51 protein-coding genes (2 of these 51 only partly in view) are annotated in these 55,597 nt (G+C 65.3%); 32 read left to right on the top strand and 19 right to left on the bottom strand.

What is annotated here, in order from left to right:
* A protein-coding gene (locus K7G19_RS00485) for a hypothetical protein (protein WP_006575737.1) crosses the window boundary here: on the bottom strand, positions 1-68 show its beginning. 118 nt of this gene lie to the left of the window's left edge; only the first 68 of its 186 coding nucleotides appear in the window; its start codon is at positions 66-68; its stop codon lies beyond the left edge, outside the window.
* 273 nt (positions 69-341) lie between these two features.
* On the opposite strand from K7G19_RS00485, the gene K7G19_RS00480 reads away from it, so the two are divergent.
* Positions 342-1,166, top strand: a complete 825-nt coding sequence (locus tag K7G19_RS00480; protein ID WP_226105158.1) for an HpcH/HpaI aldolase/citrate lyase family protein — start codon at positions 342-344, stop codon at positions 1,164-1,166.
* 76 nt (positions 1,167-1,242) lie between these two features.
* Here the strand turns inward: K7G19_RS00480 and K7G19_RS00475 are convergent, their stop codons facing one another.
* Complete coding sequence (locus K7G19_RS00475; protein ID WP_149319947.1) at positions 1,243-1,821, bottom strand: DUF2062 domain-containing protein; 579 nt, start codon at positions 1,819-1,821, stop codon at positions 1,243-1,245.
* 492 nt (positions 1,822-2,313) lie between these two features.
* On the opposite strand from K7G19_RS00475, the gene K7G19_RS00470 reads away from it, so the two are divergent.
* Complete coding sequence (locus K7G19_RS00470; RefSeq protein WP_226105156.1) at positions 2,314-4,407, top strand: TonB-dependent siderophore receptor; 2,094 nt, start codon at positions 2,314-2,316, stop codon at positions 4,405-4,407.
* On the opposite strand, the gene K7G19_RS00465 is transcribed toward K7G19_RS00470, so the two are convergent.
* Together K7G19_RS00465 and K7G19_RS00460 are read right to left on the bottom strand one after the other, a co-directional pair.
* Complete coding sequence (locus K7G19_RS00465; RefSeq protein ID WP_226105155.1) at positions 4,379-4,798, bottom strand: hypothetical protein; 420 nt, start codon at positions 4,796-4,798, stop codon at positions 4,379-4,381. The genes K7G19_RS00470 and K7G19_RS00465 overlap by 29 nt on opposite strands.
* 207 nt (positions 4,799-5,005) lie before the next feature.
* A complete protein-coding gene (locus K7G19_RS00460; RefSeq protein WP_226105152.1) occupies positions 5,006-5,896 on the bottom strand; it encodes a LysR family transcriptional regulator in 891 nt (296 codons plus the stop codon).
* A 107-nt stretch (positions 5,897-6,003) separates the two neighbouring features.
* Between K7G19_RS00460 and K7G19_RS00455 the strand changes: the two genes are divergently transcribed.
* The 4 genes from K7G19_RS00455 (at position 6,004) to K7G19_RS00440 (ending at position 11,095) form a co-directional block, all read left to right on the top strand.
* A complete protein-coding gene (locus K7G19_RS00455; RefSeq protein WP_226105150.1) occupies positions 6,004-7,557 on the top strand; it encodes an AMP-binding protein in 1,554 nt (517 codons plus the stop codon).
* A gap of 64 nt (positions 7,558-7,621) precedes the next feature.
* Positions 7,622-8,833: an acyl-CoA dehydrogenase family protein gene (locus K7G19_RS00450; protein ID WP_226105148.1), complete on the top strand. Its 1,212-nt coding sequence runs from the start codon at positions 7,622-7,624 to the stop codon at positions 8,831-8,833.
* 89 nt (positions 8,834-8,922) lie between these two features.
* A complete protein-coding gene (locus K7G19_RS00445) occupies positions 8,923-9,906 on the top strand; it encodes a tripartite tricarboxylate transporter substrate binding protein (RefSeq protein ID WP_226105146.1) in 984 nt (327 codons plus the stop codon).
* A gap of 13 nt (positions 9,907-9,919) precedes the next feature.
* Complete coding sequence (locus K7G19_RS00440) at positions 9,920-11,095, top strand: CaiB/BaiF CoA-transferase family protein (RefSeq protein WP_226105144.1); 1,176 nt, start codon at positions 9,920-9,922, stop codon at positions 11,093-11,095.
* A 100-nt stretch (positions 11,096-11,195) separates the two neighbouring features.
* Here K7G19_RS00440 and boxA read toward each other — a convergent pair whose 3' ends face one another.
* On the bottom strand, positions 11,196-12,485 hold the full coding sequence (gene boxA, locus K7G19_RS00435; RefSeq protein ID WP_226105142.1) for a benzoyl-CoA 2,3-epoxidase subunit BoxA: 1,290 nt from the start codon (positions 12,483-12,485) through the stop codon (positions 11,196-11,198).
* On the opposite strand from boxA, the gene K7G19_RS00430 reads away from it, so the two are divergent.
* Positions 12,450-12,611 (top strand): hypothetical protein, encoded by a 162-nt coding sequence (locus tag K7G19_RS00430; RefSeq protein WP_226106358.1) that lies wholly within the window; start codon positions 12,450-12,452, stop codon positions 12,609-12,611. The two genes, boxA and K7G19_RS00430, sit on opposite strands and share 36 nt — an antisense overlap.
* Here the strand turns inward: K7G19_RS00430 and boxB are convergent.
* Both boxB and boxC read right to left on the bottom strand, forming a co-directional pair.
* On the bottom strand, positions 12,604-14,031 hold the full coding sequence (gene boxB / locus K7G19_RS00425) for a benzoyl-CoA 2,3-epoxidase subunit BoxB (protein ID WP_226105140.1): 1,428 nt from the start codon (positions 14,029-14,031) through the stop codon (positions 12,604-12,606). The two genes, K7G19_RS00430 and boxB, sit on opposite strands and share 8 nt — an antisense overlap.
* A gap of 85 nt (positions 14,032-14,116) precedes the next feature.
* A complete protein-coding gene (gene boxC / locus K7G19_RS00420) occupies positions 14,117-15,775 on the bottom strand; it encodes a 2,3-epoxybenzoyl-CoA dihydrolase (protein WP_150082398.1) in 1,659 nt (552 codons plus the stop codon).
* A gap of 493 nt (positions 15,776-16,268) precedes the next feature.
* Here boxC and K7G19_RS00415 point away from each other — a divergent pair, with 493 nt between their 5' ends.
* From K7G19_RS00415 to K7G19_RS00370, 10 genes are all read left to right on the top strand, one after another.
* Complete coding sequence (locus tag K7G19_RS00415; RefSeq protein WP_149319935.1) at positions 16,269-16,763, top strand: DUF4863 family protein; 495 nt, start codon at positions 16,269-16,271, stop codon at positions 16,761-16,763.
* A complete protein-coding gene (locus K7G19_RS00410) occupies positions 16,760-18,328 on the top strand; it encodes a 3,4-dehydroadipyl-CoA semialdehyde dehydrogenase (protein ID WP_226105138.1) in 1,569 nt (522 codons plus the stop codon). Before K7G19_RS00415 ends, K7G19_RS00410 begins: the two co-directional genes overlap by 4 nt.
* Before the next feature lie 230 nt (positions 18,329-18,558).
* Positions 18,559-20,229: a benzoate-CoA ligase family protein gene (locus tag K7G19_RS00405; protein WP_226106259.1), complete on the top strand. Its 1,671-nt coding sequence runs from the start codon at positions 18,559-18,561 to the stop codon at positions 20,227-20,229.
* Positions 20,226-21,113 (top strand): alpha/beta fold hydrolase, encoded by an 888-nt coding sequence (locus K7G19_RS00400; protein WP_226105136.1) that lies wholly within the window; start codon positions 20,226-20,228, stop codon positions 21,111-21,113. Before K7G19_RS00405 ends, K7G19_RS00400 begins: the two co-directional genes overlap by 4 nt.
* A gap of 113 nt (positions 21,114-21,226) precedes the next feature.
* Positions 21,227-22,585: an MFS transporter gene (locus K7G19_RS00395; protein WP_226105134.1), complete on the top strand. Its 1,359-nt coding sequence runs from the start codon at positions 21,227-21,229 to the stop codon at positions 22,583-22,585.
* Between the two features lie 200 nt (positions 22,586-22,785).
* A complete protein-coding gene (locus K7G19_RS00390) occupies positions 22,786-23,739 on the top strand; it encodes a VOC family protein (RefSeq protein ID WP_226105132.1) in 954 nt (317 codons plus the stop codon).
* A 203-nt stretch (positions 23,740-23,942) separates the two neighbouring features.
* A complete protein-coding gene (locus tag K7G19_RS00385) occupies positions 23,943-25,409 on the top strand; it encodes an MFS transporter (protein ID WP_150082401.1) in 1,467 nt (488 codons plus the stop codon).
* 218 nt (positions 25,410-25,627) lie between these two features.
* Entirely contained in the window at positions 25,628-26,515 is an 888-nt protein-coding gene (locus K7G19_RS00380) for a LysR family transcriptional regulator (protein ID WP_226105130.1), read from the top strand.
* A 26-nt stretch (positions 26,516-26,541) separates the two neighbouring features.
* Positions 26,542-27,660 carry a nitronate monooxygenase family protein gene (locus tag K7G19_RS00375; RefSeq protein ID WP_226105128.1) on the top strand — a complete coding sequence of 373 codons (1,119 nt, stop codon included), beginning with the start codon at positions 26,542-26,544 and terminating at the stop codon, positions 27,658-27,660.
* A gap of 181 nt (positions 27,661-27,841) precedes the next feature.
* Positions 27,842-29,278 carry a 3-deoxy-D-arabino-heptulosonate 7-phosphate synthase gene (locus K7G19_RS00370; RefSeq protein WP_370639457.1) on the top strand — a complete coding sequence of 479 codons (1,437 nt, stop codon included), beginning with the start codon at positions 27,842-27,844 and terminating at the stop codon, positions 29,276-29,278.
* Positions 29,279-29,407: 129 nt separating this feature from the next.
* On the opposite strand, the gene K7G19_RS00365 is transcribed toward K7G19_RS00370, so the two are convergent.
* Entirely contained in the window at positions 29,408-30,376 is a 969-nt protein-coding gene (locus tag K7G19_RS00365; protein WP_226105126.1) for a tripartite tricarboxylate transporter substrate binding protein, read from the bottom strand.
* 25 nt (positions 30,377-30,401) lie between these two features.
* The gene (locus tag K7G19_RS00360) at positions 30,402-31,583 is read right to left on the bottom strand and encodes a pyridoxal-phosphate dependent enzyme (RefSeq protein WP_226105125.1); all 1,182 of its coding nucleotides are present in this window, start codon (positions 31,581-31,583) and stop codon (positions 30,402-30,404) included.
* Between the two features lie 101 nt (positions 31,584-31,684).
* On the opposite strand from K7G19_RS00360, the gene K7G19_RS00355 reads away from it, so the two are divergent.
* Positions 31,685-32,614: a LysR family transcriptional regulator gene (locus K7G19_RS00355; protein WP_226105124.1), complete on the top strand. Its 930-nt coding sequence runs from the start codon at positions 31,685-31,687 to the stop codon at positions 32,612-32,614.
* A 13-nt stretch (positions 32,615-32,627) separates the two neighbouring features.
* On the opposite strand, the gene K7G19_RS00350 is transcribed toward K7G19_RS00355, so the two are convergent.
* Entirely contained in the window at positions 32,628-33,008 is a 381-nt protein-coding gene (locus K7G19_RS00350) for a VOC family protein (RefSeq protein WP_226105123.1), read from the bottom strand.
* A gap of 214 nt (positions 33,009-33,222) precedes the next feature.
* Here K7G19_RS00350 and K7G19_RS00345 point away from each other — a divergent pair, with 214 nt between their 5' ends.
* Positions 33,223-33,477: a hypothetical protein gene (locus K7G19_RS00345; RefSeq protein ID WP_226105122.1), complete on the top strand. Its 255-nt coding sequence runs from the start codon at positions 33,223-33,225 to the stop codon at positions 33,475-33,477.
* A gap of 94 nt (positions 33,478-33,571) precedes the next feature.
* Positions 33,572-33,901 (top strand): hypothetical protein, encoded by a 330-nt coding sequence (locus K7G19_RS00340; protein WP_226105121.1) that lies wholly within the window; start codon positions 33,572-33,574, stop codon positions 33,899-33,901.
* Between the two features lie 249 nt (positions 33,902-34,150).
* Here the strand turns inward: K7G19_RS00340 and K7G19_RS00335 are convergent, their stop codons facing one another.
* On the bottom strand, positions 34,151-34,288 hold the full coding sequence (locus K7G19_RS00335) for a hypothetical protein (RefSeq protein ID WP_226105120.1): 138 nt from the start codon (positions 34,286-34,288) through the stop codon (positions 34,151-34,153).
* A gap of 484 nt (positions 34,289-34,772) precedes the next feature.
* On the opposite strand from K7G19_RS00335, the gene K7G19_RS00330 reads away from it, so the two are divergent.
* Positions 34,773-35,009, top strand: a complete 237-nt coding sequence (locus tag K7G19_RS00330) for a hypothetical protein (RefSeq protein ID WP_226105118.1) — start codon at positions 34,773-34,775, stop codon at positions 35,007-35,009.
* Here K7G19_RS00330 and K7G19_RS00325 read toward each other — a convergent pair.
* From K7G19_RS00325 to K7G19_RS00300, 6 genes are all read right to left on the bottom strand, one after another.
* Positions 35,006-35,536: a hypothetical protein gene (locus K7G19_RS00325; RefSeq protein ID WP_226105116.1), complete on the bottom strand. Its 531-nt coding sequence runs from the start codon at positions 35,534-35,536 to the stop codon at positions 35,006-35,008. The genes K7G19_RS00330 and K7G19_RS00325 overlap by 4 nt on opposite strands.
* A 2-nt stretch (positions 35,537-35,538) precedes the next feature.
* Positions 35,539-35,796 carry a hypothetical protein gene (locus K7G19_RS00320; RefSeq protein WP_226105114.1) on the bottom strand — a complete coding sequence of 86 codons (258 nt, stop codon included), beginning with the start codon at positions 35,794-35,796 and terminating at the stop codon, positions 35,539-35,541.
* Positions 35,797-36,253: 457 nt separating this feature from the next.
* Complete coding sequence (locus K7G19_RS00315; protein ID WP_226105112.1) at positions 36,254-36,607, bottom strand: YggL family protein; 354 nt, start codon at positions 36,605-36,607, stop codon at positions 36,254-36,256.
* 115 nt (positions 36,608-36,722) lie between these two features.
* Positions 36,723-37,298 (bottom strand): isochorismatase family cysteine hydrolase, encoded by a 576-nt coding sequence (locus K7G19_RS00310; RefSeq protein ID WP_370639456.1) that lies wholly within the window; start codon positions 37,296-37,298, stop codon positions 36,723-36,725.
* 91 nt (positions 37,299-37,389) lie between these two features.
* The gene (map, locus tag K7G19_RS00305) at positions 37,390-38,166 is read right to left on the bottom strand and encodes a type I methionyl aminopeptidase (RefSeq protein WP_226105110.1); all 777 of its coding nucleotides are present in this window, start codon (positions 38,164-38,166) and stop codon (positions 37,390-37,392) included.
* Positions 38,163-38,375 (bottom strand): ParD-like family protein, encoded by a 213-nt coding sequence (locus K7G19_RS00300; RefSeq protein ID WP_150082410.1) that lies wholly within the window; start codon positions 38,373-38,375, stop codon positions 38,163-38,165. Before K7G19_RS00300 ends, map begins: the two co-directional genes overlap by 4 nt.
* 125 nt (positions 38,376-38,500) lie before the next feature.
* Between K7G19_RS00300 and K7G19_RS00295 the strand changes: the two genes are divergently transcribed.
* The 3 genes from K7G19_RS00295 (at position 38,501) to K7G19_RS00285 (ending at position 43,888) form a co-directional block, all read left to right on the top strand.
* Positions 38,501-38,905 carry a VOC family protein gene (locus K7G19_RS00295; protein ID WP_226106253.1) on the top strand — a complete coding sequence of 135 codons (405 nt, stop codon included), beginning with the start codon at positions 38,501-38,503 and terminating at the stop codon, positions 38,903-38,905.
* A gap of 871 nt (positions 38,906-39,776) precedes the next feature.
* On the top strand, positions 39,777-42,341 hold the full coding sequence (locus tag K7G19_RS00290) for an McrB family protein (protein WP_226105109.1): 2,565 nt from the start codon (positions 39,777-39,779) through the stop codon (positions 42,339-42,341).
* 2 nt (positions 42,342-42,343) lie between these two features.
* The gene (locus tag K7G19_RS00285; protein ID WP_226105107.1) at positions 42,344-43,888 is read left to right on the top strand and encodes a DUF2357 domain-containing protein; all 1,545 of its coding nucleotides are present in this window, start codon (positions 42,344-42,346) and stop codon (positions 43,886-43,888) included.
* A gap of 580 nt (positions 43,889-44,468) precedes the next feature.
* On the opposite strand, the gene K7G19_RS00280 is transcribed toward K7G19_RS00285, so the two are convergent.
* Positions 44,469-45,533: a VWA domain-containing protein gene (locus K7G19_RS00280; protein WP_226105106.1), complete on the bottom strand. Its 1,065-nt coding sequence runs from the start codon at positions 45,531-45,533 to the stop codon at positions 44,469-44,471.
* 341 nt (positions 45,534-45,874) lie between these two features.
* On the opposite strand from K7G19_RS00280, the gene K7G19_RS00275 reads away from it, so the two are divergent.
* The 6 genes from K7G19_RS00275 (at position 45,875) to K7G19_RS00250 (ending at position 53,086) form a co-directional block, all read left to right on the top strand.
* Positions 45,875-47,554 carry an amidohydrolase gene (locus K7G19_RS00275; RefSeq protein WP_226105105.1) on the top strand — a complete coding sequence of 560 codons (1,680 nt, stop codon included), beginning with the start codon at positions 45,875-45,877 and terminating at the stop codon, positions 47,552-47,554.
* Positions 47,555-47,784: 230 nt separating this feature from the next.
* Positions 47,785-48,684 (top strand): LysR substrate-binding domain-containing protein, encoded by a 900-nt coding sequence (locus K7G19_RS00270; RefSeq protein ID WP_226105104.1) that lies wholly within the window; start codon positions 47,785-47,787, stop codon positions 48,682-48,684.
* Positions 48,685-48,931: 247 nt separating this feature from the next.
* Complete coding sequence (locus K7G19_RS00265) at positions 48,932-50,077, top strand: FAD-binding oxidoreductase (RefSeq protein WP_226105103.1); 1,146 nt, start codon at positions 48,932-48,934, stop codon at positions 50,075-50,077.
* A complete protein-coding gene (locus K7G19_RS00260) occupies positions 50,061-50,369 on the top strand; it encodes a (2Fe-2S)-binding protein (RefSeq protein WP_150082418.1) in 309 nt (102 codons plus the stop codon). The genes K7G19_RS00265 and K7G19_RS00260 overlap by 17 nt, the downstream gene beginning before the upstream one ends.
* A 29-nt stretch (positions 50,370-50,398) precedes the next feature.
* Complete coding sequence (locus K7G19_RS00255) at positions 50,399-51,880, top strand: NAD(P)/FAD-dependent oxidoreductase (RefSeq protein ID WP_226105102.1); 1,482 nt, start codon at positions 50,399-50,401, stop codon at positions 51,878-51,880.
* A 240-nt stretch (positions 51,881-52,120) separates the two neighbouring features.
* Positions 52,121-53,086 (top strand): tripartite tricarboxylate transporter substrate binding protein, encoded by a 966-nt coding sequence (locus tag K7G19_RS00250; RefSeq protein ID WP_226105101.1) that lies wholly within the window; start codon positions 52,121-52,123, stop codon positions 53,084-53,086.
* A gap of 139 nt (positions 53,087-53,225) precedes the next feature.
* Here K7G19_RS00250 and argC read toward each other — a convergent pair whose 3' ends face one another.
* The gene (gene argC, locus K7G19_RS00245; RefSeq protein ID WP_226105099.1) at positions 53,226-54,149 is read right to left on the bottom strand and encodes an N-acetyl-gamma-glutamyl-phosphate reductase; all 924 of its coding nucleotides are present in this window, start codon (positions 54,147-54,149) and stop codon (positions 53,226-53,228) included.
* A gap of 135 nt (positions 54,150-54,284) precedes the next feature.
* Here argC and K7G19_RS00240 point away from each other — a divergent pair, with 135 nt between their 5' ends.
* Complete coding sequence (locus tag K7G19_RS00240; protein ID WP_226105097.1) at positions 54,285-55,169, top strand: LysR family transcriptional regulator; 885 nt, start codon at positions 54,285-54,287, stop codon at positions 55,167-55,169.
* A 129-nt stretch (positions 55,170-55,298) separates the two neighbouring features.
* On the top strand, positions 55,299-55,597 hold the 5' portion of the coding sequence (locus tag K7G19_RS00235; protein ID WP_226105095.1) for a YaiI/YqxD family protein. The gene runs 166 nt beyond the window's last position; the window shows 299 of its 465 coding nt (coding positions 1-299); it begins with the start codon at positions 55,299-55,301; its stop codon lies off the right edge, out of view.

Below are 55,597 nucleotides of genomic sequence, written 5' to 3'. Positions count from 1 at the left end.
TCGAGTTCACGCTCGATCAGGTCGCGTTCGAGTTGGTCGGTCAGCTTGATATCGGATTGGGTGTTCATGGCGTCCTTCCTTTCAGGGATAACCCTTATGGGGTTTTCCCGAATTGTAGGCAAAGGATTGACGCATTGCAACATTAGGTAGAAATGCGTATGCCGGAAAGCAACACCTAAAGCGAGAGCGGGAAGGTCACATCGGGCCGACAGGGCCCAATTTGTGCTGGAAGCAACATATTTCGCGATATCCGACCCTCGATGCCGGCTCCGTAGAGGTACGAATGAGTATCCGCGCGCCAGCCATGGAATGATTGCGAAAACGTCATCACCGGAGACAGCATGCTGCCCATCAATCATTTCAAGAAGGCGCTGCGCGCCGGCCAGTCCCAGATCGGCGTCTGGTCCACCATTCCGTCGCCCTTCGTTTCCGAGCTGATCGGCGGCGCCGGTTACGACTGGGTGCTGTTGGACACCGAGCACACGCCCACCGACGTGCCGCTGATGCTGAGCCAGCTGCAGGCGGTCGCCGCCGCGCAGCCCGCGCCGGGATCGCCGCCGACCCATGCGGTCGTGCGGCCGGCATGGAACGACCCCGTGCTGATCAAGCGTTACCTCGACATCGGCGCGCAGACGCTGCTGCTGCCCTTCGTGCAGAACGCGCAGGAGGCCGAGGCGGCGGTACGGGCGATCCGCTATGCGCCCGAGGGCATTCGCGGCATGGGCGGCTCGACTCGCGCCTCGAACTTCGGCCGCACCACCGACTATGCGGCCCGCGCGGCGGAGGAGCTGTGCCTGCTGGTGCAGGTGGAAACCGCCGAGGCGCTGGCCCAGATCGAGGCCATCGCCGCAATCGAAGGCATTGACGGCATCTTCATCGGCCCGGCGGATCTGTCTGCCAGCCTGGGCTACCCGGGCCAAGCGCGCCACCCCGCTGTCAACCAGGCGATCGACGACGCCATCCGCCGCATTCGGGCCTGCGGCAAGGCTCCGGGCATTCTGATGGTCGACGAGGCCCGCGCGCGCCAATGCCTCGATCTGGGCGCGCAGTTCGTCGCGGTAGCGCTCGATACGGTGCTGCTGCGCGACGGCCTGGACGGCACCGCCGCGCGCTTCCGGGCGCCGGGCCAGGTGCCAGCGAGCCCGGCATCCACTAGCGGCTATTGAGGGGCAGCCGCTCCATCCTGGGACGGTATCCGCCAGCCGGTCAATCGACGAATCGGGGAATCGACGCGCGCCGGCTTCAGTGCCTGTCGGCTGGCCCCCGGCCGTCGAGCTTGTCCTGCGCGCGCGCCGCCCGGACCCGGCGGCGCCGGATCAGGCGCGTTCGCAGCGCCCACACCCACGACACGCCGAAATAGAACAACACGCTGGTCACGCTCGCCATCAGTGCGAGACCGAGCAGCAGCGGTTTGCCGACGCCCAGCAGGCGGCGACGCGTCTGCGTCCACCAGCTCTCCTCTTCCACCTGGGCGGGCTGCGCGGCCGGGTCGGCGCCACCCGGAACGAGATTGACGATCGCCCCCGGTTCCGCGACAGCCGCCAGCGTCTCCGGCGCCGGCGGCTCGCCGCTTTCTCCCAGCACCGCGCTGCCCAACCGCCAGGCGGCGTAATAGATCGGGCCGAAGGTCAACGGATTGCTGACGAAGGTGCTGGCCACCGCGGCCGGCACATTGGCGCGCAGGGCCACGGCCACGCCGGCACTCATCGGAATTTGCGCGATGGGCAGCAGCAGGCCGAAAAACAGCCCCAGCGCCACGCCCAATGCGATACCGCGGCGGCTGACATGCCATAGGCGGGGGTGCTGCAGGATCGGTCCCATCCAGCGCAGCCATCGATGCTGTTGCAGCCGTTCGGGATCGGGAAGGAATCGGCGGAAATGGCGGAACGGCGAGGGACTGCGCGGATGAGGGGAGGAGGCGGATCGGCGGCGGTTGCGAAGCGGAGGCATGGGTAAGGAGGGACGGCTGGGGACGGCTGACCACCGTGCAAGCATACCCCTGCGGCGCGTCTCCGATGCCGTCTGGCGCGAATTCTCCGGCGGAGCGCGGGGAATGTACCGGAAATTGTCCCCTTCTCGCCTTCTCGCCTTCTCGCCCTCTCGCCCTCTCGCCTTCTCGCCTTCTCGCCTTCTCGCCTTCTCGCCTTCTCCCTCGCCGCATCTTTCCGCCCGTCTTTGGGCACGTTACTCAAGCAGCACCCCACCTGAAACATTGTTGGCGGCACCCCACGAACGGGTGATTAGGCAGTTGACCACATATGCCGAAATGATAATAATTCGCATTCCCTTAAAAATATTACAGTTCATTACAAAATGCGAGCCAAGCGTCACCCTATTACCGCTGCCCTGCTGGCGGCGTCCGTTCTCTCACCCGCCGCCGCCCGCGCCCAGGGCGCCGAGACGTTGCCGGAGGTCACCGTCAAGGCCAGCGCGAACCGCGAGCTGGGCGAGGGCTACAACCCGCCCGATACGGTCAGCGCCACCAAGATGGATGTCCCGCTGCGGGACGTCCCGCAGACGGTGAACGTGGTGACGGCCGAGGTCATGCGCGACCAGCACGCGACCTCGATCCAGGACACGCTGAAGAACGTGCCGGGGGTGGGCTTCTCGCATGGGGACGGACAGCGCGACCAGGTCACGATCCGCGGCTTTACCGCGATCGCCGACCAGTTCGTCGACGGCATCCGGGATGACGCGCTGTATTTCCGCGACCTGTCGAACGTCGAGCGGATCGAGGTGATCAAGGGACCGGCCGCGGTGCTGTACGGCCGCGGTTCGTCGGGCGGGCTGATCAACCGGGTCACCAAGAAGCCCGGGCTGGATATCACCGACCTGAGCCTGAGCTACGGCTCGTGGGCCGACCGGCGCGGCGAGGTCGACGTCGGGCGGGTGTTCGGCGACGGCGCGGCGGCGTTTCGCATCACCGGCGCGGTGCAACGCGCCGACAGCTACCGCTCGCAGCAGTTTCTGGACCGCACCGCGATCGCGCCGTCGCTGGACCTGAAGCTCGCGCCGGACACCAAGCTGCTGCTGCAGGCCGACTACCTCGAAGACCGCCGCGTGACCGACTTCGGCATTCCGGCCTTCAATGGCCGGCCGGTCGAGGTGCCGGCGTCCACCTACTACGGCGCGGCCAATGCACGCGACGTGGACTACAGCCGATCGCGGGTGTACTCGGGCACCGCCACGCTGACGCATCGCTTCAACGACCAATGGTCGATCCGCAACGCGACGCGCTATTACAACTATTCGCTGGACCGCAACAACACGCTGCCGGGCACCGTCAACGCGGCGCGCCGCACCGTGTCGCTGAACCGCTCCAACGTCTATCGCGAGGAGCATGGCTGGTTCAACCAGACCGACCTGACGCAGAAGGCCACGCTGTTCGGCATGAAGCACGAGCTGCTGTACGGCGTCGAGGTGGGCCAGCAGAACAAGGATCTGGTCAACTATTCGCGCAACAACGTCGCCACCGTCGACCTGTTCAATCCGGTGCTGCCGACGCTGCCGCGGCTGATCGGCGGCACGCCGGGCACCACCAACCGCGGCACCTTCAAGACCTTGGGCCTCTACACCCAGGACATGATCACGCTCAGTGAACAGTGGAAGGCGCTGGTCGGCGTGCGCTACGACCGCTTCGAGCAGGAGACCGTCGACCGCCGCCCGAACCAGCGCGGCCTGTCGCGTACCGACAATGCCTGGAGCCCGCGCGCGGGCCTGGTGTGGCAGCCGTCGAAGACGCAGTCTTACTACCTGTCGTGGAGCCGTTCATTCCAGCCTTCCGGCGAGACCTTCTCGCTGGCGGCCAATAACGCCGAACTGGAACCGGAAAAGACCAGCAATACCGAAATCGGCGCCAAATACGATTTCTTCGATGGGCGCGCCAGCACCACGGTGTCGGTCTTCCGGCTGGAGCGCACCAATATCAAGGTCGCCAATGCCACCAATACCGCGCTGATGCCGATCGGCGAACAGCGCACCGACGGTGCCGAGCTGACGTTCGCCGGCGACCTGGGCCAGGGCTGGAAGGTATTGGCCGGCTACGCCTATCTCGATGCGCGGGTGACGCGCTCGAGCAGCGCACTGGAAGGCAAGCGCGCCACGCTGACGCCGCGGCATAGCGGCAATTTCTGGGTTACCAAGGAGCTGGGCCACGGCTTCGGCATCGGCGGCGGCCTGAACCTGATCGGCGCGCGCATGGCCGATCCGCAGAACACGGTCACGCTGCCCGGCTATGTCACCGCCGACATGATGGCGTGGTACCGGCGCGGCCCCGTCGAGCTGCAGCTGAACCTGTACAACCTGTTCGACAAGAGCTATATCGTGTCCGCGCACGGTTCCAACGCGAACCTGAACCTGCCGGGCGCGCCGCGCAGCGTCATGGCGACGCTGCGGTACCGGATGTAGCAATCGGCCGAACCAGCGTTGGCGTGGGGCCGATCGGTTGCGCAGCCTCGCCCGCGGGTTCGGCATCGGCTTGGCGCTGCGCCATCGCTCGCGCGCCGCGCCGCACGATCAGATCGTCGACGTACTGCATGCAGCCGGCCCGAAAGGCCGGCTGTACTGCTTCACACGACCTGGCGTGGCGCACGTCGTGCATCAGCGCCCATGCATAGCCCTGGAACAGATCGGCGCATGGCGCGGCGCAAGGCCTGCCGCCGAAATGATCGCCATCGGCGTGAAAGCCCGGCGCCAGCGCCGCGATCGGCGCATTCGTCAGCGTGTCCTTTACCTGGGCGGCGCCCATCAACATCGCGGCCAGGGTTCCTGCTCCCAGCAGGAAGAGAGAAAGTTTCATCGTATCGGCATTGGCGCTGGCTCGCGCCGACCCCTTTATATTTTTGGGAAACCCGTTTTGCCCAATACAAATACAACAGGTAAGGGGCCGCCGATATGAAAGTTTTTTAAATCACGTAATCTGTTGTATTGGTCATACCGGCATTCGTTTTCGCCATCGTTATTGCAGTCGGTATTGCAATCGGTGCCGCAATCGGTGCCGCAATCGTTATTTCACCTGCGCCTGCAGGATCGCCACCATCCGCTGCGCCAGCGGCGATAAATAAGCGCCGGCCCGCGCGATCACGCCGACCCGCCGGCGCAGATCGAGTTCTTCGCTGCTCAACCGCAACGCACGAAAACCCGCCAGGGGCCTGGCCATCTGCGCCCCGGCAATGCTGAGCATGCGCGTGCCCCGCATCAGATAGAACAGCGAGGCGCTGCCGAAATCCGATTCGACGCGCAGATTCGGCGGCGGCAGGCCGCGCTGCTGAAACGCGGCCTCCAGCTGCTGGCGCAGCACGATATGCGCACCGGGCAGCAGCCATTCCTGATCGACCAGATCGGCGAGCCGCAGGCCGCGCTTGCCGTGCAGCGGGTGCGCTTCGTCGGCGACCACCGCCAGCGTGTCGTCGAACAGGTCGTGGACCACGAACGCCTCGGTCCGCTGCCGCGGCACCGGCGCGATGGCCAAGTCCAGTTCGCCGGCCAGCAGTGGATCCATCAGGTCGCGCGCCATCCGCCGCGTCAGCCGCAGCCGCGCGACGGGCCGCTCCTGCATCAGCTGGCGGCAGGCGTCCAGCACCACCGGGTTTGGAATCGACGGCGAATAGCCGAGCCGCAGCACGCCCTGTTCGCCGGTGCGGATGCCGCGCATCTCGGCCAGCGCATCCTCGTATTCGAGCCGGATGCGCCGGGCCCGGTCGATAAATGCCGCGCCTGCCTGCGTCGGCCGCATGCCCAGCGCGGTGCGCTCGAACAGCGGCAGGCCGATCTGCGCTTCCACGCGCTGCACCGCCTTGGTCAGCGCCGGCTGGCTCATGCCGAGCGCCTCGGCGGCGCGCCCGATGCCGCCGTGAGCAGCCACCTCCAGCACGTACTCCAGATCGCGTGTCTCCATGCCGCTCCCCTCGCATTCCAGTCGGTTATGGCTTTATTTCCAATGCAGCATTGTAGTGATGTCCCGCGTCTTCCAAACTGCCGCCAAAGCAGATCAAGGAGACCTCGATGACCTTCGCCTATTTCCTGCGGCGTGCCGCGCGCTATTGGGGCGACCGCCCCGCGGTGCTGTATCGCGACCGCGCGCTCAGCTATCGCCAGCTGGACGAGCGCTCGACCCGGCTGGCCAATGCGCTGCTGGGGCTGGGCCTGGTCAAGGGCGACCGCGTCGCCGTGCAGTCGCGCAATTGCACCGAGCTGGTGGAGATCGAATGCGCGCTCTTCAAGGCCGGGCTGGTCAAGGCGGCGCTCAATCCGCGCTTTACCGCCGCGGAGGCGACCCAGGTGGTCGAGAACTGCGGACCGCGCGTGATGATCGCGGGCCGCGGCTACACCGGCTACAACCCGCAGACGGCCGGCTTCGGCTCGGTCGAGACCTATATCGCAATCGGCGAAGCGGCACCCGGCTATCTGGACTACGAGGACGTCGTCAGCCGTGGCGGCACCGAGGCACCCGACTACACGCCGCAAGCGTCCGATCTCGCGGTGCTGCATTTCTCGTCGGGCTCGACCGGCAAGATCAAGGCGGCGATGCAGAGCTACGGCAACCGCATCGCCTCGCTGCGCAAGATCGTGCTGGGCATGGACCGCCCTGCCCGCTCCGGCGACCGGCTGGCGCTGATCGGCCCGGTCACGCACGCCTCGGGCATGCTGATGCAGCCCTACCTGTACTGCGGCGCCACGCTGGTGCTGTTCGACAAGTTCGAGCCGGCGCATTTCCTCGCCGAGATCGCGCGCCTGCGCATCACGCACGTGTTCATGGTGCCGGCGATGATCAATATGGTGCTGGCCGAGCCGTCGCTCGCCAGCGCCGATCTTTCCAGCCTGAAGACGCTGGCCTATGGCGCCGCGCCGATGGCCCCGGCGCGCATCCGCGAGGCGTGGGAGCGCATCGGCCCGATCCTGTCGCAGGGCTATGGCGCCAGCGAATCGACCTCCGGCGTCACGCGGCTGTCCACCGCCGACCATGCCGATGCGCTCGCCAATCGCCCCGAGCGCCTGGCCTCGTGCGGCCGCGCGCTGGGCGAGACCGAGGTACGCGTGGTCAACGAGCGCGGCGAGGAAGTCAGCGGCGACGAGATCGGCGAGCTGGTGATCCGCGGCGAGGACGTGTTCCAGGGCTACTGGGGCGAGCCCGAGCTGACCCGCGAGGTGCTGATCGACGGCTGGCTGCATACCGGCGATCTGGCCCGCGTCGATGAGGAAGGCTTCATCTATCTGGTCGACCGCAAGAAGGACATGATCATCTCGGGCGGCTTCAACGTCTATCCGACCGAGGTCGAAGCCACGCTGTATCAGCATCCCGACGTGATGGAGGCCTGCGTGATCAGCGTGCCCGATGCGACCTGGGGCGAGAGCGTCAAGGCCGTGGTCACGCTGTGGCCGGGGCGCGAACTGAGCGCGGCCGACCTGATCGCGCATTGCCGCGCGCGCATCGCCGACTACAAGACCCCGCGCTCGATCGACTTCGTCAGCGAGCTGCCGAAGAACGCCAGCGGCAAGCTGGCCCGCAAGCTGGTGCGCGAGCGCTATTGGCAGGGTCAGGAACGCCGCGTGAACTGACACGCGGCTTGAAACGCGGACTGACAAACGCGACTCAAAGCCCACGACACCGAGGAACCACGCCATGTTCGAATACCTGACCAACCCCGTGCTGGTCCAGACGCGGGCCGCCATCCGCCGCTTCATCGACGAGGAACTGCGCCCGATGGAGCAAGAGCTTGGCCTGGGCTCGGAAGACCCGTGGCCGAAGGAGGTGCTGCGCCGGGTCTGGCGCCGCTCCAGCGAGCTGGGTCTTTACGCCGCCTGCCTGCCGATCGAACTGGGCGGCAAGGGCCTGAACATCGCCGAGCAGTGCGCGCTGAAAGCCGACATCGCCGCCAGCGGCTGCTCGCTGGCGCCGCATGTGCTGGGCGACCTCGGCGGTCCGCCGCGCGTGGGCAATATGCTGAAGTACGCCACGCCCGGGCAGATCGAGCGCTATTTCGGCCCGGTGATCCGCGGAGAGCGTTCGACCTGTTTCGCGATGACCGAGCCGCATTCGGGCTCCGATGCGATGAGCATCTCGACGACGGCGGTGGCCGACGGCGACGAGCTGGTCATCAACGGCCACAAGCACTACATCAGCGGCGCGCCGTTCGCCGACTTCGCCATCGTGCTGTGCGTGACCGATGCCAGCACCACGCCGCCGTCGATCAGCGCGGTGCTGGTCGATCTCGACCTGCCCGGCGTCACCGTCGATACCGAATACACGCCAATGTCGGGCCAGCATATCGACGCCGATATCCGCATGGTCGATGTGCGCGTGCCGCGCAGCAATATCCTCGGCGGCAAGGGCAATGGCTTCAAGCTCAGCATGTCCCGCATCAACGTCAACCGGCTGCTGCATTGCCCGAGCATGCTGGGTCTGGCCACCAGCGTGTATCGGGCGTCCGTCGAGTACGCGGGCAAGCGCCGCCAGTTCGGCGGCCCGATCGCGCGGTTCCAGGCCATCCAGCATATGCTCGCCGACATGGCGGCGGCGCTGTGGGCGTGCGAGGCGATGATCGCGCAGACCGCCGCGCTGGCCGACAGCGGCGCCGATCTGCGCATGAAGGCCGCGGCCTGCAAGCTTTTCGTATCGGAGCGCTGCTTCGAGATCGCCGACAAGGCGGTGCAGATCCACGGCAATGTGGGCGTCACGCGCGGCCACCCGGTCGAGCAGACCTTCCGCAAGCTGCGCATGTTCCGCATCTTCACGGGCACCAGCGAGATCCAGCGCAACACCATTGCGCGCGCGATCCTGGAGCCGCTGATGGAGCAGGCGGCGCAGGCGGGCAAGGGGCGCGGCGCGGCATAGTGCCGCCGGTTGCCCGCAGCACCAGCAACAGCAGCAGCAGCAGAACGTCGACGCAGCCCGGACTGCGCCATCAGTACAGGAGACAGCAAATGCATCGCAGAACATGGCTGGCCGCCGCGGGCGCCGCGGCACTGGGCGGCATCCTGCCGCGCGCCTACGCGGCCGACGGCTATCCGAACCGGCCGATCCGGCTGATCGTCCCCTTCCTGGCCGGCACCTCGCCCGACAACATGGCGCGCGCGCTGTCGGCCGAGCTGGCACCGAAGCTCGGCCAGCCACTGGTGGTCGAGAACATGCCCGGCGCGGGCGGCATCATCGGCGGCCGCGCGCTCAAGCGGGCCGCGGCGGACGGCTACACGCTCGGCGTGCTGGCCAACACGCACGTGATCAACATCCACATGTACAAGCAGATGCCGTACGACCCGGCGCGCGACTTCACCTGCATCGCGCCGCTGTCGGGCGGCCCGACCGCGCTGGTGGTCCCCGCCAACTCGCCGTACCGCACCGCAGGCGAGCTGATCGCCGCGATGAAGCGTGCACCGGGCAAGCTGAACTACGGCTCCGGCGGCAAGGGCAGCATCGCCCATCTGGCCGTCGAATCGATGCTGCACCAGACCGGCACCGAAGCGGTCCACGTACCGTACAAGGGCGCGCCGGAAATCCTGACGGCGATGCTGACCGGGCAGACACAGTTCGGCATGCCGGTGCTCAGCACGGCCACGTCGTACCTGCGCAATGGCCAGGTCCGCGCGCTCGCGGTGACCACCGCCGAGCGCTCGCGCTACTTCCCCGACGTGCCGACGCTGGCGGAGGCGCTGCCGCCGGGCTTCGTGCTGGACAACTGGAGCGGGCTTTTTGCACCGGCGGGCATGCCCGCCGCGCTGACGCAGCGCCTGTTCACCGCGATCAACGAGGTGCAGGCCAGCGGCAAGCTCGATGCGATGCTTGAAGCCAGCGCGGGCGAGCTGCGCCGCAGCGCCTCGCCGGCGCAGTTCCGCGAGATGGTCTCGGCCGAGACCAGGCGCTACGCGTCGCTGATGCGCGATATCGGCATGACGGCCGACATCGGCTGAGCGGGCGCCGGCCATGACATCGAGCAAGCCATCGAGCAAGCCATCGAGCGAGCCGCCAACCAAGCCGCCAACCAAACCGGACTGGTCCTGCCTGAACGACGTCAGGATTATCGACCTGAGCCAGCTGCTGCCCGGCCCGCACGCCACGTTGCAGCTGCAGCAGCTGGGCGCCGAGGTGATCAAGGTCGAGCGGCCCGGCGTCGGCGATACCTCGCGCACGCTGAGCGCCTCGGTGTTCGCCCAGTTCAATCGCGGCAAGCGTTCGGTCGCGCTCGATCTGCAGGATGCCGAGGGCCGCGCGGCCTTCCTTGAGCTGGTGCGCGATGCCGACGCGGTGGTCGAAGGCTTTCGTCCCGGCGTGATGCAGCGCCTCGGCCTCGATCACGCCGAACTGGCCAAGGTCAATCCGGCCATCGTGCTGTGCTCGATCTCGGGCTTCGGCCAGACCGGCCCCTATGCCGACCATGCCGGCCACGATTTGAACTATCTGGCCCTGGCCGGCTATTGGGCCGCGCCGGTACAGGTCCGAGACAAGGTCGCGCGGCCACGCGTGCGGGTGTCGGACTATGCGGCGTCGAGCTATGCGGCGCTGGCGCTGACCGTCGCCATCCTCAGCGCGCGTCAGCACGGGCGCGGCCAGCATCTGGACGTATCGATCCACGATGCGGTGCTGTCGTGGACGGCCCATGGCGCCTGGGCCGCGCAACAACATGCCGACGCGCCGCTGCGCTCGCCCACGGTGATGCCGGAGAACGACCTGTTCGAGACGCCCGACGGCCGCCATCTGGCGCTCGGCATTCTGGAGAACAAGTTCTGGCTGAACCTGCGCGATGCGTTGGGCGGGAAATTTCCTTCGCTGATGGATCCGCGCTTCGCCGAGCGCGCAGGACGCCAGCGCCACAAGGTCGAGGTCAATGCGCTGCTGGCGCAGATCTTTGTGAGCCGCACGCTGGCGCAGTGGCTGGACACGCTGGCCGGCGTGGACCTGCCGATCTCGCCGGTGCTGAACGCGGAAGAGCTGCTGCGGGACCCGCATGTGCAGGCGCGCGGTACGGTGCGTCAGGTATCGGACCCCGATCAGGATCGCGTCGCCGTCCGCTTTCCGGTCCGTTTTTCGCTGGGTCTTCCCGATGGCGACGACCATGTGGCGGCGTTGGGCGAGCACGCGCCAAGCTGGTCCGCCGACTGAACGAACAAGGCCGGTCCCGCGTTTCCGCGGCGGCCGGCCCTGGCCACATCAAGAACATCAAACCCGGTCCGCGCGACCGCTTGCTCGGTACGTCCCGAGCTCAGTACGTCTCCAGATGCAGCCGCCCTTCGCGCTTGAGCGAAGCGGCCACCGCCTCCCAATCGAGACCGGCCTGCTCGGCGATATCGCGCAGCGCCAGTACCACGCCCTCCTCCATGCTCTTCAGCCCGCAGACATAGAAGTAGCTGTCCGGATCGGCCAGCAGCGCGGCCAGGTCGGCGGCCCGCTCGCGCATCACGTCCTGCACATAGCGCTTGGGCTGGCCCGGCGTGCGCGAGAACGCCAGGTTGATATCGATGAAGTCCTTGGGCAGGCTTTGCAGCGGACCGAAGTACGGCAGCTCCTCGCGCGTGCGGGCGCCGAAGAACAGCATCAGCTTGCCGCTCTCGAACTTGCCCGACTTGCGCAGGCGCCGGCGCCATTCGGTCATCGCCCGCATCGGCGCGCTGCCGGTGCCGGTGCAGATCATCACGATGTTCGAACGCGGATGGTTCGGCATCAGGAAGCTGTTGCCGAACGGGCCGATGACCTCGACCGTGTCGCCGACCTGCAGGTCGCACAGATAGTTCGAGGCCACGCCGCGCACCGGATTGCCCTGATGGTCCTCCAGCACGCGCTTGATCGTCAGCGACAGGTTGTTGTAGCCCGGCCGCTCGCCATTGCGCGGGCTCGCCACCGAGTACTGGCGCGCATGATGCGGGCGGCCCTGCTCGTCGACGCCCGGCGGCACGATGCCGATCGACTGGCCCTCCAGCACCGGGAACGGCATCGCGCCGAAGTCCAGCACGAGGTGATGGGTGTCGTAGTCGCGGCCGACCTCGGTCACGCGCACATTGCCGACCACGGTGGCGGTAACCGACTTGATCGCCGCCTTCGGCCCGTACAGATTGGTGTAGCAATGCGCTGCCGACCATGGCGGCAGCGTGGCCCCGTATTGCGCGCTGTTGAACGGCGCGATCTGCGCCAGCGCGGGATCGACCGGCTCGTCGACCGCCTCCAGCGCCTGCGCTTCGGCGATCGCCTCGGCGCCGACGCCGCTGGCGGCCAGCTGCTCGCTGCTCAGCTCTTCGGGAAGCGTGTCCCAGCCCAGCTGCTCGTCCAGCGTATAGGGCCGCGTGCGCGGCACCATGCGCCAGTTGTCGATCGATCCGGTCGGGCACGGCGACACACAGGCCATGCACAGATTGCACTTGTCGGCGTCGACCACGTAGTTGCGCGAATCGTGCGTGATCGCGCCGACCGGGCAGGTCATCTCGCAGGTATTGCAGCGAATGCAGATCTCGGGGTCGATCAGATGCTGCTTGATGATTTGCATGTCTGCCATATCCATGGCCGTCTCCAGAGGCTGCCGCGGCTCGGCGCTACGTTCGGTCACGCGCGGTCGCTGTCGTTGTTGCTGGCGCTGTTGATGGCGCTGTTGCTGCCGTTATTGCCGTTGCTCTCGCCGCTCAATTGAAGCGCACGTATTCGAAGTCCACCGGCTGGCGGTTGACGCCCATCGCCGGCGGCGCGATCCAGTTGGCGAACTTGCCCGGCTCGACCACGCGGCCCATCAGGCTGGCGACGAAGGCGCGATCCTCCGCGCTCGGCAGCCACTGGTCGACATTGGCCTGCCATTCGGCGTCCGAGATCACGCGGCCGTCCGGCGACACCTTGACGCCGGCCAGCGCGCCGATATTGCGGTGGAAGGCCTTGTGCGGAACCTTCAGCCGGAACGGAATGCCGGCCTTGTCGATGACGCGGTTCCAGCGCTCGACGCCGGCCACGCTGTCCTTGATGTAGTCGTCGCGCAGCACCTCGTTCAGCGCGTTCAGCATCGGCACTTCCTTCTCGACCAACTGGCCGCCGGAGGCCTGCAGCACGCGATAGGTGCTCTCCTTGAGCAGATGGTCGTCGTTGCGCTTGCCTTCCTCGAACCGGCCCTTCAGGCCGGTGCTGTAGAAGGTCGCGGCATTGCTCGACTCGTCGGCGCCGAACAGGTCGATGGTCACGCTGTAGTGGAAGTTCAGATAGCGCTGGATGGTCGGCAGGTCGATCACGCCGGCGGCGCGCAGCTTGCCCGGATCGTCGGTCTTCAGTTCGTTCATCACCTGGCAGGTGCGCTGGATCACGCGCGACACGCCGGATTCACCGACGAACATGTGGTGCGCTTCCTCGGTCAGCATGAACTTGGTCGTGCGGGCCAGCGGATCGAAGGCGCTCTCGGCCAGCGCGCACAGCTGGAACTTGCCGTCGCGGTCGGTAAAGTAGGTGAACATGAAGAACGACAGCCAGTCCGGCGTGCGCTCGTTGAACGCCTGCAGGATGCGCGGGTTGTCCTGCTCGCCGCTGCGGCGCTCGAGCAGCGCCTCGCCTTCCTCGCGGCCGTCGCGGCCGAAGTATTTGTGCAGCAGATAGACCATCGCCCACAGGTGGCGGCCTTCCTCGACATTGACCTGGAACAGGTTGCGCAGGTCGTACATGCTCGGCGCGGTCAGGCCCAGATGGCGCTGCTGCTCGACCGAGGCCGGCTCGGTATCGCCCTGCGTCACGATGATGCGGCGCAGGTTGGCGCGGTATTCGCCCGGCACGTCCTGCCACGCGTCCTCGCCCTTGTGGTCGCCGAAATGGATCTTGCGGCCCTGCTCCGCCGGGTTCAGGAAGATGCCCCAGCGATAGTCCGGCATCTTGACGTAGCCGAACTGCGCCCAGCCCTGCGGATCGACGCTGATCGCGGTGCGCAGGTAGACGTCGAAGTTCTGCGAGCCGTCCGGGCCCATGTCGTTCCACCAGCTCAGGTAGTTCGGCTGCCACTGCTCCAGCGCGCGCTGCAGCGTACGGTCCTCGCTGAGGTTGACGTTGTTGGGGATCTTCTCGCTGTAGTTGATACCGGACATCGTTGGTCTCCCGGTGATATGTCGTCGTGTCGTTGTGCCGTGGTGTCGCTGTGTCTTTGTGTCGGTGCGCGCGCGGACCTGCGCGTCAGACGCGATTCCAGTCGAATGCCGCCTTGTCGCCCTTGCCGTAGACCTTCAGTGCGCCCTTGTCGCCGACGGCGTTGGGCCGCTGGAAGATCCAGTTCTGCCAGGCGGTCAGCCGGCCGAAGATGCGGGTGAACATGGTCTCCTGGCCGTTGAAGCGCAGGTTCGCTTCCATGCCGGTCAGCGCGTCGGGCGACATCGCCACGCGTTCCTCGATCGCGATGCGCAGCTCGTCCGCCCAGTCGATGTCGTCCGGGTTCGAGGTCGCCAGGCCCAGCGCGAAGGCGGCATCCGCATCGAGCGGCTGGCCGGCCCTGGCGCGCACCGCTTCCAGCGCCGGCGCCTCGTCATAGAAACGGCGGCCCAGGCGGCTCTGGCCGGTGGCCATCGGATAGAGGCCGAAGTTGGTCTCGCCGACGGTGATCTTCGGCGCGCGCGCCTCGTCGTCCGGCAGCGCCAGGTGGTAGATGCGATCGCAGGCCAGTGCCAGTTCCAGCAGCGAGCCGGCAAAGCAGGTGCCCTCGTCGACCAGGGCGAACAGGCTGCGCGAGGACACGTCGAGACGGCTGAAGGTCCGGCGCAGCAGCCCGATGGTCTCGCGCACCAGCCAGTGGTCGCGATGCGCCAGCAGCGTGGCGTCCATCTGCATCACCGCCTCGGCATCGCCGGCGGTCTTGATCAGCCAGGTGCCGATCTCCAGCTCGTTGGTGCGCATCGACAGGATCGCGTCCTCGAGCTCGCGCGCCAGCTGCAGCGGATACCAGGCCGCGCCGGCTTCGGCGATCGCGGCCGGAGTCTGCGGCTGCGGGCCGCGCGGCGCGTGGATCGTGAAGGTGGCGGTGCGCGCGGCGCGGTCGATCTGCACGTCGACATAGCCGTAGCGCAGCGCATCGGCTTCGACGGTCCGCTCCAGCGGGGTCAGCGCGATGCCGGCCGCGTCGGCGGGACGGTCGCTCTGCGCGGCCAGCGCCAGCGCGCGCTCCTGCACCTTCTGCGCGAACACGGCAGGCTTGGCGATGTCGTCGACCAGGCGCCAGTCCTTGGCACGCTGGCCGCGCACCCCTTCGGTGGTGGTGCAGAAGATGTCGGCGAGGTCGTGGCGCACATGGCGCTTGTCGGTGACGCGGGTCAGGCCGCCAGTGCCCGGCAGCACGCCCAGCAGCGGCACTTCCGGCAGGCTGACCGCCGAGGAGCGGTCGTCGACCAGCAGGATTTCGTCGCAGGCCAGCGCCAGTTCATAGCCGCCACCGGCGCAGGCGCCGTTGACCGCGGCGAGGAATTTCAGGCCGCTGTGCCGCGACGAATCCTCGATGCCGTTGCGCGTCTCGTTGGTGAACTTGCAGAAGTTGACCTTCCACGCATGGCTGCTGACGCCCAGCATGAAGATATTGGCGCCCGAGCAGAACACCTTCTCCTTGCCGCTGGTGACCACCACGCTGCGCACTTCCGGATGTTCGAAGCGGATGCGGTTCAGCGCGTCGTTCAGCTCGATGTCGACGCCGAGGTCGTAGCTGTTGAGCTTGAGCTTGTAGCCGGGACGCAGGCCAGCGTTCTCGTCGATATCGAGGACCAGCGTGGCGACGGGTCCGTCGAACTGCAGCTTCAGGTGCTTGTATTGGGAGGGGTCGGTCTGGTAGTCGACGCGGGGGACCTGGGTCACGGCATTGTCTCCTGTTCTCTGTGCTGACATCGCTGTCTGTTCAGCCTGGGCGCGTGGTGCAACGAAGCACCGCGAAGCACGATAGTGCATGGATCGGGATCCGATGTCACGCATCATAGTGCATCGCTTCGCGCGACGTCAAGAATTATTGTGCATGCTAGCGAATGACTGCGACGCTGCGCTTTACTTCATACAGCGCGTGGCGATCCCGCCATTACGCGGCCTTGGCGGTGTGTCCATCCGCCGTGGCCGTCCGTCCGTCGCTTCCTATGGCCCCGGCGGCTTGCCGAATGCACGCCGGCGTTTTAGCAGCGCTTCCGCCGACACTCCTGCAATATAGTTCTTGACAGAGCCGACGTCGACCTCTATGGTTCGCCCATGCACAATAATGCATTAACAGCAGACGTGCAAACCGCAGACTTGAACACCGCGGACGTGCAAACCGGTTACGCCAACCGGTGACGTTCTTCCCGATCTGACGGAGCGCTTGCCGATGTCCCCCACCCTCCCACCGGCCGCCCAGGCCTTCCGCCAGCAATTGGCGCAACTGACGGCCCGCCTTGCGGGCCGTCCGCTCGACGCCGAGCTGGACGCCTGGCTCAACGCCGAATACGGCCCCGATACCGAGTCCTATCGCGCGCTGAAGGCCGCCTGCGAAACAGGCGTCGCCGAAGGCTGGCTGTGCGATCGCGAAGGCGGCGGCATCCGCTACGGCCGCATCTTCAAACCCGCCGACGACCTGCACGGCTTCTCGGTCGACGTGGTCGACATGCAGGACATCGCCGGCCCGCATCACACCCATCCCAATGGCGAGATCGACCTGATCATGCCGATCGAGGGCGAGGCCCGCTTCGACGGAAGGCCCGCCGGCTGGCTGGTGTGCCCGCCCGGCAGCGCCCATCGCCCCACGGTGTCGAACGGGCGCGCGCTGGTTCTTTATCTGCTGCCCGAAGGGCGCATCGACTTCACCCGACAGGAGGCAGCATGAGCGAATCGCTACCGAGCTATCTGGCCGGCCGCTGGCAGCATGGCAACGGCAAGGGCACGGCACTGTTCGACCCCGTGCTGGGCGATGAACTGGCGCGAGTCGATGCCACCGGGCTCGATCTGGCCGAAGGCTTCGCCTTCGCGCGCGAGCAAGGCGGCGCGGCGCTGCGGGCGCTGACCTATCGCGAACGGGCGTCGCTGCTGGGCGCCATCGTGCAGGTGCTGCAGCAACACCGCGACGCCTACTACGAGATCGCGACCGCCAACAGCGGCACGGTCAAGCGCGATTCCGCGGTCGATATCGACGGCGCGATCTTCACGCTGGGCAGCTATGCGAAGCTGGGCGAGACGCTGGGCGACCGGCGCTATCTGCTCGATGGCGAGGCGGCGCGCCTGGGCAAGGATCCCTTGTTCCAGTCGCAACACGTGCTGGTCCCCACGCGCGGCGTCGCGCTGTGCATCAACGCGTTCAACTTCCCTTCGTGGGGCCTGTGGGAGAAGGCCGCGCCGGCGCTGCTGTCGGGCGTGCCGGTGATCGTCAAGCCGGCCACCTCCACCGCCTGGCTGACGCACCGCATGGTCCGCGATGTCGTCGAGGCGGGCATCCTGCCCCCTGGCGCGCTGTCGATCGTCTGCGGCAGCGCCGACGGCCTGCTGGACGCACTGGAGCCCTTCGACGTGGTGTCGTTCACCGGCTCGGCGCAGACGGCCGCGCAGATCCGCACGCATCCGGCCATCGCGCAGCGCTCGGTGCGCGTCAATATCGAGGCGGACAGCGTCAACTCGGCGCTGCTGCTGCCGCGCGAGGCCGGCGGCAACGATGCGCTGCCGCTGCTGGCGTCCGAGGTCGTGCGCGAGATGACGGTCAAGTCGGGACAGAAATGCACGGCGATCCGCCGCGTGCTGGTGCCCGAGTCGCTGTACGACGCCGCCGCCGAAGCCATCGTCGCGAAGCTGCGTGAAGTCACCGTCGGCAACCCGCGCAACCCGGACGTACGCATGGGGGCGCTGGTCAGCCGCGCGCAGCTCGCCACCGTGCGCGAGGGCCTCGCGCAATTGCAGGCGCAGACGCAAACCCTGCATGACGGCGCGAGCCAGGCGCTGATCGACGCCGATCCGGCCGTGGCTTGCTGCATCGGTCCGACGCTGCTCGGCACGCGCGATCCCGACGGCAATGCGCTGGTGCATCAGATCGAGGTGTTCGGCCCGGTCGCCACGCTGATGTCCTATCGGGAGCGGCAAGGCGAAGACAGCATCGACGCCGGCCATGCCTTCGAACTGGCGCGCCGCGGCGAAGGCTCGCTGGTGGCGTCGCTCTATGGCAGCGATCCGGCCGCGCTGGCCGCCGCGGCGCTTCAGCTGGCCGACAGCCACGGCCGCGTCCACGTGATCTCGCCCGATGTCGCGCAGCTGCATACCGGCCACGGCAACGTGATGCCGCAATCGCTGCACGGCGGCCCCGGCCGCGCCGGCGGCGGCGAGGAACTGGGCGGCCTGCGGGCGCTGAACTTCTACCATCGCCGCAGCGCGGTGCAGGCCAGCACGGCGGTGCTCGACCGGCTGTAACGACCGGCTGTAAGGACGAGTGCCAAAGACCAGCTCCGAGGAGACACGCAGCACATCGCAGTACTTGGGCACTTGCAGGAGTTGCAGGACCTGCAGGGCTCGCAGGACATACAGCGCCTGCAGTATTCGCAGCATCCATAGAACAGATGGGGAGACAACGCATGGCAGCCGCAACGACGACTACCGCGACCACGATCACCGCCACCGCGCCAGGCTCGGACCCGCCGCCGATGGTCGCGCCCACCACGCCCTTCAACTTCGCCCAGCACCTGCTGGAAGCCAACGCGCACCGCGGCGACAAGACCGCCTATATCGACGACCACGGCCGCCTGCGCTACGGCGAACTGGCCGAGCGCGTGCGCCGGTTCGCGACCGCGCTGCGAGCCCTCGGCGTACGCCGCGAGGAACGCGTGCTGCTGCTGATGCACGACTGCAGCGACTGGCCGGTCTGCTTCCTCGGCGCGATCTACGCCGGCATCGTGCCGGTCGCGGTCAACACGCTGCTGACGCCCGACGACTACGCCTACATGCTGCAGCACAGCCGCGCCCGCGCTGCGTTGGTGTCGGCGGCGCTGCTGCCGGTGCTGGAGCAGGCCATGGCGAAGGCGATGGGCGAAGGCGGCCATGAGGTCGACCACGTGATCGTGTCCCGCCCCGAGGGCGCCAAGCGCGATGGGAGCACCTTGCCTGCCGGCATGGTCTCGCTCGACGCGCTGATCGCCGACCATGCGCCCCAGCCGGCGGCCGCAGCCACCGGTCCCGATGACCCCGGCTTCTGGCTGTATTCGTCCGGCTCGACCGGCCGGCCCAAGGGCGTGCTGCACAGCCAGGCCAATCCCTACTGGACCGCGGAGCTCTACGCCAAGCCGATTCTCGGCCTGACCGAGGACGACGTCTGCTTCTCGGCGGCCAAGCTGTATTTCGCCTACGGCCTGGGCAACGGCCTGACCTTTCCGCTCAGCGTCGGCGCCACCGTGGTGCTGATGGCGGAGCGGCCCACGCCCGAGGCGATCTTCCGGCGCTGGCTGGACCATCGCACCACGGTGTTCTTCGGCGCGCCCACCGGCTATGCCGGCATGCTCGCCTCGCCCGCGCTGCCGGCGCGCGAACAGGTGGCGCTGCGGCTGTGCTCGTCGGCCGGCGAGGCGCTGCCGGCCGAACTGGGCCAGCGCTTCACCGCGCATTTCGGCTGCGAGATCATCGACGGCATCGGCTCGACCGAGATGCTGCATATCTACCTGTCGAATCGCCCGGGGCAGGTCCGCTACGGCACCACCGGCTGGCCGGTGCCCGGCTACAACATCGAACTGCGCGACGAGGAAGGCCGGCCGGTGCCCGACGGCGAGGTGGGCGACCTCTATATCCAGGGCCCGAGCGCGGCGCTGATGTATTGGGGCAATCGCGACAAGTCGCGCGAGACCTTCCAGGGCAGCTGGACCAAAAGCGGCGACAAGTACGTGCGCAACGCCGATGGCACCTACTGCTACGCGGGCCGCAGCGACGACATGCTGAAGGTCAGCGGCATCTACGTCTCGCCGTTCGAGGTCGAGGCCACGCTGATGCAGCATCCCGCCGTGCTGGAGGCCGCGGTGATCGGCGTCAACGACCCGCAGGGGCTGACGCGCACCAAGGCCTTTGTCGTGCTCAAACCCGGTACGCAGTGCGACGACGCCGAGCTCAAGGCCTTCGTCAAGGAACGGCTGGCGCCCTACAAGTACCCGCGCCTGATCCAGTTCGTCGACAGCCTGCCGAAGACCGCGACCGGCAAGATCCAGCGCTTCCGGCTGCGGGAGCAGGAGCAGCAGCAACAGCGACAGCAGCCCATGGACTGCGGCCGCGACGTCGCGTCGAACGTGCTGATCTCGCCGAGTGGGCAATTGGCACTGGCGGGGCTGCAATGAGCGCGCCGGTCGAATTCGTCGAGATCGATTGGGCCGGCCGCCCGGTGCGGATCGAATATCAGCGGCTGGGCACGGAGAACGCCGGCGCCCCGCTGCTGGTCTTCCTGCACGAGGGCCTGGGATCGGTGGCGATGTGGCGCGATTTTCCGCAGCGCGTCTGCGAGGCGCTCGGGTGGCGCGGCCTGGTCTATTCGCGGCCCGGCTATGGGCGTTCGACGCCGCGGGCCGCGGACGAGGTCTGGCATCCGGATTTCATGCACCGCCAGGCGCACGAGGTATTGCCCACGCTGCTGACGGCGCTCGGCATCGACGCCCAGGCCGAACCGCCCTGGCTGCTTGGGCACAGCGATGGCGGCTCCATCGCGCTGCTGTACGCGGCGCGGTTTCCGTCGCGCGTCGCCGGGACCATCGTGCTGGCCCCGCACATCCTGGTCGAGGACCTGTCGGTCTCGAGCATCGAGAAGGCGCGCGAAGCCTATCTCAATACCGACCTGCGGCAGCGGCTGGCGCGCTATCACGACGATCCGGACTCGGCCTTCTGGGGATGGAATGGCATCTGGCTGCATCCGCCGTTCCGCCACTGGTCGATCGAGGCCGAGATTGCCAGCATCACCTGCCCGCTGCTGGCGGTGCAGGGGCTCGACGACGAGTACGGCACGCTGGAGCAGATCCGCGGCATTGCGCGCCGCGTGCCGCAGACGCGCCTGCTGGAGCTGCCGGAGTGCGGCCATTCGCCCCATCGCGATCAGCCCGACGCGTTGATCGCGGCGATCGTCGATTTCGTGCGCGATCCGCAGTCGACAGCCATGGCGCCGATCACGCGGTCGCCGCACGACTTGCCGCAAGAGTTGCCGCAAGAGTTGCCGCAGAACTTGCCGCAATAGTCGCCGCACGCCGCCGGGAACGCCGGCGCGGCGTCCTGGCGGCCCCGTCGGCCCCGTACCCGATCGTTCACCCATCACAGAGCCGGTAGAAACCGGACTGCAAGGAGACAACCATGCGTCAAATCGACGTCCACCAGCTGGCCGACGAGGCCCGCTTCAACCGCTTCCATGGGCTCGTGCTGTTCTGGTGCGCGCTGATCATCATCTTCGACGGCTACGACCTGGCCGTGGCCGGCATCGCCCTGCCGTCGATCATGCAGTCGATGGGCGTCGACGCGACGCAGGCCGGCTTCATGGTCAGTTCCGCGCTGTTCGGCATGATGTTCGGTGCGATCTTCCTGGGCACCATCGCCGATCGCATCGGCCGGCGCTGGGCCATTGCCATCTGCATCGTGCTGTTCTCGGTCTTTACCGCGGCTGCCGGCTTCACCAGCGATCCGGTGACGTTCAGCGTCACGCGCTTCCTCGCCGGCCTGGGCATCGGCGGCGTGATGCCCAATGTCGTCGCGCAGATGACCGAGTACTCGCCGCGCAAGATCCGCGGCACCATGGTCACGCTGATGTTCAGCGGCTATTCGGTCGGCGGCATGCTGGCCGCGGTGGTCGGCAAGGGCCTGATCGAGAGCTACGGCTGGCAATCGGTGTTCCTGGCCGCTGGATTGCCGGTGCTGCTGATCCCGATGGTGATGAAGTCGCTGCCGGAGTCGATGCCCTTCCTGATCCGCTCGGGACGCCTGGACGAGGTCAAGAAGGTGCTGAGCCGGCTGGAGCCGTCCTACCGGCCGCAAGCGGACGACCGCTTTGCGCTGCCCGAGCTGAAGGCCGGCGAGGCGCCGATCGGCAAGCTGTTCCAGGACGGCCGCGGCTTCAGCACCGTGATGTTCTGGGTCGCGTTCTTCATGTGCCTGTTCATGGTTTACGCGCTGAGCTCGTGGCTGGCCAAGCTGATGGCCAGCGCCGGCTACAGCCTGGGCTCGGCGCTGACCTTCGTGCTGGTGCTGAACTTCGGCGCGATGATCGGCGCGGTCGGCGGCGGCTGGCTGGCGGACCGCTTCAATATCAAGCACGTGCTGGTCGGCATGTACGCGCTGGCGGCGGTCTCGATCACCTTGCTTGGCTACCCGGTGCCGACGCCGGTGCTGTTCGTGCTGGTGGGCCTGGCCGGTGCGTCGACCATCGGCACGCAGATCGTGACGTACGCCTATGCCGGCCAGTTCTATCCGATGGCCGCGCGCGGCACCGGCATCGGCTGGGCGTCGGGCGTCGGCCGCAGCGGCGCGATCCTGGCCCCGATCGTGATCGGCATGCTGGTCGGCATGGCGCTGCCGCTGCAGCAGAACTTCGTCGCCATCGCGATTCCGGCCGTGATCGCCGCGCTGGCGGTCTCGATGATCGACCATCGGCGTTCGGCCTCGGCCAGTCATGAGGCAGCGCTGCGCACGCCGGCGCCGGCGCCAGCCGTGCAGAAATAGCGGCGCCGGGCCGCCCAAACATGCGGCCCTGAAACACGCGATCCCGAAATACCCGATCCCCAGGGCACTCCACCCTGGGGATTTTTTGCGCCCAGGATTTGTGCCGGACGCGTGCGGCGACTACTCTGGAGTTTCATCGCAAAACGGCGGCCGGCATGGCGCCGTTTTCCTTTCGAGATGCCTGAAAAGGAGCCCGGCACATGACCACGCCTGTCACCCCGCCTGTCGCCTCACCGCCCACCCTTGTCCCGCACCTTTGGTACGACAAGGAGGCCGTCGAAGCGGCGCGCTTCTATGTATCGGTATTTCCGGATTCGGCCGTCGATTTCGTTGGTCAGATCCGCAATACGCCGTCCGGCGACTGCGATCTCGTGCGGTTCACGCTATGGGGCCAGCCCTTCATGGCGATCTCGGCGGGCCCGATGTTCCGCTTCAATCCGTCGATCTCCTTCTTCGTGCTGTTCGATCCGGGCCGCGATCCTCAGGCGCGCGAGCGGCTGGATGCCATGTGGGACAAGCTGGTCGATGGCGGCCAGGCGCTGATGCCGCTGGACGCCTACCCCTTCAGCGCGCGCTTCGGCTGGATACAGGACCGCTACGGGCTGTCCTGGCAATTGATGCTGACCGATACGTCGAGCGAATCCCGGCCGCCGATCGTGCCGGCGCTGATGTTCACCGGCGATGCCTGCGGCAAGGCGGAGGCGGCGGGCGAGTTCTGGCGCGAGATCTTCCCGGATTCGCAGGCGGGGCAACTGGTCCGCTATGGGCCCGGCATGGAGCCGAATCCGGCGGGCTCGGTGATGTTCTCCGACTTCCGGCTAGGCAATACGTGGATGGCGGCGATGGACAGCGGCTACCCGCACGGCTTCGCCTTCAACGAGGCCATCTCGTTTGTCGTGCCGTGCGAGGGCCAGGCGAGCATCGACCATTACTGGTCGAAGCTCTCCGCGGTACCCGAAGCCGAGGTATGCGGCTGGTGCAAGGATCCGTTCGGCATCTCGTGGCAGATCGTGCCGGCGGAGATGGACACGCTGATGCGCTCCGGCGACCAGGCGGGCATCGACCGGCTGGTTCAAGCCCTGCTGCAGATGAAGAAGCTGGACGCGGCAGCGCTGCGCTCGGCCTTCGAGGGAACGGGAAGCAGCCGGCCGTAAGACGGCATGCAGGCAAGACCGCAAGGCCCACGGAACATTTGAAACATATACCGAACATGGGAAACGGGACGCCCCAAGGCCCGGAATTCCAGCGTCCTTAAAGATATAACAATAAGTCATTTGGATCAGCGATCGTGCTGGCGTAGCATTCGCCGCGCCGCCGCCCCTCCCGGCGCGCGGCGCATGCTCCCATCACGATCGCCATGTCCGTCGACCTCACCCTCTCCCCTGCCGAAGCGCAACAGGCGGCCGCCACCGCCGCTCCACCCAACAAGGCCGTCATCCGCTCCGCCGCCGATGTCTCGCAACTGGTCAACCAGGGCGGCGCCCAGGCCAGCAATGCGCGCATGGTGGTCGCGATCGCGCTGGGCGGCGTGTTCCTGGACGCCTACGACCTCGGCGCGCTGGCCTTCGGCCTGAAGGACGTCACCCGCGAATTCAACCTGACGCCGGCCGGCACGGGCATGGTCGCGTCGGCGATCACCTTCGGCGCCATCGTCGGCGCGTTCCTCGGCGGCTATTTCACCGACCGCATCGGCCGCTATCGCGTCTTCATGGCCGACATGCTGTTCTTCGTGGTGGCGGCCATCGCCTGCGCGCTGGCACCGAACGAATACGTGCTGGCCGGTGCCCGCTTCGTGATGGGCCTGGGCGTCGGCATCGACCTGCCGGTGGCGATGGCGTTCCTTGCCGAGTTCTCCAAGCTGCAGGGCCGCGGCAACAAGGCCTCGCGCGTGGCGATGTGGTGCCCCACCTGGTATGCGGCGATCTGCGTGTCGTATCTGCTGGTGCTGCTGTGCTACGCGGTCCTGCCCGAGTCGCACAGCGGCCTGCTCTGGCGCATCATCCTCGGCTTCGGCGCGGTGCCGGCACTGGTCATCATCGCGGTGCGCAGCAAGTACATGAGCGAATCGCCGGTGTGGGCCGCCAACCAGGGCGACCTTGAAGGGGCCGCGCGGATCCTGAAGCGGTCCTATGGCATCGACGCGGTGGTTGCACCCGACGCGGTGGCCAAGCCCGCCAAGCGCGCCGCGTCCTGGGGCAACTACGCGGTGCTGCTGCAGGGCGTCTATCGCAGCCGCACGGTGCTGGCGACGATCATGTCGATCGCCTCGTCGTTCGCCTACAACGCGGTCGCATTCGGCCTGCCGGTCATCATCGCCAGCTTCCTGGCGCAGACCATGCTGAACACGATCCTGATCTCGCTGGCGCTGAACCTGCTGTTCGCCTTCGTCGGCGGACTGATCGGCGTGCGGCTGGTGCCGCGGGTCGGCGCGTGGAAGCTGACCGTGGTCGGCTACGCGTTCCAGCTGGCCGCGCTGGTCGGCCTGGCGCTGGTCGGCAAACCGGACGGGGTCAGCGAAGTGGTGGCGGCGATCGCGCTGCTGGCCGTGTTCCTGCTGGGCCAGGGCTTCGGTCCGGGCGCGCACACGATGACCTATGCCTCGCTGAGTTACCCAACCTCGCTGCGCGGCGTGGGCGTGGGCTTCAACCAGACGCTGATGCGCGCCAGCTCCACGCTGTCGCTGTTCCTGTTCCCGGTGCTGGCCGCCGCGCTGAGCACCAAGGTGTTCTGGGTCATCGCGCTGGCGCCGCTGGCCGGCCTGCTGGCGCTGCTGGCGATCCGCTGGGAGCCGGCGAACTACGACGTGGACGCCGAGGACTTCTGATCGAACTGGGGGGCCGGCCACGCCGGACCACCCTGTCGAACGCTCCAGAAGGGAGAACGCTTACTGCGTTCTCCCTTTTTGCTTTGTGGGTCCTTTGTGGGTCCTTCGTGGCCGCCTCGACCTTTGTGGTCGCCTTGACTTATCGTTCTCGATACAGGATATTTGATCCATCTTCATTCCTGAATTGAGAACGGCGAGAGACACCGCGCCGCATCCGGATGGAACTGGCCGAACTGGAAATCTTCCGCGCCGTGGCGCAGGAGCAGAGCGTCACGCGGGCCGCCCGCGCGCTCGATCGCGTGCAATCGAACGTCACCACGCGCATCAAGCAGCTCGAGGACAGCCTCGGCGTGACGCTGTTCCAGCGCGACAGCAAGCGCATGACGCTGACCGCCGAAGGGCAAAAGCTGCTTGGCTATGCGGATCGGCTGCTGGCGCTGGCCGAGGAAGCGCGGCAGGCGATGCGGCACGACGTCCCCACCGGCAAGCTGCGGCTGGGCACCATGGAAAGCGCCGCAGCGGCCAGACTGCCCAAGCCTCTCGCCCGCTATCACGCAAGCTATCCGCTGGTCGACGTCGAGATCCGCACCGGCACCGCGCAGGCGCTGGCCGATGCGGTCGCCTTGCACCAGCTCGACTGCGCGATCGTCGCGCACCCGGGCAATGGCTCGCCGCGCCAGCTGTCGATGGAGGACATGGCGCCGGGGCTCGAAGGCACGTTCCTGTTCACCGAGGAACTGGTGCTGGTGCTGCCGGCCAGCCATCAGCGCGTGTGCCGGCCGCAGGACGTCAGGCTGCGCACGCTCGCCGGCTTCACGCGCGGCTGCACCTATCGCCGCTGCGCGGAAGAATGGCTGGCACAGGCCGACGAGGGCCTGCGCCGCAACCTGACCGTGCGAGAAATGCCCTCCTATCACGCGATCCTGGCCTGCGTCAGCGCGGGGTCGGCCTTCGCCATCCTGCCCAAATCGCTGCTGGCGCTGCATCGCGACAGCGACGACTTCCACACCGTGCCGGTGCGCTCCGCGCATACCTTCCTGGTCAAGCGCGCCGGCTTCACCACCGCCGCCTACGAAGCATTGCTGCACGAGCTGCGCCAAGGCTGAGCGGCCCGATCCCGAAGGAGCATCCGATGACCCCCTCTTCCGTTGAATCTTCCGCTGAGAACGGGCTGCTGGCCCGGCTCGGCATGTCGACGCCGATCATCCAGGCCCCGATGGCGGGCGTCAGCACGCCGGCGCTGGCCGCGGCCGTTTCCAACGCCGGCGGCCTCGGCTCGCTCGGCGTCGGCGCGATGAACGCCGATGCCGCACGCCAGGCCATTCGCGACACGCGCGCGCTGACCGATCGGCCCTTCAACATCAACCTGTTCTGCCATGTGCCGGCGCAGGCCGATGCGCAGCGCGAACGCGGCTGGCTCGACTACCTGGCGCCGCGCTTCGCCGAATTCGGCGCGACCGCGCCGGCCTCGCTGCGCGAGATCTATCGAAGCTTCGTCGCCGACGAGGCGATGTTCGAGATGCTGCTGCAGGAGAAGCCGGCCGTGGTCAGCTTCCACTTCGGCCTGCCGGATCAGGCATGGATCGACGCGCTGCGCGAGGCCGGCATCGTGCTGCTGGCGTCGGCGACGACGATCGCCGAGGCGCGCCAGGTGGAGGCGGCCGGGATCGATGCCGTGGTGGCGCAGGGCGTCGAGGCCGGCGGCCATCGCGGCGTGTTCGATACGCAGGGTTTCGACGAAGGACTGGGCACGATGGCGCTGGTCCGGCTGCTGGTGCGCAAGACCTGCATGCCGGTGATCGCGGCGGGCGGCATCATGGACGGCGCCGGCATCGCGGCCGCTCTGGCCCTGGGCGCGACAGCGGCGCAGCTCGGTACCGCGTTCGTGGCATGCCCGGAGACGGTGGCCGATGCCGCGTATCGCGAAGCGCTGCTGGCGGACCAGACGCGTCCCACCACGCTGACGCGCGCCATCTCCGGCCGCGCCGCGCGGGGCTTCGTCAATCGCTTCACCGAACTGGGCGTCGCGGCCGATGCGCCGCCGATCCCCGATTACCCGATCACCTATGACGCCGGGAAGGCGCTTCACGCCGCGGCCAAGGCGGCCGGCAGCGCGGACTTCGCCGCGCAATGGGCGGGCCAGGCGGCACCGTTGGCGCGTTCGCTGCCGGCGGCGGAACTGGTGGCGACATTGAATGCCGAGCTGGACGACGTGCTCGGGCGCCTCGGTGCCATGGCGCGCGCGGGCTAACAGGACTGCGTGGCGGTTCCCCCGGGGGACATCGGGGCGCGTTGGGGTGCGGGAGTCATCAGTGCTGGAGTCATCGGTGCTGGAGTCATCGGCGCGGGCGTATCCGGTGCGGGCATCATTGGTGCGGGCTTCATTGGCGCTGGAGTCGTTGGGCGCGTGAGTCATTGCTACCATTGCACGCATGTCCCTGCCGCTGCCGCCACCGCCCGTCCTGCTCGACAACACGCTGTGCGCCGTCGCACGCCGGTATCGCTTGCCGGCGATCGGCGCCGTGTCGGAACGGATTCACGAGGCCAATCCGGCGACGGCGCTGGCGGTAACCATCGAGCAGGCGCGCCTCGCGCTCGCCAGCGGCGAAGTTCCGGGCGCCGCACTGAAGCATCTGTTCGTCGAATCGCTCGCGCGCATGGTGCGGGACGCGATCCGGCCGGATGCGGGCGACCCGGCTTTCCAGGCGATGGTCCTTCGGCATCGGGTGCCCCAGGTGCGCGAGTACGCATCGCTGGCGGCCCGCGCCGAGCAGGACCGCAGGCTGGTGCTGGCCGCCGTCAACGCGGTGGCCCACCCGAACAAACCGCAGCGGAATGCTTCGGGCCCGCAGCGCGAGGCAATGACGCAGCTCCACGCGGCGGCCTCGGCCTCCTCGTGGGCTGCGCTGCACGATACCGTTCGACGCCTGCTCGCCATGCCGGCGATCTCGAACGAGGCGCCGAACGCAACGCCGAACGCAGCCCCGCTGCAGCCCGCCTTGGCGCAATTGCTGGACAGCCCCGCATTGGAACGCTTGCGACGCCTCGAAGCGCTGAGCTCGGATGCGCAGGTCCGCCAATATCGCTCGCTATGGGACCGGCAAGGTCCTCGCTCGGGAACCGCCACCGCGACGGCGCAGGGCGTTTCCTCGCGGCAGCGCGGGGCCGCAGTCGAAGCCCTGGCGGCGCAAGCGCTTCGCGCGTTGGCACAGCGGCTCAACGACGCGGAGGGAACGTCGGCGCCTTACCGCGTGGTGACTTCGATGCGCGTGCCGGCGTCGCTGCCGGCCAGCCACGAGCGAGCCAAGACCGAATGGGATGCGGTATTGCTCAGGCAGGCCAGCACGGAGGATGAGGCCGACGACGAAACACCGGCGTGGGACGTCTGCCTGCTCGTCGAAGCCAAGGCTTCGGTGGATGCGGCCACGACGGATCTCCCTCGCTTGCTGCGCGGCTTGCGCCTGCTCGCCCACGCCGAGCAACACGTCACGTATGCATTCCAGACGGAACAAGGCACCGTGCGCCTGCGTGGCGCCTCGCTGAGCGCGCTGCCAACCGACGAGGCCGGGGTCGCCAGCAAGGTCCTGTATTGCAGCGATGCGCCCGCCGAATCCAATCCACGCGTGCTGAGCGCAGCGAGCCGGATGCAGCTGCTGTCCGCACCGGCCACGCTGGCATTCGCCAGCAAGCTGATCGAAACGCAGCAGGCGGATTCGCGAGAACTCGAGCCGGTCTGGCATCAACTGCTGGAATCGCCGCAGTGGAGCGCCGTGCTGAACCAATACCGGGCGCTGCGGCGCGTACGCGAATTGATGGTCCACGCGGACGACCTGCTGGCCGCGATCGGCGACGTGGGCCAACGCGCCTGATACCTGCTGACGGCGATCGGCGACACGGACCAACGCGCCTAATACCCTGCTGGCCGCGATCGGCGACACGGGCCACCGTGCCTGATGATCGATTGGATCCCGCCGCGATGACGGGATCCGCGCCGATCCTTATTCCGGCTGAATGCCGGCCTGCTTTACCAGCGCCGCCCAACGATCGACCTCGCCGCGCAGCCTGTCGCCGAGTTGCGCGGGCGACGAGGCCTTCAGCTCGATGCCCTGGCTATCCAGCCGCGCCTTGGTCTGCGGATTGGTCAGCGCCGCCCGCACCTCGTCCCCAAGCCGCGCGACCACCGTCGACGGCGTCCGTGCCGGTGCAACGATGGCCCACCACTGGCTGATCTGCAGCGCCGGCAGTTTCGCTTCGGCGGCGGTCGGCACATTCGGCAGCGCGGCAATGCGCGCCGGTCCGGTAACCATCAGCGCCGTGATCTTGCCCGCGCCAAGCAGGCTGCTGCCGCTTGCCAGCGTGGCGAAATGGCCCGCGACCAGTTGCGAGGAGACATCGGTGAGCGCGGGCGCGGAGCCGCGGTATGGCACCGCATCGATGGGAATCGTGGCCTGCGCCTCCAGCATCTTGGCCGCCAGATGGCTGATCGTGCCGTTGCCGCTCGTGGCCAGTTGCAGCGGTTTGGCCTGCTTGCGCGCATCGGCAAGGAAGCGCTGGGCCTCCCCGGGCCGATAGCGGGTGCTATCGGCGAACAGCACCAGCGGCGATTCGCCGAGCAGCGAGACCGGCGTGAAATCGCGCAGCAGGTCGTATGGCATCTGGCGGAACACCGACGGCGCGACCGTATGGGCCAGTTCGATGACGCCCAATGTATAGCCGTCGGGGGCCGCCTTTGCCACGGCCTCGGCGCCGATGCGGCCCGATGCCCCTGCCCGGTTCTCCACGACCACAGGCTGGCCCATCGATTCGCTCATCCGCTGCGCCACGGCGCGCGCCAGCGCGTCGGTGCTGCCGCCCGCGGCCCAGGGCACGACGAGGCGAATGGGTTTTTCCGGATAGGCCGACATGGCCGCGGGGGCATGGGCGGTGAGGCAGATTGCGAGGGAGGCGATCAGATAGCGCAGCGTCATGGGAACACTCCAGCCTGTATAAGGGTCAGCCTTGCGCGGGGTCGCGATCGCCCCGTGCCGTCAACATCAGAAGAACCGATTGCGATGCATCGATGCGCCCATCGGCGCGCAGCATTTGCGCCGCGGCGAGCCCTGCCCCGGCGCACAGCTCGACCCAGAATCCTGCCGAGGCCAGCGCTGCGGTGCCGGCGCGGGCGGCATCGTCACCCACGACCACCGCGCCGCCGCCAGAGCGCGTCACCGCGAGGACCTGCTGCGCGGTCACCGTCGATCCCGCCGTGGAGAACTGCTGCGTGGCGCCATAGAAATCGCCTTGCTGCGGCTCGCCGGCCAGCACGCGCCACAGCCGCGGAAACGGCTCGACGGCCCAGAGCTGCGGCACGCGGGCAAGCCGCCCCGCCGCCACCAGATCGCGCAGCGCGCTATAGATGCCCCACAGCAGGTCGCCGCGCGCGGTCGGCACGATGACATGGTCCGGCTCGCAACCTTGGTGCACCCATTCGAGTGCCGCAGCGCGATAGCCCTCCACGCCGAACACCAGGCTGCCCACCGCGGGAATGCTGTAGTTGGTCAGCGGGAACGCGCCATCGTCGCGGACGCGTTGGCGCACATGTTGCCACCGCGCATGACCGGTCTCGCAAACGATGCGTTTCGCCCCGTAGTAGCGCAGCGCCGCATCGAAGATCGGCGGCAGGTCCCGATAGGTCGCCACCTCGCACGCCAGGCCGGCCGCCGCGCAATAGGCCGCGGCGGATACCGCCGCGTTGCCGCTCGAGGCGAGCACCACTTCGCTCGCGCCGATCGCCAGCGCACGACTCACCGCCTGGGCCGACATGCGGTCCTTGTGCGAGCCGGTCGGGTTCCCGCCCTCGTTCTTGATCCATAACGAAGCGACGCCAGCCAGCTCGGCCAGCGCAGGCACCGGAAGACAGGGCGTGTCGCCCTCGCCCAGCGTCACGCCATTCAGATACGGCAGGCAGTGCCCCCAGCGATAACCTGTGCTTTTTGGTGCAAAATCGAAGGCTCGCGCGTCGTAGACCGCTTCGACACTGCTGGGTCGGCCCCGGCTGTGACAAGCCGGGCAGCCTTCCGGAAGATCGGAAACGGGATAGATCGCCTCGCAACTGATGCATTGCAGCGCGTGCAGTGCCGGGTTGAGAGTCGGGTTGATGGCCGAAAGCGGCTTCGATGAACGGTCGAGAGGCATGGCGAAAGACGACGATTGCATGAGGCGAAGTCTACGGCCCGGCACGCCGTTGCGATCAAAGCCATTGCAGCTTTGCAATAAGACGAACTTATAGGGTCCCTATGAAAGAGGCGGCGAAAGACGCAGGCGAACCGTCCATCAGTGCCCGGCAGATCGAGGTATTCCGCATGGTCATGCGCCTCGGTTCCGCGCGCCGCGCCGCCGAGGCGCTGCATATCAGCCAGCCGGCGGTGACGCAGATCGTCCTGCAACTCGAGAAGATCGCGCAGCTGCGACTGTTCGACCGCAGCAAGGGCCGCATGGTCCCGACCGCCGAGGCGGCGGCGTTGATGGACGAAGTCGAACGCGTCTATATCGGCCTCGACGCCGTCCAGCGCAAGATCGACCTGCTCCGCCAGCACGAGGACACGATGCTGCGCGTCGGCGCGCTGCACGCCATGGCCGCCAGCGTGATGCCGATGGCGGTCGCCAGCTTCGCGCACAGCTATCCGCGCAGCCATTGCCGATTGGAGGTAGACAGCTCGCGCGCGCTGCGCGAGCGCCTGCTGCAACGCGAGCTCGACCTGGCCTTCATGGGCGATGAGGTCGACACCAGCGGCCTGACCGCATCCGAGTTCTACGCCGTGCCGGCCGTCTGCATCGTGCCGGCCACCCACCCATTCGCCGCCAGGGCCAAAGTCAGCGTCGCAGACCTGGCCGACGCACCGCTGATCGGCCTCGACGCCGCCGACCCTGCCCAACGACAACTGGAAGCCGCCTTCGCCGAGCACCAGATCGCACCCCGCTTCGTCGCAACAACGCCGTACAGCCATACGCAGTGCGCACTGGTGCTGGCCGGCGCGGGTCTCGCAATCACCAATCCGCTTGTCGCACGGACCTATCTGGCGCTTGGGCTCCGCAGTATTCCGTTCGCCGGCGCGGTCCGATTCCGCGCAATCCTGGCGTTTCACCCCGGGCGCGGCCAGTCATCGGCGGCGCAGCATTTCGTCAGCCTTTGCCGGCAGGGGGTCAGGGATTTGGTGCAGCGGTAGGTTTGGCCTCAGCTTAGGCTGCTGCTTCACGCTCGTGGCAAACGACCTCGATGTTGTGGCCGTCGGGGCCGATGACGAAGGCGGCGTAGTAGTTGGGGTGGTAGTGAGGGCGGAGACCGGGGGCGCCGTTGTCTTTTGCACCCGCTTCGAGCGCTGCGCGATAGAAGGCATCCACCTGTTGGCGTGTTTCGGCTTTGAAGGCGAGGTGGAGATGGGCTGGTTTTTCGTCGGTTTGGAACAGACAGAGGGAAGGCTTGCCTGGGGGGCAAAGCTCGACGCCGTAGGACGGTGTTCCCTCCGAGGCCACCGCTACACCCAGCGACTCCAGTGCCTTCAGGAAGAACGCCTTGCTTGCGGTGTAGTCGGTGACGCCGAATTTTACGTGGTCGAACATGGGGGCTCCTGAGAGGTGTTGGGCCGCGTGGTGGGTACTTGCGACCGCTGTACCCACTTGGAGCGGCTGTGGCGACTAGCCTGCTGCATACCTTGGACTCTGGAGAGAAAAGTACCACCTGGCGGCAACCAAACACCCTTCTTGAGAGGGGTAAAGAAATTTGCGCCCAGTGCCGATACGAAGATTCCACCATCGGCACAACCATCCCATACGTATGCGAGCATTCAAGACCATCCTCTTTCACCTTCTGCGCACCTTCCGCGGTCTATTTCTCCTTGGCTGTAAGCTGCTTTCTGGCCTGTCCTTGTTTGGGTTCATATTCACACTTTTCGGTGGCGACCGCGTGGGGCTCGGACTGAAAGCCACCCTCCTCACCTTCGCGGTTGGTTTCGGAGCGCTGGCCTGGTACTACGATATGTTGATTTTGAAGCTCAAACCAGATAACGTCGACTTGACGTTATTCCAATAGTCGTACCGGCGTCCTATGGCTGCACGGCGCCGTAGGCACAACCCTATGCGAGCGTAGTCCGGTACTCCTTTAGATCCGCAGGAGAGATGCCCGGATGTCACAGAGTCAAACTCCTTTGACGTCTGCTCAAAGATACTATGATGAGCGCTGGAGCCAACTCAATGGCATCCTTATAGCGCAATCCGAAGGCGCACACAGTTATCTACTAACTGTAAATGGCGGAGCGCTCGCTGGCATGCTCGCTTTCGTAGGCGCCGTCGCAGAGGTAAGACATTCGAGCGCTGCTGTCGCTTCCATTGCGTTCTTCGCTATTGGCCTGGTAAATGCCGGTTTTACTCGCGCATATACGCTGCATTTAATCGGCTACTTGCTAGAACAATGGCGCGATGACTATGCAAGTTTCCTGCGCGGTTCAATTCCATAGAATGAGTTACTTCGGCGGGATGACGCGCGGGTTCATAAGTATGAACGGTGGGGATACATCATTGGCTACGGAAGCTTCGGGGCGTTTCTTATCGGCTTGATATTCGGCGCTTCCGCGCTGTTCAATCTACCGTCATAGGATTCCATGTCCCTTTCCCCTCGCACCGAGGTCTTCCGCCGCCACGTTGGCCAGCTACAACGCTAAGGACTGTCCAAAGGGAGGGGCGCTTGGCGGCGCCCCAATTGCGGATCAGTCTTGCGCCTTCGCCCGCTTGTTGATGGCGGTATGGCTGATGCAGTGCTTCGCGGCGATCGCGGTCACCGGCTCGGTGCCGGCGCGATAGGTCGCTTCGACAGCGACCCAGTCGATGTCCTTTGCTTTTGTCATGTCGAGACGAATTTGTCGGAATGGAATAATGGCTATTCTCCGCTATCGGCAAACACCATGAGTTCAGCGTCGCCATTCCCTACGAATGATGAGCTACGCGAAGCCTTCCTGCGCCCGGACGTCGGACCCGTTGTCGTGAACGGGATCATAGGCCGGGGATGGGTATTTGAATCCGAGCTTGCATTGCTCAGGCCGCACTACAATGCCTGGCGGCCCGAGCAGTTCGCTGATCTGTGCTTCCGCTTCGCCAGCCACGATCCCGAAGACGCACTAGTTCTTGGTACGACCTTTCAATGCCCCCGGCTCGGCTTTGCTTACGCGCTATACGATGCGAACCGGCTATCTAGAGCTGAGCTTCTCGCAGAACTTATCGCTGCCGATCTCCTTTCCTCGGCGGCTAGATGACCATGACGACGAGCCTAACCCGAAGTCGTGGAACAATTGAGCTCTGTAAGCTTCTCAACCACCCACGAAAGGGGTATGCATGGACGAAACCATCAAGAATTTGCAGGCCCAGGTCGCCGCACTTCAGCACTTCGCTATCGCGCTGATTGACCACTTGCCGGCAGGGGCTGCGAGCGGTGCCGGGAGCGAGTTCCAAAACTTTGCCCGCATGACACTGCGCGACCTAAGCAATGCAGGATTCGCGGACGAAGCGCGGCGATTTTCCGATGCGGTCGACGACATCAACTCGCGCTCGCCGTCGTATCCGGGGCTCTAAAGCAAACGCCCCGCGCGGCGTTGCCGGCGGGGCGATACAATAAATCTTACGGCTATCACGACGCCGAGGGTGCCTATCCTCGGCAAAAGCCGATCTAGCACAACTGCCATCTGCTCCAAGAAGGCATTTCGCGCGTCGAGATGATAGTCGCCATGATTGCCAAGGACGTAGTCCACCGCATCGTCCGGCTGACCTGACACCGAAAGGCGGCCTTCCGAATCAAACCACATTGTGTGGACTGGACCGCCTTCAGGGACATCACCCCGGAGGCGGCGAAACTCGATAAGGCCCACAAGCGACTTGCTGCCACGGGTGCTCTCGTCGACCGCGCGCCGATATTCCGCGATGAGGACCATCCGGTGGCCTTCCACTTTAAGGGTGTAGTCGTCAATGCCGGACACTGCGATGCCGGGCGACCGATTTTCCCCTGCGGCAGGTGTCGTCAACTTCTGCACCGCGCTCTTCGCCGTTTCATCAAGGGTGGCGCCGATAGTCAAGCGCCCCCAAGCCAACGAGTTTTGACCCATTCTTACTTCTCCATAGTTGAAGCTAAGCATTCAACCATGAACCGTAAAAAAGAAAAGCCCCCAACTTGAGGGGCTTTGCTGCGAGTCTGGCAAAGATCTATGCCGCCTGGTGCAAAAACGCGAGCCATTTTTCGCCGCGCCGCAAGGCCTTCCGGCGCATCGCAGGTTGTACGGTCCTCGACGAGGCCGTGCGCCACGAACTTGTGTTCCGGCCGCGCCAGCGCCGGGTCCTCCAGCACCTGGTAATAGGCTTCATTCACTTCGCCGCGCGGAAGCCCTGCTCCTTGCTAAGCAATTAAACCCGTGGAAGCAGACGCCGGAGACCGCCGCGGCCTGCATCTTCGCCAGGTATTCGCTGAGCTCGCCCACCGACATATCGTCGGTGGAGTTTGTGCGTCACACGCTTGCGGCCGTCCGGCATCTCAAAGGCGCAGGCGACGCCTCCACTACCGGCGCGGTCTCCCACCAGCGGCCGTCGTCGGCATCGAGGAAGATCGGCAACGCCGGCGGCCGTCGTGGTCAGGGTGCCATCGAGGTCCAGCGCGTCGAGGATGTATTCGAGCCGCCGGAACACGGCGTCGATCCTCCATGGCTCGGCGCGCAGCTTCACGCCGGCGCCGTTCCACGTCGGACGATACGGCTTTCACCGCTTCCGGCTGCGGGCCATCACGCGGCCACCCTAGCCGCCCGGCCCGTAGCAGCTTTGCCCTATCCCTATTACTCCTGGTCCACGCCGTACCACGCGTCGCGCAGCGGCCCGACGCGCACGTTCTCGAAGTCGCCCGATGCCTGCAACCACTTCTCGACCGCTTCGCGCTGCTCGGCGCTCACCGAACCGCGAGCGGCGTTCAGCAGAACATAGGCGGACAACTGGTAATCGTCGATGGCGCCCGCCATCAGCAGCCCGTTCGCCTCGATCGCCTCTTGCAGGAACCGATCGAGCAGCGCCTCGGGATCACCCTGGCGAGCCGACTCGGAGACATCGGCCATCACCTCGAACGCCAGCTCCTGATACTCACCGATATGGAGCTTCTTGCGTTGGCGGTGGTTGTAATGGCGGGAAGACTTCATGGGGATTCCTTTGATGCTTCATGAGAAAGGCGCAATTGTGCCAGCGTTCGCGGCCTCATTCCCGTCCATCCTCCGAAGTTTTCGCCGAACCCATCCCGATTGAGTCGCCGGAGTCTCAGGCTAGCAATGCCAAGGCGTCAGCCAGCGAAAGCACCGTCGTACGGGATTCAAACGCTGTCGAGAAGAGATGATCGTGCACGACCTGATCCGCGTCGTAGCAGCAATCCTTGACCGTGAACAGACGGAAGTCCGCATCGCTCGCGTACGCGACCGAAGACAGCATCACGCCGGTCGACGCAATGCCAACCATGATCAGCGTATCGATACCTTGCGCGGACAGCCGCACCTGCAGATCTGTACCGAAGAACACACTGGCACGGTGGGCGATGATGATCGGTTCGTCGGCACGCCGACCGAGCTCAGGCGAAACCTTGTCTTCAACGAAAAGACCGAGCTTCTTGACGCCCTGCCCGTTCTTGTTCAACGGACTGACTTCCGGATAGCCGGGGCTGAAATGGAACTTCGCGAAATAGACGCTGACGCCGCTGGCCCGCGCAGCGTCACAGAGCTTGCGCGTATTGGAGAGCAAAGTGGACGCGACCGAGGGAAATAACGCCAGAATGTCGGTCTGATAGTGCATGGCCAACAGCGCGGTTTTTGCGGGAACGATTGCCGGAATCTGCATGGTCATATCACGCGCATCAGGCGCGTTCCTTGTCTTTGTCGACGATCTGCTGAATCAAAGGGGGGCGCTGGCACAACGATGCACTCTACCATCGCCATCACGAGCCGAAATTCGGCACCGTCTCCCCGGCCCGCAACGTCAGGACTCGCACGCCGTTCCCCGTGACAGCGACCGTGTGCTCGAATTGCGCGGACAGCTGGCCATCGCGCGTCACCACCGTCCAGCCATCGTCTTCGGTCCGGACGGCGTGCCCGCCTTGGTTGATCATCGGCTCGATGGTGAACACCATGCCTTCGCGCAGCTCCAACCCTGTTCGCGGCCTTCCCCAGTGCAGGACTTCGGGCGGCTCGTGCATTTCACGCCCGATGCCATGCCCGCAATATTCCCTGACGACCGAATAGCCGTGCTTTCGCGCGTGCCGCTCGATCGCGTGCCCGACATCGCCAAGCCGGGCGCCAGGGCGAACAGTCTGGATGCCTTTCCACATGGCTTCGTAGGTAACCTGCACGAGCCGCTTGGCTAGTGGTGACACCTCGCCAACAAGATACGTCTTGCTCGAATCGGCGATATAGCCGTTCTTCTCCAACGTGATATCGAAGTTGACGATATCCCCGTTCTGCAGGATGTCCGACGTCGATGGAACGCCGTGGCAGACCACGTTGTTGCGAGAAGAGTTCAGCGCGTACGCATACCCGTACTGCCCTTTGCTCGCCGGGCGCGCTTGCAGCTCATTGACGATGAAGCTGTCGACCAAGTCGTTGACCTGCATGGTAGACATGCCGATCAGATTTAGTCGGTCTAGATAGGCAAACACCTGGGCCAACAATCTGCCCGACTCCGCCAGAATCGCGATTTCTTCCGGCCGCTTTGTCATGTCGAAGCGACCTTGATGCCTTGCGACACCACACCAGCCGCCCGCAATTCCCCCGCCACGATCTCATTGAAACTCTGCGTGGGATTCATTTCGCACAGCATGCCGATCTTGATCCAGAACGCCGCTTGCGCATTGATCGACCGACATGACACGGCGCTTGCCTTGCGGATTTGATCGTGCAGATCGTCGTCGATATTGACTATGCCCATTGCGGTATCTCTATATGGTTCATATACGAATCATATACGCAAGTCGATTTGCTGCGCAAGGGATGAGCCGCCTGCTGGCGCATGCCACAATCTTCGCCAGCCAACACAAAAACGGAGTAGACGCGATGACTGCCACGACCATGGGCATTGACCACATTGGCCTTACCGTTGCAAACCTCGAAGCTTCGACGCGCTTCTTTACGGAATGCCTGGGCTGGCGCGTATTCGGCAGCAACCCTGCATACCCCGCTGCGTACGTCACCGACGGCACAGCCAAGATCACGCTGTGGCAGGTCGCGGATGCAACCGCGTTCGCGGCGTTCGACCGCAAGAACGCTGTCGGCCTTCACCACCTTGCATTGAAAGTTCCGGACCGGTCCTCGCTCGGCAGCCTGTTCGAACGTGTTCGCGCTTATCCCGGCGTTGAGGTAGAGTTTGCTCCGGAACTGTCCGGCAACGGCCCCAAGTGGCACGCGATGGTGATGGAGCCGGGTGGCACGCGACTTGAACTGAGTTTCGACCCGCGATAGCTGACCACATGGAAGTATCAATGCATCAACGGCGGAGGAACTCCTATGGACGCTGCCGTATTCGCAGCATCACTAGAGTGCGCTGAGCGGGTCCCCCGGTATATCTACCTAATTGGCGGCCATGCATCCGCTGTTCTTCGGGAGTTGCGGACGACGCTTATGTGCTGGCCGGTACTGTCGCCTTTGGCCGTGAAGAGACGTTCACCTGAGCCAGGCAGCGGTCATTCGACCGGCCGATCAACCCCGACATCGGCCCGATGCGCAACGTGAGGATACTTGCCGCTTCGTAGGGCTCTGTACAGTTCTTCGCGCGACCGTCGCGCTCACTTGCCCACAGCACGGAAAGGATAGGGGCGGCCTTCGTGCACCCAGGCTGCGGTAGAGCACGCTTCTTTATGTGAGGCGCTTTCATGGCGGTCCTGAATGTGATATGTCGGTTGCCGCCCGGGCCATCATTAATGTCGCGGCGCGCAAAACCCCTATTTTGGTGCTTCGCAGAACTCGTCGTGATCCCGTCCGGCGAGCTCACGTGCACCTTGTTGTGCGCATCGCGTTTGCGGGCGACTTCCGGTTTTCCTACGACTCGGCGACGGCCACCGAGATGTTATGGCGATGCGCCTGCGTTGCCTTCCCGAGAGGATTAGTAGGATCAAGCGTTTTGGTGTGTTAGTCGCCAAATCCCCGAATGGCTTTAATTGCCCACGTAAACACTCTCTTGTTAGTCGAACGTTAGATTCATCACCTTAACGATGCAGCACGCAATTGATGACACTTTGGCGAGTACAATTTCGAGACTTGCGAAGTCCGGCGCAGACACTCGGCCGCCTTCAGACGTGTTTCAAGCCAGGTATTGCGGAAGCTAAGGTGATTTATGATCTTCGACGAAATTGTTGCCGGTGTCATGGCACAGCGGCCGGAATTGAAAGTGGAGCCACGAAGCGATGGGTGGTCGATCTGGCTATCGAATGGCATCGAACCAGCAAAACGTTTATTGCGCGTGAGCCGGACCGCTGACGGTAACTCCGTAACGATGAAGCTCTCTGTTTCTTCTATTCTGGCAGGGAGAGATGTTCTTCGTAATTTCGACGGCACTCTTGCGGAGTTCCTGAGCATTGTAGATGCGGAGCAAGCTCTTTCCAATAGCAATCCCGTTGTAGAGAGTCCTCCTGAAGTGGGGCAGACGAAAGTAACAGGGAAACTCCTGAATCAAACCGCCTTTCAGGCGGATATCGAGTCTCTGTATAAGACGCCGCCGACATGGGCGGTCCAAACCTGGATTCCAAGGTTGCATCGCCATCTGATCGGCACGCGCGGCGCATCCGCTGGCCAGCTCCAGAACAAAGATTTTCTGAGAACTTTGTTCGATTCTGACCACGTGTCGGCCACAGGCATGTGTACCATCAGCGTGGCGCCGGCGATCGATGATGGAGAATTCGTGGCCTGGTTCTCGGAGAATGCATCCAGGCCTCTTCCATCGGACCCGGACGAGGCAACGGCGCGGCTTATTGAATTGCACGACGAAGTTGCAGCCAGATTTCGCACCTTGTGCGGAAAGCGGCCACTGCTCAAGATCAACCGGGCGTTGTCCGCACTGTTTCCGGACTTCTTTACCACGCTGGCAGACGAGGGAAAGCTCACCGAGCTTTACCGCGCACTGGGAGGCAAAGGGCGAGCCCATGTCATTCACATGCATGTGGCTATTCGTGGGATGATTAAAGCCATCGTTGGCCCGGCCGAACCAGGAACGATGGACAGTGTGAAGCAAATGTGTCTGTCGTGGTTTCTCTACGAGCGCATCACCGATGAGAAGGAACCTGTCGTTGCGCGGTCGGAGGCCGTTCGCGAAGACGGCCTGGTCCCATTGCCGGCCATGCTGCGCCGTAAGGGCCTCACTGCCATCAAAGGCTACTTCCAGACGCTCCTAGGATACCTGCCGACGCTGAGTGGCGATGGTCTAAGCGAGGAGGATTTTCGCGACCTCATTCGCGAGTCGAATCCGACATTGGTGGACGGCAGCATACGGACGATCATCAACGTCGTCATGCGAGAGTTCGACCTCTGTAAGCGCAATGGTTCCGTTTATCAGCTTTCCGCTCGCGGCGTCAACTTACTCGATTCTCAGGATCCTAAGGAATTGGCTGACCAGCTTCTGACGAAGATTTTGGGTGTCGACTACGTCGTTCGCACTTTGGCGGCAGGCTCGAAGTCCAAAGCTGAGCTCATCGCGATACTGCAGACCGTGAACCCCGGCTGGACAACAGGCTTTGCACCGTCAGCGTTGCTGAGCTGGCTAATAAGCCTACAGGTCATCTCTTACCAGCCCGCGAGCGGCTACGCCCTAACGGCTGAGGGCCACCAATGGAATGATCTCATCACGTGGGACCCGCCAACACTTCCCAAGGTTGCCGAAACAGTGATCGAAATCCAGGAGGAGGTGGATGCGAAGCTCACCCTTCCTGCTTGGGCAACGCTGCAATCGCGTCTTGCCGAAGCTGCAGCCGGCAACTTCAACTGGGACAAAGGCCTCATCGAGCAATTGCACGGTGGCCTGTGGTTTCATCCCGTACGTCATTTCGCGGTGATGGCTGGCTTGTCAGGATCAGGAAAAACTCAACTCGCGCTCAACTACGCGCTGGCGCTGTGCGGACCGCAGCGAGCCGGACAGGAAAGCGTGAAGGTTTTTCCAATCCAGCCAGGCTGGTTCGACACGGTTCCCCTGCTTGGACAGATGAACACACTTCTGCAGAACGTCTATGACGGGACGCCTTTCCTAGATCTTCTCCTGCGAGCTGCGGAGAATCCGACGAGCCCGTACGTCGCTGTTCTCGACGAAATGAACCTGTCGCATCCCGAACAATATCTCGCCCCGATCCTGTCCGCGATGGAAACTCAGGGCGTGATCGACCTCCATCAGATGGATGAAGATGTCGTCGGTGTGCCGAGTCAGATTCGATATCCCGCGAACCTTGCCATCATCGGTACCGTCAACATGGACGAGACCACTCATGGCCTCTCGGACAAGGTCCTCGACCGCGCATACACCTTGGAATTCTGGAAGATCGACCCCGAGAGCTACCCTAAGTGGTCAAACCTCGTGTCCGAAGAAGTCCGAAATAAAGTCAAAGGTGTCCTCAGGAAGTTGATGGAGGCGCTCGAACCGGTGCGTCTGCACTTCGGATTGCGGACAATAGATGATGTCGTGAGTTACCTTGTTTTCACACAAGAATTGGGCGTCGATTTCAATAAGGCGCTAGATGATGTCCTATACGCGAAGGTGTTACCGAAGTTGCGCGGCGAACATTCTGATCGCCTAACCAGAGCAATGTCTCACACTCAGGCCATTTGCCAGGAGCATGGCCTGGCCAGATGCGCCAGTAAAGTACAGGACATGCTGCGTGATCTGAATGAGGCCGGCTCGACCCGGTTCTGGCGATAAAAATGGAGTCGCGGCAGCACCTCGTCATTCATACCACGGACCCGACTAGCGAAGAGTTGGGCCGCATCGGTCCGAGAGGGCTGATTTCCGGTCTGAGGGAGGACGCCTCCTATCTCCTCAAGGTCAGCGGCGCAACACATCTCTATGTGGACGATGTGCCGTTGACGGAAGCGCACGGTGAATATTTCACGTGGACGTCCGGCTTTTTTGCTGGTCGCGTCGAACTCATTTCTGTCGACCGGAAGGGGGCAGAAACTCCGTTTTATCTTGAAGTCAATCCGGCAAGCAGCAAACTCCAGACCGCCCAGTACTCGTCGATGATTGACGCCATCCGACGATTCGATCAGCGGCTCCTTCTGGGGCATGCTTCCGCCTGTCTCGGATTCGGCAACGCCGGGATGAGCGGCAAATTCGACAACCTCGTTCGTTGGGAGCGCGTGAAGCGGCATGGCAGCCCTTTTCTGAACTTCGTGGAATCGATCACGCGCATACCACATGTAAAGCTCAAGCCAATGAGGCAACTACTACCCTTGGCGCGGATGAAGCGGCTGCCTGTGGCTGCACGGCGCGACAGCCGTATCGTCGCGTTGGCTACGGGGCGGCTGTCCGAACACGAGCGTGTCGATGCCATCCGGTTGCATACCCACGTACCTGTTGCGACAGTCGATACTGCGGCGAACCGGGCTATATATGCGCTACTCAATCGATTCAGACGGGCCATCATTGGGCTGGAATCATGGGTTATGTCCGACTGTGGAGAACTGTCCCATGCCGAGGCACTCCGGCGACGCAATCGGCGTCTGACCATTCTTCGTTCTCTGGATGCGAACGTAGGACGTTTGCTAAGCCGCTACCCGTTTCGGGCTGTTGACAAGCCCGAGATCACCGCAGCCGGCCTGACGCAGATCGCCGCGAATCCCATCTATTCGCGTGCCTTTCGCACTGGTACGGAGGCCCTGCGTCTTGGCGTTGAAGACCATGCTTCGGCGGAACATCTTCATGTCAGTCCTTCATGGGGCGTCTATGAAACATGGTGTTATGTGGCTTTGGCCAACGCACTGGAATCGCGGTTGGGCGTCAGGCTGGAGCCGAGAAAATCGTGTTTCAATGTATCACCTGAACTTAGCTTGGCTGCGCGACTGCCTAATGGTGACGAGCTTGAACTGCTGTTCCAGGCGACGTTTCGCTCCAACGGGATAGGAAGCGAGAGAGAAGCGTGGAGTTTGTCTGGAGAGCGGCGTCCTGACATTGTACTTGTAGCGTCCAGAGGAAGCACACACAGGATGCTGATTCTTGATGCAAAATATCGCAGCGGAAAAACCAATGTGCTAGAAGCGATGGCATCGGCGCACATTTACCACGACTCCCTCATTCTGGATGGTCGTCGTCCCGAATTGTCTCTTCTTTTGTTACCTGGCGCGTCAAATGTCGATTCACTCGAGCAACGCGAGACGTGGGAGACCTTCGGTGTGGGTGTTGTCAGCGCATACTCGGAGGGCAGGGAAGGCATAGAACGGTGCGTGGAAGCGATCGCGACCTGGCTCTAGCGTCGTGTAGTCGCGCTCACCGAGGCTCGGAGGGCACGCCGCGCGGCGTGCGGCCAGGGGCCGCCGATCAACCTCTGAGCGGTCGACGGCCGCTATCGATCTTGGCGTCCTCGCCCCCATAAAGTCCCCTGCGTCTCGCCGTGCCGGCTCGTCGCCGTTGTGCTCTGCACCTCTTGGGCCACAACTGCCTCAGAAGACGTGTGGTTTGGTAGATCACCTTGCGAATCGCAGCCGGCACCCGGAATGCACACCAGTTCGAGACCACCGCGCTTGCGGAATCGCGCAAGTTAATTGGGCCTCGCGGCGACCGCCATTTTCCCCGGGTCTGTCCCACTCAAGCCAGCGCGACGACCTTTGGGGCGCACCGCCTTTGTGCGCCCTGTGGCGACACATTGACCTCACCTGGCAAATCCATGCGGACGCCAGCACGGCGCGGCATCAATCGAATATCGGCCTCTGCAGAACAGGTCTCGTCCTACACGCAGCCGGTTGCAGAGAAAAGCGTGAATGTCGCAGAAGGGTCGCTAGTGGTCATCAAGGGCGACCTCTCCGAAGCCCAACCGATTGCCAACTCTCCCCCTCACCGCCGAAACCAAACCACCGACAACCCACACCCCACCACCAGCAACACCACCGCCCCCGCCGCCAACAACGCACTAACCTCCACCTCCTTCCGCTCCAGCGCAAACCGGCTGGTAAGCCGGCGATAGACCTGCGTCAAATCAGCCGCCGAACTGGCCTGGAAGTACTCCCCGTCGGTCAGCATCGCAACCTGCCGCAAGGTGGCCTCATCCAATTGCACAGGCGAAGAAATCCCGGGCGGCGCTGCGCCCTCCTCTAGCGGCGTACCGAATCCCACGGTGTAGACCCGGACTCCGCGCTGCGCGGCCATGCGTGCCGCGTCGAGAGGGTCCGGGCCGGTGGTGCGGCGGCCATCGCTGAGCAGGATGATTGCGCCGTGCCGATAGGAGCCGGGGCTCGCCGAGGGCTGCTCCTGTTCGCGATTGCGGACGGCCTCCGCGGCGGCGGCTTCTGACAGCGATCTGCCGCCGGATCCCGGGGCAAGCGACTCGCCGCCGAAAATAATCGATTCCAGGTCGATGCCATCGTTGGGCAACAGCACCGCCAGCGCCTGGATCAGTCCGCTGCCGGTTGCCGTGCCGTGCTGGAGTTGAAAGCGATCGATCGCGTCGAGCATGTCCTGCCGGCTCTCGGTGGGCGAGAGCACTACGGTCGCGGTGGCGGCAAAGGACACAATGCCCAGGCGCACGCTGGCCGGCAGGCCGATGATGAAATCGCGCGCGGCGTGCTGAGCGGCGGCGATTCGGGTGGGTGCCACATCAGCGGCTGCCATGCTGCGGGAGGTGTCCATCGCGAGTACCACCGTGACGGTGTCGGCGGGCAGCGTGAGGGTGGCCGTAGGGCGGGCGCAAGCCAGCAGGGCGACGCCAAGCCCCAGCAAGACGAGGAACGGCGGGATGTGGCGCCGCACTCGTTGCTTGCGGCCGAGGGCGGCCCGCGGCAGCGCAATACTGGCGTACATCAAGGCGGCTTTTTTGCGCCGCGCAATCACGTAGAGGTAGGCGGCTGCCAGCAAGGGGAGAGCCAGCAGCAGCCAGAGCATTTGTGGCCAGAGAAACTGCATGCCCTGCTCCATGGCGCGTGGTATGACGATGGTACTGCGTTTCCAAGTCCAGCATTCGCGCCAACTATTCGCGCCTCGGCCATTCGCGCCTCGGCCATTCGCGCATCGCATTCGGGCCCCGGCATTCACTCGGGCACTAACTCAGGCATTCCCTCAGACATTCCCTCAGGCATCCCTCGCCCTTTCCCGCACCGCAGTTTTCTCTTATGATGCCGCGCGTCATATCGGCCGGTAGAAGGACAACCGCCGGTCGGTAAATGACGGCGCTTTGCCAGCGTTCGACGCCATCCCGGGCGTCATCGACACATCATAAAAAAACAGCACAACAACAAGGAGTCACCTTGAATAAGTCCATCCGCACGAGTCTGCTCGCGCTGGCCGCCATGGCCGCCGTTCACGCACACGCCGCTCCCACGCTGGTGCAGTCCGTACAGGGCTACACGCTGCAGAACGACAAGATCGCCACCTTCAGCGGCCTGGTGTTCGATCAGGGCAAGGTATTGGAGACCGGCGATGCCGCCGCGCTGCGCGCGAAGTATCCCGATGCCAAGCGCATCGACGGCCAGGGCAAGACGCTGCTGCCGGGCCTGATCGATGCCCACGGCCATGTGTTCCGGCTGGGCTTCAAGACGACCGAGATCTCGCTGTCGGGCACGCGGACCCTGCAGGAAGCGCAGGGCCAGATCCGCGACTATGCGAAGAAGAATCCGCAGCGCCAATGGCTGCTCGGCTATGGGTGGAATCAGGTGAACTGGAAGCTGGGCCGCTTCCCGACCGCAGCCGAGCTCGATGCCGCGGTGTCGGACCGTCCGGTGCGCCTCGTGCGCGTCGATGGCCACGCGGCCTGGCTGAACACCAAGGCGCTGCAGGCGGCCGGCATCACGCGTGATACCAAGGACCCGGCCGGCGGCCGCATCGAGCGCGATGCCAACGGCAATCCGACCGGCGTGCTGATCGACAAGGCCATGGCGCTGGTCAACAACGTGATCCCGCCCTACTCCGACGACGATCGCCGTGCCGCGCTGGCCGCCGCCGTCGCTCACCTGAACGCGCTGGGCCTGACCTCTGTCGGCGATGCCGGCGTGACCGTCGCCGACGATCGCATCTATCGCGAGTTCGCCGACCAGGGCAAGCTGACTACGCGCATCTACGGGATGATTCGCGACACCGGCGAGGACTTCAAGACGCTGTCCGCGAAAGGCCCGCTGATCGGTTACGGCAACGATCGCTACGATCTGCGCGCCGTGAAGCTCTACGGCGACGGCGCGCTCGGCAGCCGTGGCGCCGCGCTGATGGAGCCCTACACCGATGACCACGCGCATAGCGGCCTGCTGTTCATGAGCGATGCCGCGATGCAGGCCAGCGTGAAGGCCGCGCTGAAGGCCGGCTACCAGGTCAATGTGCATGCGATCGGCGACAAGACCAACCATCAGGTGCTCGACGCGATGGAAGTCGCCTACAAGGACGTGGGCGGCCGCGAGCTGCGCAATCGGATCGAACACGCCCAGGTGGTCTCGCTGCCCGATATTCCGCGCTTCAAGACGCTGAACCTGATCGCGTCGATGCAGCCGACCCACGCCACCAGCGACATGAACATGGCGGAAGACCGCATTGGCAAGGAGCGCATCAAGGGCGCCTATGCCTGGCAGACCTTCCTGAAGCAGGGCACCGTGATCGCGGGCGGCTCGGATTTCCCGGTGGAATCGGCCAACCCGTTCTACGGCCTGCACGCCGCGGTCACGCGCACCGACCATGAAGGCCGCCCCATCAAGGGCTGGCACCCCGAGGAAGCGATGACGCTGCCGCAGGCGTTCCGCGCGTTCACGATGGATGCCGCGTACGCGCAGCATCAGGAAAAGACGCTGGGTTCGCTCGAGCCGGGCAAGTGGGCCGACTTCATCCTGGTGGACCGCGATCTCTTCAAGGTCGCACCGGCCGACATCTGGAAAATCCAGGTGCTGGAGACCTGGGTGGCCGGTGAACGCGTGTACGCGAAGGGCGATCAGGCTGCGAAGCGCTGATCGACCGCCTCAACGTCGCCCGATAAAAGCCCTGCTGGACCATCGTTCAGCAGGGCTTTTTTTTGCGGGCCGCCGTTCGCAATGACGGGCGATTCTGCCTGACAGATGGTTACTGCCGATCGCCTCCTTTGGTGCGTGGTGCCGATTCCAATGGCCGCCCCAGCCCTCGCTGCGGCCTCCGGAGGCAAACAACGCTAGTATTCGCCGAATCCGCCCTTCATCGATTCGGTATGAAATTCAAGGAAATCTATGCCTTTCGCGCGGTAATGCGCACGGGCTCCATGACGGCCGCGGCCAACGAACTGTTCATGTCGCAGCCCAATGTCAGCCGGCTGATCTCCCAATTGGAAGCCTCCACCGGCCTGACGCTCTTTACCCGCAATGCCGGCCGGCTCGCGCCGACCGAAGAGGGATTGGCTTTTCTGCGGGAGGTTGATCGCACCTTCGTCGGGTTGGAAGCCCTGAAGGACGCCGCGCGCAATATCCGCCAGTTCGGCGCGGGCCGGCTGCGCATCGCCACGGTGCCCTCGTTGGCGATGACGGTATTGCCGCTGGTGCTGCAACGCTTTCATGCGGACCATCCCGACGTCTATGTCGCCATGGAAACCGGCAGCACCCAGCTCGTGGCAGAGCAGGTCGGCAACCGCCATTGCGAGCTCGGACTGGTTTCCTATCTGCCCACCGCCGCCGTGACCGAGGCGCATCCCGTGGCCGAGCTGTTCGGCTGCTGCGTGCTGCCGCCCGGCCATCGGCTTGCCGCCCGAGAGGTCATCACGCCGGCCGACCTCGCCGGCGAACCGTTTATTTCGATGGCCCATGGCGATGGGCTGCGCGCGGCCGTGGATGCCGCCTTCGCCGGCGACGACCGCCGCGTGATGCATTTCGAGACGCCCTACGGCGCTACCATCTGCAATATGGTCGGCCTCGGGCTGGGCGTGGGCATCGTCAATCCGTTGGTCGCCCGCATGTATCGGCACACCAATATCGTGGTGCGGCCATTCGAGCCCCGCGTGCCCTTCGTCAGCTATCTGCTGCTGGCGCGCAACCGGCCGGCCAATCTGCTGGTGGACCGCTTTATCGCGCGGCTGCGCGAGGTCATCGACGCGGAAATCGAAGGCTTGGCCGATTGAGATCCCACCTCAGACGCCACCTCAGACGCCACCTCAGACGCCACCTCAGACCCCATCAGCTTTTCGTATAGGTACCGCACGAATTGGTATTTGCGCGTATCGGGGGTCGGTGCGCATACTCGCTCGCATTGGCAACACCGGCCCGGCGCCACGATTCCGGCCCAGGGCTGCCGCGATATTTGCGAGTCCCCACATGACTTTTGACAGGGCCCAAGGCCCGTTCCCGACCCGCGCGAGGGCGTGCTGAATGGGCAACGCCTCCACTCCCTCCCAACATCCGACGTTCGAGGTCGCCGTCGTCGGCGGCGGCCTGGTCGGCTCCGCGGTGGCCTATGGCCTGCGCGGCAGCGTCAGCTCCATCGCCGTGCTTGACGAGGGCGACGTCGCCCTGCGCGCCTCGCGCGGCAACTTTGGCCTGGTCTGGCTGCAGAGCAAGGGCTACGGCATGGGCGCCTACAGCCGCTGGACGCTGGGCTCCGTGCGGCTGTGGCCCCAACTGGCGGCAAAACTGCTGGCGGAAACCGGCATCGACGTGGCGCTCGAGCAGAAAGGCGGGCTGACCCCGCTGATGGGCGACTACGAGATCGAAGCGCGCCTGGCCTGGGTCAACAAGCTAATGTCCCAGCCGGGCGTCGAGCCCTACGAATGGAAGCTGCTGGATCATCACCAGGCGGCCTCGCTGGTGCCCGGGCTCGGCCCCGACGTGACCGGCGCCATCTGGACCCCGCACGACGGCATCGTCAACCCGCTGAAGCTGCTGCGCGCATTCCATGTCGCCTTCAGCCAGAGCGACGTGCGCTACCTCCCCCATCACGGCGTAACGGCCATCACGCAGCTGTCGGACGGCGACTTCGTGCTGGACACGCCCAAGGGCAGCGTGCGCGCCCGCAAGATCGTGCTGGCCGCGGGGCTGCGCAACGGCGAACTGGGCCGCATGGTCGGCACCCATCTCCCGATGGCGCCGCAGCGCGGCCAGATCCTGGTGCTCGAGCGCACGCGCCGCCTGCTCGATACCCCGATGGTGACCCTGCGCCAGAACGACGAAGGCAGCTGGCTGGTGGGCGACTCGCAGGAGGATGCAGGCTACGCCGACCACGTGACCACGTTGCCGATCCTCGCCACGCTGGCCGACCGCGCGGTGCGCACGCTGCCGGCGCTGCGCGAGGTGCGTGCGGTGCGCGCCTGGTCCGCCCTGCGCGTGCGCGCGCAGGATGGCTTCCCCGTTTACGAACAATCGGCCAGCCACCCCGGGGCCTTTCTGGTGACGTGCCACAGCGGCGTGACGCTGGCCGCCACGCATGCGATGACGCTCGCCCCCATGATCGCCGCCGGCGCGTTGGCGCCCGAGCTGGACACTTTTTCGACCCGGAGATTTCATGTTCAGAAGACTTGATGCACCCGTCGTGCAAGCTGCCGGCCGCACGGTGCGTGTCATCGTCGACGGCGTCGCGCTGGAATGCCGCGAGGGTGACAGCGTCGCGGCGGCCCTGTTCGCGGCCGGCGTGCAGGCCTGTCGCGACACCGCCGTGTCGGGCGCGGCGCGTGGTCCCTTCTGCATGATGGGCGTTTGCTATGACTGCCTGGTGCGCATCGACGGACGGCCCAATCAACAGGCGTGCATGACGCCGGTGCGAGATGGCATGACGGTGCAGCGCCAGCTGGGCGCGCGCGAGGTGGCGGTATGAACGATATGGCATCGGACATGGCCTCCGACATGGCTTCCATTTCCGCCGAGATCCCGCAGTACGACCTGCTGGTGGTGGGCGCTGGCCCCGCCGGCCTGGCTGCGGCCACCCGCGCCGCCGGCCTCGGCCTTGTCACCGCGCTGATCGACGAGCAGCCCGCCCCGGGCGGCCAGATCTATCGCGCGGTCGGCAGTACCCCGGTGCAGGATCGCAACATCCTCGGCGCCGACTACTGGCACGGCCTGGAACTGCTGGATCCCTTTGCACGCAGCGGCGCACGCTATCTGTCCTCGGCCACCGTGTGGTCGATCAATCGACTCGAGCCGCAGGCTGACGGCCAGCCGGCGGGCTTCGAGGTCGCCTACTCCGTGTCCAAGGGTGGGGAAGAACCGCAGGCCTCGCTGCTGCACTGCCGGCACATCATCCTGGCCACGGGCGCACAGGAGCGGCCCTTCCCCATCCCGGGCTGGACCTTGCCGGGCGTCATCACGGCAGGGGCCGGGCAGATCCTGCTCAAGACCTCGGGCGTCGTGCCGGAAGGACGCACCGTGCTGGCAGGCGGCGGACCGCTGCTCTATCTGCTGGCCTATCAGTACCTGAATGCGGGCGTGAAGCTGGACGCCATTCTCGAAACCACGGCAAGCAGCCAATGGCTGCAGGCGCTGCCTCATGCGTGGAACTTCCTGCGATCGCCCTACCTTGGCAAGGGCCTGACGCTGATGCGCGCGGTCCGCAAGGCGGTGCCCATCGTCAGCGGCGTCACCGCGCTGGAGGCAGTGGCGGGCACGAATGGCCAGCTGGCCGAAGTGCGATATACCGCGGGCGGCCAGAGCCGTTCGATGGCCGTTGACCAGTTGCTGCTGCATCAGGGCGTGGTCCCGAATACCAACCTGTCGCGCGCTGTCGGCGCCGAGCATGCGTGGAACGACCTGCAGGACTGCTGGGAACCGGTCGTCGATGCCTGGGGCGCGACCTCGGTGCCGCAACTGAGCATCGCCGGCGACGGCGCGGGCATCGCGGGCGCCATGGCAGCGGAGCACCGCGGGCGCATCGCAGCAGTGCACGTCGCCGCGGCGCTGGGCCGCATCGACGCGGCAGCTCGCGATCGCGAGGCCGCACCGCATCAGGCCGCGCTCGCGCGGGCTACGCGGGGCCGGGAATTCCTCGAGGTGCTGTACCGCCCGGCGGCGCAGTTCCGCCGCCCGGTGGGCGACACCATCGTCTGCCGCTGCGAAGAGGCCACCGCCGAGCAAGTACGGCATGCCGCCCGCATCGGCTGCCAGGGCCCCAACCAGATGAAGGCATTCCTGCGCTGCGGGATGGGCCCCTGCCAGGGCCGGTTCTGCGGACTGACGGTGACCGAACTGATCGCCGACGAGCAGCAGCGCCATCCGCGCGATGTGGGCTACTACCGGCTGCGCTTCCCGACCAAGCCCGTGACGCTGGGGGAGATCGCCACGCTGCCGCAGACCCCGGCATCGCGCGAGGCGGTGGTGCGTTTCAAGAAGTAAGGGGCGAAGGCCAGCTGCCCGGCACGGAAGGACGGCTGGCCGACGCCACCAGAAAAACTATCGCGTCAAAGAACGCGACGCCGGACTGCCATGCGGTACGGCGCAACACAACTAGAAAGCGAGCACCGCAAGCGACAGGCGTCGGGGCATATCGAAGCCCCGCCCGCGCCCAAGGTGCCGCAACGATCCAGTGCAGCAGCGACATCCTGAGAGGATTCCACCCATCTACGAGGACCAACCATGGCATTTTTTAAGATCGTTCCCGCTGTCGTACTGGCATTCGCTGCCACACAAGCCGTCGCCCAGGAATTGCCTCCCGGGCCCATCCGCATGCTGGTCGGCTTCGCGCCCGGCGGCGGCAACGATGTCATCGCTCGCGTCGTCGCCACGCAGTTCCAGTTGAACACCAAGCAGACCATGGTGGTGGAAAACCGGCCCGGCGGTGGCAGCACCATCGCCACCGCGGAGATGGCACGCGCCACGCCCAACGGCTCGGTGCTGCTGCTCGGATCGGTGGGCGGACAGGCTATCGCCCCGTCGGTCTACAGCAAGCTGCCCTATGACCCCGTCAAGGGCGTGCAGCCTGTGTCGCTGGTGGCCAAGTCCGCCAACGCGCTGGTCGTGAACAACGCGCTGCCGGTGAAGACCGTGCAGGAGCTGCTGGCCTATGCGAAGGCCAATCCGGGCCAGCTCAATGTCGCGTCGCCGGGCAACGGCACGATCTCGCACCTGTCCGCGGAGCTGTTCAAGAGCATGGCTGGCGTGGCCATCACCCACATCCCCTATCGCGGCGATGCGCCTGCCATGCAGGACGTGATGGCGGGCCAGGCGCAGATGACGTTTGCCAGCCTGCCGTCGGCCAAGGCCGGCGCCGACTCCGGCAAGGTCCGCATCATCGCGGTGACCAGCGCCAAGCGCGTGGAAACCATGCCGGACGTGCCGACCATCGCCGAGTCTGGCGTGCCGGGCTACGAAGTGGTGTCCTGGTATGGGGTCTTCACCACCGGCGGCACGCCCATGCCGACCGTGAAGCGCCTCGCCCAGGAAATCGCCGCGGTAGTGGCAACCCCCTCGGTCCGCAATTCCATCACCAAGCAGGGCATGGAACCCAGCGCACTGGGCCCGGTGGAATTCGCCCAACTCGTGAACCGCGATTCCCAGAAATGGGACAAGGTCGTGAAGACAGTAGGGATCAAGCTGGACTGATTTTTTTGATTTGCAGTGCCCCTGTAGTACTCGCCCGGGCGTCGGAGGACGGCCCGGGTTTTTTTATCGAAGGCTCACTTCGGCTTGCCGGCCAAAATAGGTCGACCCGAACGTTGTCTCAATCCAATGCCAACCACCGCTACGCCAGCATCAGGTCCAGGGTCTGAATCGCTGCTCCAGATGCGCCCTTTCCAAGATTGTCGAAGACCGCGGACAGAAGGACGTGGCCGTGCTGCGCGCCAGCAAATACGCTCAGGCGCATGTCGTTCGTACCGTTCAGCGCTTGCGGATCCAGATGCTTCAAGGTGCTCGATTCCTGCAGCGGCAAGACATGTACGTGGTCCGCGTTCGCATAGTGGCGCGCGAGGCAGGCGTGCAACGTGTCGCCATTGACGCCGGGCGCCAACAGCCGCAACGCCAGCGGCACCGTCAGCACGATGCCCTGGCGGAACGATCCGTATGCGGGGACAAAAATAGGCGGCTGCGCGAGCCCGGCGTGCTGCTGGATCTCCGGCGTGTGCTTGTGCGCGAGTTCCAGCCCATAGACCTGGAATGACTGCGCGCTGGCGGCGCCCGGCCCCTCATATTCCTCCACGCCGGCGCGTCCGCGCCCCGAGTAGCCGGATACCGCATGAATGCTGATGGGGTAATCGCCCGGTATCAGCCCGGCCTGCACCAACGGACGCAGCAGGCCAATTGCACCGGTCGGATAGCAACCCGGATTGGTGACCCGACGTGCGTTTGCAATTCGCTCCGTCTGCTCGGGCGCCATTTCGGGGAATCCGTATGTCCAGTCCGGGTGTGTACGGTGCGCGGAGCTGGCGTCGATGACCCGGACCGCGGGATTGACAATGGCCGCCACTGCCTCGCGCGCGGCGGCATCCGGCAAACAGAGGATGGCGATATCGCAGGCATTCAAGGCTTCTGCGCGCCGCCGCAGATCCTTGCGCTCGGCAGCCGCCAGCGTCATCAGCCGGATGTCGGTCCGGTGACGCAGCCGTTCGTGGATCAGCAACCCGGTGGTACCTTGGTCGCCGTCGATGAAAACAACGGGTGAGCTCATACGTGGATACTCCGCTGGGATTGGGGTTGCAAGAAGTCGAACGACGAACGAGCCCCATCTTCGGCGGACCGCTACAATAGGGAAAGTTGAATTTCACAACGAGAACATTCATCTTTCCTGAACCCGGACGCCGACATGCGAGAGATCAGCCTGGACCGCTTGCGCACCCTGGTCGCCATTGCGGACCGGGGCTCATTTGCCGATGCCGCGCGTGCCTTGCACCTGGCGCCGCCAACGGTCAGCCTCCATATCGCCGAACTGGAAGACCGCATTGGGGCTCCACTGCTGTCGCGCAAGCGCGGACATGTAAGGCCGTCGGCGATCGGAGAGGTGCTGGTGGAGCGCGCACGTCGGCTGCTGGCCGATGCGGAGCAGGCGTTGGACGATATTCAGCGCCAGGTGCAGGGGCTCGAAGGACGCGTTCGGCTGGCTGCATCGACTGGCGCGCTCGCGCACCTGCTGCCGCAGGCGCTGGAGGGTCTGCGCCAGCGCCATCCTGCTATCGACATTCAGGTTGCCGTGCTGACCTCACAGGAAACGTTGTCCCGGCTGGCGGATGGGACGCTGGATGTGGGACTGGTCGCACTGCCTCAGCCACCGGTAGCTGGACTCGTGATCAAGCCGTGGAGGCGCGACCCCGTGATGGCCTTTGTGCCGGCGCATTGGCGTTGCCCGGCGCGCGTCACGCCCGAATGGCTCGCTGCCCAACCTCTGATTCTCAATGACGCGACCACGCGGCTTTCCCGCCTGACCGCTGAGTGGTTCGCGACGGCGGGCTATCATCCTGCGCCTCGCATTCAGCTGAACTACAACGATGCGATCAAGAGTCTGGTAGCAGCAGGTTATGGCGCGGCGCTGTTGCCCCACGAGGCGACGGCGCCATTACCGGACAAGCGCATTGTCATGCGTCCGCTGCGCCCGGCGTTGTGGCGTCGGCTCGGAATTGCACATCGTGCGGGGCACGTTGAACGTTCCACGCAACACGTACTGGATATGCTGCGGGATCTGAGATTGGCGTAGCAGCGACCGTTTTTCGCCTCGGTTCGTTCTCGCCGCGGCGCAATCGTAGTCGCATCGGTGTGGCGGATCGCCGTGGAAATGGCCCACTCAAGCGGTATCATGAGCGCCCTATTCAAAGGAAATACCGCGATGCAAGTCCTGGTCGACGCAGACGCCTGCCCGGTCGTAGTCAAGGAAATGTTGTACCGAGCGGCGCAACGCCTGGAAGTGTGCGTCACGCTGGTCGCCAATCAGTACATGCGCACGCCGCCTTCGCGCTTCATCAAATCGATCCAGGTGCCGGCGGGCTTCGACGCCGCCGACGAGCGGATCGTCGAGCTGGTCAACGCCGGTGACCTTGTGATTACGGCGGACATCCCACTTGCATCGGCTGCCCTGGACAAGGGCGCCCACGTGCTCGATCCACGAGGAAGCTGGTTCACCCGGGA

This window comes from Cupriavidus sp. DB3, assembly GCF_020418465.1.
Classification (GTDB): domain Bacteria; phylum Pseudomonadota; class Gammaproteobacteria; order Burkholderiales; family Burkholderiaceae; genus Cupriavidus; species Cupriavidus cauae.
This window is presented reverse-complemented; position numbering and strand designations above follow the sequence as displayed.

What these genes read in the sequence shown, in the direction of transcription:
- K7G19_RS00370 (WP_370639457.1), top strand. Translation starts at nt 27,842, where the DNA reads ATGTCCCTGCCGCTGCCGCCACCGCCCGTCCTGCTCGACAACACGCTG.
- K7G19_RS00270 (WP_226105104.1), top strand. Translation starts at nt 47,785, where the DNA reads ATGAAATTCAAGGAAATCTATGCCTTTCGCGCGGTAATGCGCACGGGC.
- K7G19_RS00405 (WP_226106259.1), top strand. Translation starts at nt 18,559, where the DNA reads ATGGTCGCGCCCACCACGCCCTTCAACTTCGCCCAGCACCTGCTGGAA.
- K7G19_RS00355 (WP_226105124.1), top strand. Translation starts at nt 31,685, where the DNA reads ATGAAAGAGGCGGCGAAAGACGCAGGCGAACCGTCCATCAGTGCCCGG.
- boxB (WP_226105140.1), bottom strand. Translation starts at nt 14,031, where the DNA reads ATGTCCGGTATCAACTACAGCGAGAAGATCCCCAACAACGTCAACCTC.
- K7G19_RS00290 (WP_226105109.1), top strand. Translation starts at nt 39,777, where the DNA reads ATGATCTTCGACGAAATTGTTGCCGGTGTCATGGCACAGCGGCCGGAA.
- K7G19_RS00365 (WP_226105126.1), bottom strand. Translation starts at nt 30,376, where the DNA reads ATGACGCTGCGCTATCTGATCGCCTCCCTCGCAATCTGCCTCACCGCC.
- K7G19_RS00330 (WP_226105118.1), top strand. Translation starts at nt 34,773, where the DNA reads ATGGACGAAACCATCAAGAATTTGCAGGCCCAGGTCGCCGCACTTCAG.
- map (WP_226105110.1), bottom strand. Translation starts at nt 38,166, where the DNA reads ATGACAAAGCGGCCGGAAGAAATCGCGATTCTGGCGGAGTCGGGCAGA.
- K7G19_RS00240 (WP_226105097.1), top strand. Translation starts at nt 54,285, where the DNA reads ATGCGAGAGATCAGCCTGGACCGCTTGCGCACCCTGGTCGCCATTGCG.
- K7G19_RS00350 (WP_226105123.1), bottom strand. Translation starts at nt 33,008, where the DNA reads ATGTTCGACCACGTAAAATTCGGCGTCACCGACTACACCGCAAGCAAG.
- K7G19_RS00465 (WP_226105155.1), bottom strand. Translation starts at nt 4,798, where the DNA reads ATGAAACTTTCTCTCTTCCTGCTGGGAGCAGGAACCCTGGCCGCGATG.
- boxA (WP_226105142.1), bottom strand. Translation starts at nt 12,485, where the DNA reads ATGGATATGGCAGACATGCAAATCATCAAGCAGCATCTGATCGACCCC.
- K7G19_RS00450 (WP_226105148.1), top strand. Translation starts at nt 7,622, where the DNA reads ATGTTCGAATACCTGACCAACCCCGTGCTGGTCCAGACGCGGGCCGCC.
- K7G19_RS00335 (WP_226105120.1), bottom strand. Translation starts at nt 34,288, where the DNA reads ATGACAAAAGCAAAGGACATCGACTGGGTCGCTGTCGAAGCGACCTAT.
- K7G19_RS00375 (WP_226105128.1), top strand. Translation starts at nt 26,542, where the DNA reads ATGACCCCCTCTTCCGTTGAATCTTCCGCTGAGAACGGGCTGCTGGCC.
- K7G19_RS00360 (WP_226105125.1), bottom strand. Translation starts at nt 31,583, where the DNA reads ATGCCTCTCGACCGTTCATCGAAGCCGCTTTCGGCCATCAACCCGACT.
- K7G19_RS00325 (WP_226105116.1), bottom strand. Translation starts at nt 35,536, where the DNA reads ATGGGTCAAAACTCGTTGGCTTGGGGGCGCTTGACTATCGGCGCCACC.
- K7G19_RS00470 (WP_226105156.1), top strand. Translation starts at nt 2,314, where the DNA reads ATGCGAGCCAAGCGTCACCCTATTACCGCTGCCCTGCTGGCGGCGTCC.
- K7G19_RS00410 (WP_226105138.1), top strand. Translation starts at nt 16,760, where the DNA reads ATGAGCGAATCGCTACCGAGCTATCTGGCCGGCCGCTGGCAGCATGGC.
- K7G19_RS00285 (WP_226105107.1), top strand. Translation starts at nt 42,344, where the DNA reads ATGGAGTCGCGGCAGCACCTCGTCATTCATACCACGGACCCGACTAGC.
- K7G19_RS00315 (WP_226105112.1), bottom strand. Translation starts at nt 36,607, where the DNA reads ATGAAGTCTTCCCGCCATTACAACCACCGCCAACGCAAGAAGCTCCAT.
- K7G19_RS00380 (WP_226105130.1), top strand. Translation starts at nt 25,628, where the DNA reads ATGGAACTGGCCGAACTGGAAATCTTCCGCGCCGTGGCGCAGGAGCAG.
- K7G19_RS00390 (WP_226105132.1), top strand. Translation starts at nt 22,786, where the DNA reads ATGACCACGCCTGTCACCCCGCCTGTCGCCTCACCGCCCACCCTTGTC.
- K7G19_RS00340 (WP_226105121.1), top strand. Translation starts at nt 33,572, where the DNA reads ATGTCACAGAGTCAAACTCCTTTGACGTCTGCTCAAAGATACTATGAT.
- K7G19_RS00400 (WP_226105136.1), top strand. Translation starts at nt 20,226, where the DNA reads ATGAGCGCGCCGGTCGAATTCGTCGAGATCGATTGGGCCGGCCGCCCG.
- K7G19_RS00310 (WP_370639456.1), bottom strand. Translation starts at nt 37,298, where the DNA reads ATGACCATGCAGATTCCGGCAATCGTTCCCGCAAAAACCGCGCTGTTG.
- K7G19_RS00440 (WP_226105144.1), top strand. Translation starts at nt 9,920, where the DNA reads ATGACATCGAGCAAGCCATCGAGCAAGCCATCGAGCGAGCCGCCAACC.
- K7G19_RS00430 (WP_226106358.1), top strand. Translation starts at nt 12,450, where the DNA reads ATGCTGCTTGATGATTTGCATGTCTGCCATATCCATGGCCGTCTCCAG.
- K7G19_RS00265 (WP_226105103.1), top strand. Translation starts at nt 48,932, where the DNA reads ATGGGCAACGCCTCCACTCCCTCCCAACATCCGACGTTCGAGGTCGCC.
- argC (WP_226105099.1), bottom strand. Translation starts at nt 54,149, where the DNA reads ATGAGCTCACCCGTTGTTTTCATCGACGGCGACCAAGGTACCACCGGG.
- K7G19_RS00345 (WP_226105122.1), top strand. Translation starts at nt 33,223, where the DNA reads ATGCGAGCATTCAAGACCATCCTCTTTCACCTTCTGCGCACCTTCCGC.
- K7G19_RS00280 (WP_226105106.1), bottom strand. Translation starts at nt 45,533, where the DNA reads ATGCAGTTTCTCTGGCCACAAATGCTCTGGCTGCTGCTGGCTCTCCCC.
- K7G19_RS00455 (WP_226105150.1), top strand. Translation starts at nt 6,004, where the DNA reads ATGACCTTCGCCTATTTCCTGCGGCGTGCCGCGCGCTATTGGGGCGAC.
- K7G19_RS00260 (WP_150082418.1), top strand. Translation starts at nt 50,061, where the DNA reads ATGTTCAGAAGACTTGATGCACCCGTCGTGCAAGCTGCCGGCCGCACG.
- K7G19_RS00480 (WP_226105158.1), top strand. Translation starts at nt 342, where the DNA reads ATGCTGCCCATCAATCATTTCAAGAAGGCGCTGCGCGCCGGCCAGTCC.
- K7G19_RS00475 (WP_149319947.1), bottom strand. Translation starts at nt 1,821, where the DNA reads ATGGGACCGATCCTGCAGCACCCCCGCCTATGGCATGTCAGCCGCCGC.
- K7G19_RS00255 (WP_226105102.1), top strand. Translation starts at nt 50,399, where the DNA reads ATGGCTTCCATTTCCGCCGAGATCCCGCAGTACGACCTGCTGGTGGTG.
- K7G19_RS00300 (WP_150082410.1), bottom strand. Translation starts at nt 38,375, where the DNA reads ATGGGCATAGTCAATATCGACGACGATCTGCACGATCAAATCCGCAAG.
- K7G19_RS00445 (WP_226105146.1), top strand. Translation starts at nt 8,923, where the DNA reads ATGCATCGCAGAACATGGCTGGCCGCCGCGGGCGCCGCGGCACTGGGC.
- K7G19_RS00295 (WP_226106253.1), top strand. Translation starts at nt 38,501, where the DNA reads ATGACTGCCACGACCATGGGCATTGACCACATTGGCCTTACCGTTGCA.
- K7G19_RS00415 (WP_149319935.1), top strand. Translation starts at nt 16,269, where the DNA reads ATGTCCCCCACCCTCCCACCGGCCGCCCAGGCCTTCCGCCAGCAATTG.
- K7G19_RS00460 (WP_226105152.1), bottom strand. Translation starts at nt 5,896, where the DNA reads ATGGAGACACGCGATCTGGAGTACGTGCTGGAGGTGGCTGCTCACGGC.
- K7G19_RS00395 (WP_226105134.1), top strand. Translation starts at nt 21,227, where the DNA reads ATGCGTCAAATCGACGTCCACCAGCTGGCCGACGAGGCCCGCTTCAAC.
- K7G19_RS00250 (WP_226105101.1), top strand. Translation starts at nt 52,121, where the DNA reads ATGGCATTTTTTAAGATCGTTCCCGCTGTCGTACTGGCATTCGCTGCC.
- K7G19_RS00385 (WP_150082401.1), top strand. Translation starts at nt 23,943, where the DNA reads ATGTCCGTCGACCTCACCCTCTCCCCTGCCGAAGCGCAACAGGCGGCC.